Origin of the sequence: Nonomuraea sp. NPDC047897, assembly GCF_043204415.1 — a bacterium.
In the GTDB taxonomy this organism is placed as follows: domain Bacteria; phylum Actinomycetota; class Actinomycetes; order Streptosporangiales; family Streptosporangiaceae; genus Nonomuraea.
In genome coordinates this window covers 224,236-278,535 of the sequence record NZ_JBIDCC010000005.1, presented here as the reverse complement: position 1 = coordinate 278,535, position 54,300 = coordinate 224,236, and the positions used below count along the sequence as shown (strand labels likewise).

Here is a 54,300-nt window from a genome sequence, read left to right as displayed (position 1 = left end):
ACGGGTGGGTGCGGGCCGGGGAGGTGGGGGAGCCTCCTGCGGAGCCGGAGGTGCCGGACGTGCGGTGGCGCGGGGGTGAGCCGCTGGTGTGCGGCCGCTGCCGGGCGACGGTGCGGAGTGCGCTGCTGGAGGTGGACGGGTTCGCTGCGCAGCTGGCGCGGGAGGTGGATGGGTTCCGGCCGCCGTCGAAGTGGTCGCGGGTGTCGGGGTCGCGGCCGAAGCCGGATGTGTCGCCGGTGGGGGATCTGTTGGAGAAGCTGACGGGTGGGCTGCTGGAGTTCGAGGATCGGGCGCGGGCGTGGTTGGAGGTGGCGCCGCGCATGGTGGGGTCGCGGTCGGCGGTGGCGAGGTCGCGGGCGGTGGCGTGGCTGACGGAGTCGGGTCGGCTGGAGTCGGTGTTGGTGTGCGAGGACTTGGTGGGCCTGGTGGACTTCGCGTTGTCGTGGCGGATGCTGCTGGAGCGGGTGGCGGGGGATGAGCCGCCTGTGTGGACGCCGGCGCGGTGTTCGTGTGGCGAGCGGTCGTTCCGTTGGGACGCCAGGGCGGGTTTCTACGTGTGCGCCGCGTGCGGGACGCACGTTTCGGAGCGTGAGGCGTCGGCGCGGGTGGAGTCGGAGGCGCCGCGCTGATTGCGGTTCCGCTGTCGACTTGCGCTGGGTGGTGGGGCTGTGTAACACTTCCGGGCGACGGAGAGACGTGTGCCCTCGGACCGATCATGGTTCGGGGGCTTTCCGCTGTTCGGGGGGTGTGGGTGTCCCCTGCGACGGCGAAGACTGCGGCGGCCCGCCTCGACAGGTCCGCGGTGACGGTGCGGCAGTGGGCGCGGCGCTACTCGGCGCGTGTCCTTGGCCGGGCCGGCCGGGAGGTCGTGTACGACTTCGACGACTTGGCGACGATCGAGGGCTGCATCTGGCGCGGAGATCCGGTCCCCTCAACCCCGGAAGCTCGTGATGAGCTTCGCGCCCGGCGTGCCCGGGCGGCGTGACTGAAGGAGTTCCCCTCATGAAGGTTCGGAAGTACGCCCGCATCGTCGGGTTGGAGCGCGCGCAGCTCGCCGCGGCGGTGGTCGAGCGGTACAAAGCGGGCGCGTCGGTTCGTGGCATCGCCGTGTCGATGGGCCGGTCGTACGGGTTCGTGCATCGCCTCCTGGAGGAGGAGGGTGTGGAGCTGCGGCCGCGGGGCGGCAACCAGAGGCCGGCGCGCGCGGCGGTGTGACGCTGGTCAGGGGACAAGCAGGTTGATGGCGACGCCGATCGGGATGGATATCAGGGCGCCGAGGGCGAAGAACATCCACTGCTGGCCTCGTTCGGCACGGAGGGCATCTCTGGCCGCGCGTACATAGACACGCCGGGTTCGTTCGGCATGCTCCGGTTCCACTGCAAGGGTCTCGCGGTGTTCCTCGGCCTGGGCTATGAGATCGTCGCGGATGGCCTGCTGAACCTCGATGTCGCGCTTTAGGTCTTCCATGGCGATCATGCTCTGCGCGAAGGCCGCGTTTAGGGCATCGATGTGCTTGCGTAGGCGCTCGCGAGGGTCCAGTTCTGCCTGTTGTGTGCGTTCCTCTTCTGCCTTGGCCGCCAGACGGCGTAGTCGCCTGACTACGCCGAAGAACGTGACCGCCGGTAGGAACATGATCCAGCAAATGGCGATCAGAGTGTCCTCGTTGTCCCAATCGAGTGACTTGATCAGCATGGCTGCGCCAAGAAACACGACAGTCAGTAGGACTACGCCTACGTACCTGAACAGGTCTGCAGATCGCTCGGCCTTCGAGCGCTGAGGGCGCGCTTGCCGGTTCGGAAGCATGACTTCATTGCACCTTCTGTGGCGCGTCGCTGTATGCGCATTGCCGGTTTTTGGAGTCAGCGAGCACTTTTCAAGATCACTAATAGTGGAACATAATTCAGGTTATGTTGCGCTCACCGTGTTACGCTCGCGAGTGGATCATCCCCTCTGCGAAAGAAGATCACTATGAGCGTGACCAAGTTCCCGCTGACCCTGCGCGTCACCGTGACCGGAGCGACGCCAGACGAGATCAGGGAGAAGGCCAGGGTCCAGGCCCTCACGTTCTACGGCCCCAACACCGAACTGGACGTCATCAGCGCCGAAGCCGAGGCGGAAGGGGAGCACCACAACCGCTACCGCGCGACCATCGTTTTCCGGCGAGTCGCCTGATGACCTCACCCGCGAGATCAGCAACCCCACAGGGCAACTCCTGGGGACATTCATCGGCGACGGCTCTCGATGACTGCTGAGCTGGTAGAGGCGCCGCGCGGCGACCTCGCGTTCCCGCCCGACCTGCTCGGCTACGTCCAGGACCTGACGAAGGCGTGGCTGCTGTCGTTCGACTCGCCGCACACGCGCCAGGCGTACCGGCGGAACATCAACCGGTGGTTCGCGTTCTGCGAGCAGACCGGGCTCGACCCGCTGGAGGCGCGCAAGCCGCATGGCGACGTGTTCACCAGGTGGTTCGTCGAGACGGCCCCGCGGCCACCGAAGCCGAAGACGGTCGCGCAGCTGCTCGCGTCGGTGTCGTCCTGGTACGACTACCTGCACGAGGCCGAGGCGATCGAGGCGAACCGCTTCAAGAAGACGAAGCGGCCGAAGATCCCTCGCAAGCACTCCGAGACGATCGCCTTAACCAAGGCGGAAGCTCGGGACCTGCTGCGGGCGGCCGACGCTGACCATGGCCGGGAGCGGCTGCGCACCGCGGCGTTGATCCGGCTGCTGTTGCAGGTCGGCGTGCGGGTCTCCGAGGTGGTGAACGCGCAGATCGACGACCTGGGGTTCGCCCGGGGGTATCGGACGCTGCGCGTCACCGCGAAGGGCAAGAAGCCGCTGATCCGGCGGTTGCCGGGGGAGACGACGCACGCGCTGGACGCCTACCTCGCGGAGCGGGCGCGCCTGGCGGGCGTGGAGCTGCGGGACCTGCGGGGCCCGCTGTTCGCCACCTCCTCGGGCCGGCTGTGGGACCGGTCGAAGGCGTTCGAGCTGGTGCAGCGCATCGCCCGGCAAGCCGGGATCGCCTCGAAAGTGTCGCCGCACACGCTGCGGCACACCTACGCGTCGCTGGCCGAGGAGGCTGGTGCGACGATGCGGGAGATCCAACTGGACCTGGGCCATGCGGATGTGTCCACGACCGAGATCTACGTCGCCAGCCGGGACCGGCTGGAGAAGGACACTTCGCAGCTGGTGGCGTCGGTGCTGGAGTAGGAGGTTGGCGTGCTCAGGTCGAGGTCGAGTGCGCTGGACAGGTGCACATGATGTCAGGCGTTGTGCCCAGCTCAGGGTCCATAAAAGGTGACATCGGCAATGGCCACGGTCTTCTTGGCATCCACGGCCGGATAGATCTTATTTATCCACAATCTCATATAGCCTGGGGTGCAATCCACTGCCTTTTCTACGTACTCGCGGTAGTCTCCCGGATCCTTCTTCTCTGGATCCCAGTGGTCCGGCATTGTAAAGTGTATGTCTTCGTTGCCGCATCCGGTCAATGTTGCTAGCTGCACTCGCCCGTTCATTGAATAATTTGCGCCGGTCCTAGTGTACCCGTTTGTGATGCATATCAGGCGAATGTTAGTTTCCCTGTCGAAGATCCAAGACATGTACTTGGCGTTGGGAGCATCATAATTCCCGATCCATGCAGTGTCAGCGTTGCCGTCCGCCGCGTTGGCAGCGACGTAGCTGGTGTCGTTGTTGTCTTGGTATACCGTATTCGCCGCTATGCTCTTGGGGGCTATCTTTCGATACCACTTCGGAATGCTGTTGCAAGTAATGGCAGGGGTTCCGTCCATTACCCAAGCAATCCGGTCGACGATATTGCGCGCCTTATCTTCGTACAAGGCGGTACCGAAAATGCCTATTGCGGTCGTAAATAGTGCGCCCAGCATGAACCAAGCCGTGTTTCGGAGTCTTCGTCCAGCGGTCGTCGGCGTCCCCATTTCTTAAGCGTATATACGCATACTGCCACTTTGGATCGGTGAGAGGTATAAATCTGCTCATAAAGCAGAAAACTGAGTGACCGAGCGGCGCTTCCGTCGTAGCCCGGCGCGCACCAGGGATGATCATTTATGCCCGTACCGTAAGGGAGGGCCGCTGCGGCGCTGCGCCCCCCGGTTCCAGTACTACGGCGCCAAGGGCCGGCTAGCCCCTCCTCGCCTCACGGCTGCCCAAGCGTGAGGTGTACTGCGAGCCCTTCGCTGGATCCGCCGCTGTGTTCTTCGTCAAGGACCCTGCGAAGGTTGAGACGAGCAAGGACATCAACGGCGATCTAATCGCGTTCATGCTGGTCCTGCGGGATCGGCCAGACGACCTGCAGTGCGCCATTCAGTTCACCCCGTACGCCCGCGCCGAGCACCAGGCGGCGAAGCTCGGCGACACCACGGCGAGCGGCCTGGAGCGAGCGCACCGCTGGTGGATCCAGTGCACGGGGGTGCGAAATAGTGGCAGTTAGGAGGCGTCGCTCTCGCCTGCTGCGGGCTGGTGGTCCTTCTTGGGGTCGCGTCCGCACTTTACGGCTTTCTTGAGGGCATCTATCGCCTTTTGTCGTGGTTTGCGCATCTCGCTGCGTACGGAAACTATCAGTTCATCCTTAGCTCTGATCGTAACTTGGGCCCACCGGGGAGCGGGCATGCTGGGTGCCCACATGTCCGCAATGGCAAACATTAGAACGTCTGCGGCTGTCCGTGTCTCGTCCTCAGCCACCATTGTGATCGAGTCTTTCGCCGCCATAAACGCCGCTTGATCCCCAGGTTCTCCAAGACCGCCAGGCGAGGGGGTCCTAAGGCGCCACTCAATGATTCGCCCGGTTACGCCGATGATGTCGTTCAACGCCCTATCCAAGGTGGCATGCTTGCGGGCTCTGGCTTCGCGGTGTCCGCTCATCCACTGTCCTACCAGGACTCCCAGAAACCCTATGAGCGGCGTCGCCCACCAGGGCGCTGCTGCGGAGGTTGCTACGTTCATGGTCTCTCCGAATCCGAATGAGCCCCGAGGACTTTGGTCCTCCACTACCAAAAACCATTCCCGGCCGACAGTCAGCGTTCTGGCGAGGCTGTGTTTGATAGAGGAAAAGATCGCCAGGACGAGCCTCGCTCGTTAAAGATGCAGCCGCATACGTTCAGCGGCCCATGTCACCCGGATTCCCAGGCAAAGCAGATTCGATGGTCTGTCCTAGTGGAGATTTGATGGCGCGCGTCGCGAAGCAGGACTACCGGGTGGTCTCGGTGGGCGATCTCGAACCGCACCCGGAGAACCCGCACCGGGGGGACGTGGACGTGATCGCCGAGTCGATCGAGCGGAACGGCTTCTACGGCACGGTCCTGGTCCAGAAGTCCCGGATGCGGATCATCGCCGGTGAGCACCGCTGGCGCGGCGCGCAGGCCAACGGCCTGCAGCAGGTGCCCGCCCTGGTGATCGACGTGGACGACGACACCGCGACCCGGATCATGCTGGCCGACAACCGGACCGCCGAGTTCGGCGGATACGACGACCGGGCCCTTGCCGACCTGCTGCGCGGCCTGGACGACCTCGACGGCACCGGGTGGACGGAGCAGGACCTCGACGAGCTGACCGAGGCGATCGCCGCCGACAACGCCGCGGCGGTCGTCCCCCACGACGGTGCCTCCCCGGCGGGCGCTGGCCGCGCCGACCAGGCCGGGACCGGCGCCCGCGCCGAGGAGGAACTGCCCGAACGGGGCGACGTCGAGACCCAGACGCGGCCGGCGGTGTGGGGCGTGGTCGTCACCTGCGACGACGAGGCGCAGCAGGTGCAACTCCTCAACCAGCTCGCGGGCCAGGGCTGGAACGTCCGCGCCCTGATGTAACCCACGCCGTCTCCCCTCGAAAGGACGTGCTGTGCGAGCCGAGATCACCGTGTCGGCACCAGTCCGCAAGACCGCCAGAGTGCTGCAACTTCAGGGCCTGTTCGACGTGCCCGTGGAGGAGCGGCTGAACAACTCGTGGCAGATGGACCTGCGGATCGAAGAGCGGCCATGGAGCGTCGGACTGATCGTCGGCCCCTCGGGGGCTGGCAAGACGACCATCGCGCGTCACCTGTGGCCCGACCACATCGCCAGCCCGCACACCTGGTCCGATGACCGGTCGCTGGTGGACGACTTCCCGGCCGACATGTCCATCAAGGACATCGTGGCGCTACTTGGCGCGGTCGGCCTGTCGTCGCCGCCGGCCTGGCTGCGGCCGTACCGCACCCTGTCGAATGGGGAGGCGTTCCGCGCGTCGATCGCTCGGGCGCTGGCCGAGTCGGGCGACCTGGTCGTCATCGACGAGTTCACCAGCGTCGTGGACCGCCAGGTCGCGAAGGTCGCCAGCCACACGATTCAGAAGACCGTACGGCGCGGCGGTCGTCAGTTCGTCGCGGTGACCTGCCATTACGACGTGCTGGAGTGGCTGCAGCCGGACTGGGTGCTGGACGTGTCCACCGGCTCGTTCGAGTGGAGGTCGGTTCAACCCCGGCCAACGCTCCAGCTCGAGATCCGGCCGGTCGATGGACAGCTCTGGTCCGTCTTCGCACGTCATCACTATCTGAGCACGGAGCTCCACACCGCCAGCAAGAAGTTTGCCGGGTTCATCGACGGCGAGCCGGTCGCGTTCCTGGCGTACCGCCACTTCCAGCACCCGCGCACGCGGAACCTGAAGATGGAGCACCGGCTGGTGGTCCTGCCCGACTATCAGGGGCTCGGCATCGGCAGTCGCTTCTCCGAGTGGATGGGGCAGCGCCTGTACGAGCAGGGGTTCCGCTACCGGTCGGTGTCCAGCCACCCGGCGCTGATCGCCTACCGGAGCGCGTCGCCGCGGTGGCGGATGATTCAGGGCCAGAAGAGGCTGGGCACCCGCTCTAAGCATCAGTGGATGCATGCGCAGACGCTCGACCCGCGCCGCCTCGGCGTCGTGTCGTTCGAGTACGTCGCGCCGCGCTAGGCGGCGAACGCCTTCGTCCACCCGGCCGGAGCTGGCCGTAGCCCGAGCGCGCCGACAGCGGCGATCGGAGTGACCGCCGGCCGGGCTTCGGTGACCAGCCAGTGATTCTCTCCCGGACGGGCCCACGGTGAGGTGCTGTCCCGGCGGATCTCGACGAGGTTCACCGATCCGAGGATCACGCCGCGCAGCAGCGGCCCGTCGAGGGAGGCCCCGAGCTTCTCCATCAGCTCGAAGCCCTCGGCATCGATCTTGAGGCCCGCGTGGATCAGGAGCCTGCCCCGATACGGCGTGGCCCAGCTCCGGTTCTCCACGTCCTTGATGCCCGCGATGAGCAACGCCGCCCATGGCTGCCGGACGGTCAGCATCCGCATCCCAGAAGCGTAATAGATCAGGAGCGCCCCTCATGGTCGTCAGCAAGGCCCGCCAGGTCGAGATCTCTCAGCGGCGCTACCAGGCGGTTCAGATGCGGATCGCTGGAGTGTCGCCCACCGTCATCGCCGATCGGCTGGGCTACTCGGGCGCGGCCTCCGTCAGCAAGGACATTGACCGGGCGCTGCAGAAGGCCGCCAAGCAGGAGCAGATGGCCAGCGAGCAGCTGCTCAAGCTGGAGATCGACCGCCTCGACCGGATCATGGCCAGCCTGTGGCCGAAGGTCATCAAGGGCGAGGTGAACGCCTGCGAGACCGCGTTGAAGTGCATCAACCGGCGGGCGTCCCTGCTGGGCCTGGACCTGATCAACCGCAACGGCGTCGCGGACGGCGACATGGCGTCGCTGCTGGGCAACCTGCTGCTGCAACTGCAGCACCGGTACGCCATGCCCGACCCCGACACCGACTCGATCCTCGAGGGCGAGGTCCTGGCCGAGATCGAGGCGGGGGACGACCTGTGAGCACGCCGGCGGCGAGCCCGCTGACGCTGTCGCCGAAGCAGGAGCGCAGCATCGCGGAGTCCACGGCCCGTCTGAACATCTGGAGCGGGGCGATCCGGTCGGGTAAGACGATCGCTTCGCTGCTCCGGTTCTTGATCTACGTGGCCAACGCGCCCCGCGGCGGCTCTCTCGTCATCGTCGGTAAGACGTCGGACACGATCGCGCGTAACGTGTTCGACCCGCTCACGGACCCAGCCATCACCGGGCCGGTCGCGCGCCGCATCATCTACACGCGCGGCGCGCCGACCGCGAACATCCTCGGCCGCCGGGTCGAGATCATCTCGTCGAACGACGCCCGCTCGGAGAACCGGCTGCGAGGCATGACGTGTGCTGGGGCGTACGTGGACGAGGCCACGTTGATCGAGCGGGAGTTCTGGGACCAGCTGCTTGCCCGGCTCAGCGTCAAGGGCGCGAAGCTGTTCGCCACGACCAACCCTGACGCGCCGAACCACTGGCTGAAGCGGCAGTTCCTCGACCGTAAGCACGAACTGGACCTGCGGCACTGGCACTTCACCCTGGACGACAACACGGCGTTGGACCGGGACTACGTCAAGGCGCTGAAGGCGGAGTACACGGGCCTTTGGTACAAGCGGTTCATCCAAGGGCTCTGGGTCATGGCCGAGGGCGCCATCTACGACATGTACGACCCGGACCGGCACGTCGTGGACGAGCTGCCGCCGATGGAGCGGTGGCTGGCGGTCGGCGTGGACTACGGCACCGTCAACCCGTTCGACGCCATCCTGGTCGGCGTGTCCGTCCCGGACGACAAGGGACAGCGCCGCATCTTCCTCGCCAGCGAGTTCCGATGGGACTCCCGCGCCGAGCGGCGGCAACTCACCGACGCCGAGTACTCGCAGAAGCTCACCGACTGGCTGGACCACATCCCCGACACCTACGGGCCTGGCACCCACGGGGTGCGGCCGCAGTGGGTGATCGTGGACCCGTCCGCCGCGTCGTTCATCACGCAGCTGCACCGCGACGGCTTCACCCCGACGATGGGCGACAACAGCGTCAACGACGGCATCCGCACTGTGTCGAACCTGCTGGGCGCCGACCACCTGCGGATCCACCGATCGGTGTCCGGGTTCCTCGACGAGGTCGGCAGCTACGCGTGGGACGACAGGAAAGCCGAACGGGGCGAGGACGCCCCGGTGAAGGTGGACGACCACGCGTTGGACGCCGCTCGGTACGCCCTGCACACCACTCAGGCGGCTTGGCTGCCGCTGCTGCAGCCGGTCTTCTGACCCATGAACGCGCACCCCCGTTCTGTGGCGGGCTGAGGGGTGCGTCGCTCCGCACGTCCTACCCCGCGTGCGTCGAGCCGGCGGCCTCGGCCTCCTGCGTAGTTGAGGGGCTACGTGGGAGGCCGGGGCCGCCCCGCTTCTTTCGAGGATGAGGAGGGTCATGGCCGACTTCCAGTTCAACGTGGCGAAAGGCCGCGTCGTGGAGCTTTACCGCCGCGTTCGGGTCGGTGACCCGGCCACCAGCGCGCTGCTCGTGGTGGCCCTGGACGCCGCCGGCATCGAGACCGACGCGGCGCTGAAGGACAGGGACAGCCTCGCCGACGTGCTCGCCGGCGCCACCAACGAGGTCACCAACACCGGCTACAGCCGGAAGGTGCTGGCCGCGGGCGACCTGTCCGACGTGGTGCCCGACGACGCCAACGACTGGACGGACCTGGCGCTGCCTGACCAGACGTGGAACAACGTGCAGATGGGCACGAACTGGGCAAAGATCATCATCTGCTACCGGCCCGCGGCCGCGTCGCCCGACTCGGCGGTCATCCCGCTCACCAGCCACGATTTCCCGATCAACCCGGACGGCAGCAACGTCGTCGCCCAGGTCGATCCGTCCGGCTTCTTCCGGGCGGTGTGACGTGGCCAAGACCGGATACTCCGCGCTCACGCCCGCACCGGTGTCGCTCGTGGCCAACACGGCCAAGAGCGTTCTCGGCGTCCTCGCACCCTCCAGCTTCGGGCTGGACCTGAAGAAGATCCGGGTCGGCCTGTATGGCACCTCCACCGGCGTGCCGGGCGACATCGAGTTGTGCAGCGCGACGTTCGCGACCAGTCCGCCCGCCGCCTCCATGGCGTACGCCACGGCGGTGACTCCGCAGCAGATCTACGGCCGGGCCATCTCGGCCGGATTCCTGGCCGCAGCCGGATGGACGACCGAGCCGACCCAGCTCACGGTGATCGACGCCTTCCCCCTGAGTCCGAACGGCGGGCTCGTCCACTACGACATCCCGCTCGGTGACACGCCCGACTGTGCGCCCGGCACAGGTTTCGTGCTGCGGGCCAAGTTCGCGGCGGCCGTCAACATCTCCGCGAGCCTGTGGCTCGAACGAGCCTGACACGAGGTATCGCGCATGCCACTGGTTGAGACCTTCGAGGGGAACCCGCTCAGCCTCGAATGGTCAGGCGACTGGGGCTGGACTGGATCACGCGCCCATGGCGGTACGTGGTCGTTTTGGAGCGCCGACATCGGCGACAACGGGACATCGACGGTGACGTTCACTTTGCCACCGCGCGCGACCACGATCCAGTTCTGGTACTCGGTCTCCTCCGAAGCCACGTACGACAAGTTCGAGTTCCTGATCAACGGCGTCGTTCAGCTGACGGCTTCCGGCGAGGTGGGCTGGACCCAGTCGGCGGTGTTCGACGTATCCGGCGCCACTCAGGTCGTGTTCCGCTATACCAAGGACGGCGACACCAGCACGGGCGAAGATGCTGCCTGGATCGACGACCTGACGATCGATTTCCCGTCCCTGTCAGCGCCGTACGCGAACAACTTCAATGGAGGCACCGCTGGGACGGCCATCACCAAGGCGAACTCGGGCGGAGCCAGCGGCAACGCCTTCAACAACCTGGTGGGCTCGCCGCAGTTCACCAACCTCGTCACTCGCGGAGAGTCGGGCCTGGCGGCGGTCAACGCCGTACAGGGATCTGACACCCACGTGGACTGGGCGGGCGTTCCTATGGTCGGAGAGCAGTTCTGCTCTCGTCTCTATGTGAACTTCGAGGCCATGACGAGCGGGGGTCTTTTCGCAGTCATCGGCGAAACCGGGATCGTATCCAAGTCCTGGGTGTACGGCGCGGGCGCTGTCATCGACGTCTACACCGGCGCGGCGGCCAGCAGGATCCTCACCACCAACCAGGTTCTGCCCGTGGGCCAGTGGGTGCGGATCGAATACCGCTACACCGTCAACGCGGCGAACAACGGAACGGTTGAGGTGTGGACGTATCTGGACCCGGATTCCGACGTCCATGACGACTACGCGGTCTCCGCGAATCTGGTCTTCCCCGGTGGGAAACCGTTGAAGGCGGAGTTCCACCTGCGCAATGTCGCGGCTGGCCGCTGGTTCCTGGACGAGGTCGCGATCGGTCCGTCCAAGCTCGGCCCGGCCCCGTCCACCGCGAGTCGGCGGCCTCGTGCCGTGGTCGGTGCCTCGCGTGCGGCGCACCGGGCAGCGTCGTGGTGAGGGGGTAGCTCATGGCCCGCGCTGGACGTGGCTTCCCCGTTCGCCCCGTCGTCGCCCGGCCCCGGGCAGCTGGCGCGGTCATCACCCAGGTCACGGCGGCCGGGCTCGTCCGGCCGCTGGGGCGGACGAAGGTCCGCACGCTGGGCAGAGCGGCTGAGGCTGGCGTTGCGCAGACGGTCACGCGCGTCATGGCCCGGCCGCTCGGGCTGGTTGTTGAGTCCGGGCAGGCTGCAACGCTGCCACGGGCGAAGGTTCGCGCGCTCGGCCAGCCCGTCGAGACCGGTGCGGCTTGGCCGCTCGCTCGCGTCAAGGCCCGAGCCGCCGGTCAGGTCCCCGAAGCCGGCACGGCGCGTCCGTTCCGGGGCTGGGCGGCGGTACGCCGCGTGAACGAGCTGGGCACGACCCTGCCGATCACCTCAGCCAAGATCCTCCCACTGGGCAAGGTGACCGAAGCCGGACAGGCCACCCCGATCGGGCTTGCCCGTGGCGGGCGGCTGGTCCAGGTCGTCGAGTCGGCGCAAGGGCGACCGCTCGGCCGGATCAAGACACGACCGCTCGGCCCGGCAGCCGACGTCGGCACAGCTCGCCTGATACAGCCGCAGCCGCCGATCGTCGTGGCGCTCGGCAAGGTGAGTGAGACCGGCAGCGTCCGGCGGATTCTGCGCCTGACCCCGCCGCTTCGGGCCAGTGTCCCGTTCACCGTGTGGGCAGCGTCGCTGCCTGTCGTGGAGTGGCACGCCTCTTCACCTCACACTTCGTGGTCTGCCGATCCCCCGACAAGCTCGTAGGAGGGCTCTGCCGTGGAACCGATCTCGTCTCTCAGCCGCCCGTACGTCTACACCTTCGTCAAGGGCGCGTCCGGGACGGAGCAGGTGCAGGTCGCCTTCACAAACCTCGGCGCTGAGCCGGTCGAGGCCGATTGGTACCCCGCCGAGTGGGCCAGCGCAACCGCAGCGGGCGCGCGGGCGCGCATCCTCATCGGCCCCGGCGGCACCGTTCCGCTGACGGACGGCACTTATCTGATGTGGGTCCGCGTGACCGGCGCCGTCGAGCAGCCCGTGCTCCGCTGCGGGCCCATCCCCATCACCTGAGGAGCGACCTTGGACCGCATCCCCGTAATCGGCGACATCGTGCGCTACCGAGGTAAGCAGGGCCTCCACGCCGTGCGGGCCGCGATCGTCACGGCGGACGTGACGACGCTGGACCCGGAAGGCGTGAAGCTCGGCGCGGTGCCCGCGCTCGACGACGAGTCGCACGTCCACCTGTGGGTCTTCACGCCCGGCCAGGTCGGCGGCTTCCACGAGTTCAACGTCGGACCGGGAACTGAGCCGGGCACATGGCACTGGCCAGCGGACGCCCGGTGAGCAACCAGACCATCACCTGGCGGCAGGCCGCGTCCCGCGCCGCAGAGGTGCTGGAGCAGGCCGACTGCGAGCCTAGGCCCGCGATGGTCGAGGCCAAGGTCTCCATCGCAGAGGGCTGGACGCAGCTGGCCGCCGCCTTGTCGGAGATCGAACACACGTGAATTGGAGGGTGGCGGATGCCGCTTCCCGAGCGTAATCAGGAGTGGCCACCGCCTGCGATCCGACAGGAGATGCGGCTCTACGACACGCACGGCGCCTGGTACGCCGGCGACCCGGACCGTCTGGCGGAGGTGTACGGCGGCAGCAGACCTGCACCGGCGGTGGGGACGGATCCCAAGGGCTGGGACCGGCCGATCACCCGCGCGGGCGGTTACCTCGGCCGGATGGTCCGCTACTTCTGGGGGACGCCGACGCCGGCGGCGCAGTCGCGGGCGACGAAGCTTCACGTCCCGATCGCCGCTGACATCGCCGCCACGTCGGCTGACCTGCTGTTCTCGGAGCCGCCGACGCTGAAGGTCAAGGGCAAGAAGAGTCAGCAGCGGCTTGACGCGGTGATGCGCGAGGCCGGGGTGTACGGCACCCTCCTAGAGGGTGCCGAGCTGGCCGCCGCGTACGGCGGTGTGTACCTGCGGGTCGGCTGGGACACGACGATGGCCGACTATCCAGTGGTGGACGCGCTGCCGCCGGACGCCGCGGTGCCAGAGTTCCACAACGGTAGGTTGAAGGCGGTCACTTTCTGGAAGGTCGTGCACGAGGAAGACAAGCAGGTGTGGCGGCACCTGGAGCGGCACGAAAAGGGCCGCGTCTTCCACGGCTTGTACCTGGGCGACGAGGACCACCTGGGCATGCAGGTGCCGCTGGAGGAGCACCCGGCGACCGAGGAGTTCGCCGACCTGGTGGACGAGGACGGCGGGTTCGACAGCGGTTTCCAGCGTGGACTGCTGGTCGATTACGTCCCCAACATGAGGCCTCACCGCACGATCCGGGGCACGGCGGTCGGCCGGTCCGACTACGCCGGGGTGGAGCCGCTGATGGACGCCCTGGACGAGACGTGGACGTCGTGGATGCGGGACCTGCGGCTTGGCAAGGCGCGCATCATCGTCCCGGAGGTGTACCTGACGACGACCGGCCGCGGGCAGGCCGCGTCGTGGGACCCGGACCGAGAGATCTACAGCGCGCTGGGTGGCATGCTTCCGTCGCCGAATAGCCCCGGCGGCATGATCACCCTGAGCCAGTTCTCCATCCGGGTGCAGGAGCACGCAGAGACGTCGAAGCAGTTGCTGGAGCAGATCGTGCGTGGCGCCGGGTACGCGATGCAGAGCTTCGGTGAGGGCGGCGACGGGCAGGCCCGCACCGCGACCGAGATTCACATGGAGAAGCACCGGTCGTACTCGACGCGGGGCCGGAAGATCGGCTACTGGACGCCGCGTCTTGCGTGGCTGTCGGAAGCGATGCTGGCCGTGGACCACGCGGTGTTCGGCCAGAAGGTCGGAGCCGAGCGGGCCACCGTGGAATGGCCGGACGGTGTCATGCCGGACCCAGAGGCGATCGGCCGCACCCTGGACATGCTGAACCGGGCGCAGGCCGTCAGCCTGGACACCAAGGTTCGGTGGGTGCATCCCGATTGGGATGACGTGCAGGTCGAGGCGGAGAAGAAGCGGCTCCGCGACGAGCTCGGGCTGAACGTTCCCGACCCGGCGACGCTGACCGAGGCGTTCATCCCTGACGCTGGCGAGGACTGATGGCCGTCACTCCAGCCGGGGCGATCGAAGCCGGTCTGGAGCAGGCGCGGCTAGTGGCTGCGATGTACACCGACGCGGAGGAGGCGCTGCTGGAACGCATCGCCGCGCGGGTCGGTAAGGACCTCGACGAGGAAGACGGCGACGATTGGGCGGCCAAGCGGCTCGGCGAGGTGACCCAGCTCCGCAGGGACGCCGAGGCGATCGTCCGCCGCCTTGAGGCGGCCGCGAAGGCGGCCGCGCAGCAGGCGGTGCTCGACACGTGGGCTGCAGGTATGGACGCTGCCATGCGTGGCGCGGTGCTGCAGGTCCACGACGCGAAGCTGCGCAGGCGGCTGGCCAGGGTGCTGCGCGACGCGCAGAACCTCGGCACGAGGCGCGGCATCAACCCTGGCCAGGGCGTAGCCGAGCTGGCCGCGCAGGCGGTCCGGCTGGTCACGGCAGTGCATGAGGGTGCGCTGCGCGCGGTGGACGACATCTACCGCAACGTTGTGGCCGAGACGGCCGGCCGGGCGCTGGTCGGCGCGGAAACCCGGCGGGAGGCCGCGCAGCGGGCGCTCGACAGGTTCACCGCGCAGGGCATCAGCGGGTTCGTGGATCAGGCGGGCCGCACGTGGGGCATGCGTGAGTACGTCGAGATGGCCATGCGGACGGCGACCGCTCGGGCTGCGGTAGACGGTCATCTGTCCACGCTGCGCGAAGCGGGGATCAACCTGGTGAGCGTGTCGCGGCTGCCGTACACGTGCGACCGGTGCGCCCGTTGGGAGGGCAAGGTGCTGGCCATTTCTGGGCCCGCGGGGACTCGCGTGGAGGAGAACCCAGCGACCGGCGTGGAGGTGTTCGTCGAGGTCGAGGGGACGGTTGCGGAGGCGCGTCTGGCGGGGCTGTTGCACCCGAACTGCGGGCATAGCCTTAACGCCTACCTTCCGGGGGTGTCGAGGCCGGCGCCGGTCGTGCAGTCGAAGACGACGTACGCCGATGCGCAGCGGCAGCGCTACCTGGAGCGGAAGATCCGGGAGAACAAGCGGCGCGCGGTGGTTGCGCTGGATGAGGGCGCCAAGCGCAAGGCAGAGCAGAAGGTTGCCGCGTACCAGGAGAAGGTGCGCGGGCACACAAGGGCCACCGCACTGCGGCGCAGGCGAGCCGGGAAGTCGGCTGATGCCGGGCCCGGAATTATGGGCCCGGCCGATGCCGAACAGTTGATCTCCCCGGCGCTATGACCTTAGAGAGTCCGCTGAGGTAACGGGGATGACCTCACCGGTCGGTTGATCTGGCCAGGTTTCGTGCCCATGGGGGCACACGGGGCCTGACCACCTGCTGACTCCCTGTTGGATTTTGAACCTGACCTGGACCTGTTGCGCACCGCAGTGCGGACATGTGTGTTCCACGGCAGGCATGGTACGGATCTCGGTAGCTAACGTCGCGACCAAGGGGACGGCCCGTTGAGCTGCCCTTTCTCGGTTCACCTGGCGTGAGCCATACTCCATCCGGTCGATGGACCGGAATCCCACTCGATTCGCTCCAGGAGGGCGATCTCGCCATGCTCGAAAACACTCTGCCGACGACGCCAGGCGCGTTTCTCGGCTACCGCAAGGACGGCGTCACCCCGATCTATCTGATCGCCGGTGGCGCGCCGGACAACGAGAGCGGCGAAGGCCAGCCGCAGCAGGAGGAGACTGCTCCTGCGCAGGCCGAGGTCACGCCGCCTGAGCCGGCCGCGGCCGACGACACGGCGGTGAACCCGGACGCCAAGCGTGTGGACCAGCTTCCTTCGTGGGCGCAGAAGCTGATAAAGGAGACTCGTGCGGAGGCGGCCGACTACCGGTCCAAGCTGAAGGACGCGCAGAAGGTCGCCGACGAGGCGACCGGCGCGCAGGGGCCGTCGCCGGACGAGATCACCGAGCAGGTGAAGTCGGACTTCGCCCAGCAGATCGCCAAGGCCTTGGGCCTGGTGGCCGAGGAGGAGAAGCCGCTCGACCCGCAGCAGGTGATCGAGACGCTGACGGCCGAGCGTGACAGCACGGCCAAGGAGCGCGACCAGGAGCGGGAGCGGCACCGCCGCGCCCTGATCGAGCTCGCGGTGCACCGCGCCAGCCAGAAGGTGGGCGCGGACCCTGACGCCCTGCTCGACAGCAGGTCGTTCCTGAAGGCCGTCCGGGACCTTGACCCGGACGCCGAGGACTTCTCCACGACGCTGAGCGAGACGATCGCGACGGCGGTGGAGAACAACCCGAAGTTCAAGGCGGCCACCCAGGCGGGGCCGCCGGCGCGCTCGGGAGGCGAGTTCACCGGCGGGCCTGGTGGGCGTCGCACCGATTCCGAGCCCTCCATCGACGAGTTCCGCGCCAGGCGTAAGAAGCGCGCCTCGTCTTAGCCGCTGATAGCGCGACCGCTATCTGCACATCTAAGGAGTTGAAAAGGCCCGATGCCTAACACCTTTCTCACCCCGTCGATCATTGCCAAGGCCGCTCTCGCGACCCTGTACGAGACCTGTGTCATGGCGCAGCTCGTCCACCGGGACTACGAGCAGGAGTTCGTGAGCCGCGTCGGCGACACGATCAGCGTGCGTAAGCCCGCGGTGTTCGTGGCGAACGAGTTCAACCGCGCCAGCGGCATCCAGATCCAGAACGCGTCCGAGGGCAGTGTGCCGATCACGCTGAACCACTTCGCCGACGTCAGCTTCGCGGTCACCGCCGAGGAGTTGACGTTGGAGATCGAGGACTTCGGGACGCAGCTGCTCAACCCGGCGATGGAGGCGATCTCACAGAAGATCGACCGTGACATCCTCAGCCTCAGGAACGACATCGTGCAGCGCGTGGGCAAGGCCGGCGCGCCGATCACGGGTGTGACCGGCAACGCGATCCACGACTACGACGACCCGAAGACGGCGATCGACGCCAGGCGCGTGCTGAACCAGCGCAACGTCCCGGCCGCTGACCGGCACCTCGTCGTCGGCCCGGAGATCGAGGCGAAGTGGCTGTCGGACCCGCTGTTCCACCAGGCCGACACCCGTGGTGACACGGACGGTCTGCGCGAAGCGAACCTCGGCAGGCGTGTCTTCGGTTTCGACGCCTACCAGACGCAGAATATCGAGGCCCCGACCGGCACCCCGACCACGGGCCAGCCGAACACCGAGATCGGCGTCGCGTTCCACCGGACCGCTTTCGCGCTCGTGACCCGGCCTCTCGTTCTGCCGCAGGGCGCCGCCAACGCCGCCGTCGAGAGCTACAAGGGCTTCGGCGTCCGCGTGGTCATGGACTACGACATCTCGAAGAAGCAGGACATCGTGTCGGTGGACTGCCTCTACGGCGTCAAGACGCTCGACCCCGACCGTGCCGTCCTCATCCACGGGGTGGCGTAGTGACCTGGGCCCGCATCGGCGCCGTCATCTTCCCGCTCTCTTCAGTTACCAGCATCGTGGTCAAGCCCACGGCCGACAGCAGGTTCTACGTCGAGGTGAGCCGCTACGCGGGCGGCTATCTAGTCACTCACCAGACGCCCACCGTGGCCACCAAAGCGGAAGCTGACCTGAGGGCCGAGCGGATCGCGCACGGCGTCTACTGGGAGGGCTCGTGACGTTCGTCTACAAGAACGCCAACACCGGCCAGGTGGTCACCGCCACGGAGCGGGACCCCTGGCTGGACATGTTGGACAACTGGCGGATTATCAGCGGGCCGTCCGAGGCCGACCCCGCCAGCGAGCAGTCCGGCGCGGCGTCGGCGGTGCCGGACCGCCCGTCCGAGCATGACAACAAGGCCGCGTGGGTCGCCTACGCGGTGTCGCGCGGCATGGCTGAGGCCGACGCCAAGGCGCTGAGCAAGGCGGCGCTCATCGAGGAGTACGGGGAGGAGAACGATGGCGAGGACTGACCTGACCGCCGCCCCGGTGCCCCGGGCGGGGCTGGACCTCACCGCCGCGCTGACGCCGGCCATCGCGGACGGGCACATGTTCGTCCACTCGGACCGGCGGATGCTGCGGGTGAAGAACACCAACACCGCGGCGCGCACGGTGACGGTGCAGATCCCGGCGACTGTGGACGGCCAGGACGTCGTGGACCGGGTCTACACCATCCCGGCGAACACGGGGGACGTGCTGATACCGGCGTTCCCCGCCGTGTATCGGCAGGCCAACGGCAAGGTGTACATCGACTACTCCGACCCGGCCGGGCTGTCGGTCGCGGTGCTCGAACTTCCGGCGTAGTCATGGGGTACGCGACCGCTGCCGACTACACGGCATATACCGGTGCGGCCGGGCCCGACGACATCGAGCGGCGGCTGGAGCGCGCCTCGGAGCGGATCGACGAGCTGCTGTTCGCCTCGATCTACCCGACTGACGACTCGGGCATGCCGACGCGTCCTGAGGACGCCGAGGCGATGAAGCGGGCGACGTGCGCGCAGGCCGCGTGGACGATCGCCGTGGGCGACGAGTTCGGCGTTGCGGCGGCGTTCCGGTCGGTGTCGATCGGCTCGGTCCGCCTTGAACGTGGCAACTCCGGGGACGCGCCGCTGGCGCGGTACTCCCCGGACGCTTCGTCGATCCTGCAGCGGGCTGGGCTGCTGCCCGGCTACATCCTCGACGGGAGCGTGTGGTGATGCTGCCCGAGTGGCTGCTTCGGCACACGGCGACGATCGAGCCGTTTCAGGGTGACGGGGCGTACGGCCCGGTGTTCGGGCCGGCCTTCGAGTCGCGGTGTCTGGTGGACGACGAGCGGCGTCTGGTGCGTGACGCGCAGGGCGCCGAGGTCGTCTCCGACACCACCGTTTTTCTCCCTCCGGGCACGACCTGCCCGGAGGGGAGCAGGGTCACCGTCAACGGGCGGGTGACCACCGTCATCACGTCTTTCGCCCGCGACGGCGGCGGGCTGCCGACGCCGGACCACGTTGAGGTGGTGTGCCGCTGATGGCCAGGGCCAGGTTCAACGCGTCGGTCAACGGAGACGAGGTGACCGCCGAGTTCCGGCGCGCGGCCGCGCGGGGTCTGCGGCTTGCGACGGAGCACGTGCTGGCGGTGGCCAACCAGCGAGTGCCGCACGACGAGGGCACGTTGGAGCGGTCGGGCGCGGCCGTCGTGGACGAGGCCGAGCTGCGCGGCGTCGTCAGCTATGACACGCCGTACGCCGTCGTGCAGCACGAAAACCTCGACTACCAGCACAAGGCGGGCCGCGCCGCGAAGTTCTTGGAGCTCGCGGTCCGCGAGGAGAGCGAGGTGGTCAAGCTGATGATCGCCAAGCAGCTGCGGCAGGTGCTCAAGTGAGCTGGACCCGTGACTTGCTGACCGGCTTCGCGGTGCTGATCGCGGAGGCGGGCGTGGCCACGTGGAGCCCGACCGGCATCTACACCGACAACCAGACGGCGTTGACGATCGGTGGTCTGCCGGCCAAGCCGGACACCGCGATTGCGCTGGCGGTGTACGGCGTGGGCCAGGCGGGCGACGACGTCGAGCAGTCGGACTCCAGCGTGCAGATGCAGGCCCGGCTGCGGGCCAAGACGGACCCGCGGGTCGTGGACGACCTGGCGGACGGCGTGTTCGACGTCGTGCACGGCCTGGCCAACTACACGCTTTCGACGGGCGTGCACGTGCTGCTCGCGCGCCGCACGCTGATCGCGCCGCTCGGCCGTGACAGTTCGGGCCGGTGGGAGCGGGCCGACTCGTTCGACCTGATGGTTCATCGGCCGTCGCCGCACCGCGACTGACCTTTCCTCGCCGATAGCGGTTCCGCTGTCGGCTTCGGCATGCCCACGTAAGGAGTGATCATGGGGCTGCGTTCCCTGCTCGCGAAGGACTGGAAGCTCGACGTCAACACCGGGCCCGACTTCGAGAGCCCCGTCTGGACGTCGGTCAAGGGCCTGACCAGCTTCCAGGAGACGACCGACGACAACACCGAGGACGACGGCGACTTCGACGACGAGGAGGGCTGGGGCTCCTCCGTCGTGACCGGCCGCACCTGGCAGATCGAGGCGGAGGGCCGGCGCAAGCGGACCGACGCCGCGGTGTTCACGGCCGATCCCGGCCAGGAGGCGATCCGTAAGGCCGCGCGGAAGGTCGGCTTCGGCGCGAACATCAAGGTCCGCTGGTACCGCCGGGACGGCGCGCCCGACGCTTACGAGGGCGTCTGCACCGTCTCGGAGTTCGTCAAGGGCGGCTCCGTGACGGACCTGGAGCCGTTCTCGTTCACCCTGCTGGGCCAGGGCGCGCCGGTCGAGATCGAGAACCCGGTGACCGCGCCGTGACGTCCTTCCAGGATCTCGACGACTTCTTCGACGATTCGCTGCGGCTGCCGGTGGGCGGGAAGGCGTACGTCATCCCCGCCCCGGACGCCGAGGTGGGCCTGCTGTGTCAGCGGCTCATGCACGCCACCGTGGCGGCCGAGCAGGGCCAGGCGGTGGACGACCCGAAGCTCAACGAACTGGCTGAAGTCGTGCTCAACGACGACGAGGAGCGCGACCTGTACCAGCGGGTCCTCGGCCCCGTCTTCGACGAGCTGGTGCGCGACGGCGTGTCCTGGCCGAAGGTGCAGCACGTCGGCGCCACCGCGCTGGTGTGGGTCGCGGCCGGTAAGGACGCGGCCGCGAAGATCTGGGCCTCGGGCGGCGCGGGGGAAGCGCAGGCCCCGAATCGGGCGACTCGTCGAGCGACAGCGGCGGCGGCGAAATCGACCCGGTCTCGGGGGTCCGCGACTACTACGACCCGGACGACGGCCTCTCGGTCTCGAAAGGCCGCACCGTCTCCTGGCACGACATCCTGACCCGTTGGGCGCTCGTCGAGGCCGACCTGCACGAGGTGTTCGGCATCGACCTCGGCGAGCCTGGCCTGCTGCGCGCCAGGTCGTGGCGGTGGCTGCGGACGCGGCTGCACGGGCTGCTGACGTGTGACTCGCGTCTGGCCCGCGCCCTGGACCCCGGCGAGGGCAAGCGGTGAAGCCTTGGGCGGGCCGTCCTCGCCCAGCTTCCGCTGCTGGCTTCACCCCACCCGAGACTCCAGGAGGTGAATCCCGGTGGCGCTGAACGTGGGCGAGTTGTTCGCCACCATCGACGTGAAGGACCGGGGCACGCAGGCTGTGCGCCGGTTCATGTCCTTTATGCGGGACGCCGCGAAGAAGCTCGACATCGACGTGGGCGGAGTGGCCAAATCGGCCGGGTCGATGGGCGTCAAGTTCGCCGCCTCTGCGCTGCAGGCGGCTTCGCTGGCGGCTTCGCTGGCGGCCACCGCACAGACTGCGGTCGGCCTGGGCGCGGCGCTGGCCCCGGCTGCGGGCATCGTCGCTGCTTTGCCGGGCGCTATCGCGCTCGGCCAGGCGGCGCTGGCCACTCTCAGGGCGGCGCTGCTCGGCGTGGGTGAGGCCTTCTCGGCGGCCTTGGGCGATGACCCGAAGACGTTCGAGGAGAGCCTGAAGGGGCTTTCCCCGGCTGCGCAGGCCGCTGCGCGTGAGCTGCGCTCGGTCAAGCCGTCGATCGACACGCTCAAGGGCGCCGTCCAGGACGCGTTCTTCCAGCCGCTGGCTGGCCACATCCGGGCGGTGGCAGCCGCCGTGGTGGGGCCGCTGCAGTCCGGCATGCAGGGCGTTGCGCGCGAGTTCGGTCTCGCCGGCGCGGAGGTGGCGCGGTTCGCCGCGTCGTCGGCGACGGTCTCGGCGATTTCGGCGGTGTTCTCTTCGCTGCGGTCAGCGCTTGCCGCGATGCAGCCCGCCGTCCAGCCGCTTCTGGCCGGGTTCCGGGACCTGGTCGTGGTCGGCGCGCAGTTCTCGTCCGGGCTCGCTCCGGGGATCGCGTCGGCGGCGCAGCGTTTCGGCGAGTTCCTGTCGAACGCTGCCCAGTCAGGGCAGGCGCTCGGCTGGATGCAGGGCGCGATGGAGGTGTTCCGCCAGCTCGGCGGGATCGCCAAGGACCTGATCGGGATCGTGCGCGGCGTCTTCCACGCGATGGAGACCGGCGGAGCGAACGCGCTGGGCATTGTCGGGCAGCTGCTGTCGCAGGTGAACCAGTTCGTCAACTCGGCGCAGGGCCAGCAGATCCTCGTCACGATCTTCCGGAGCCTCAGCCAGGTCGGCGCCGCCCTGGGCCCCATCTTCACGGCGTTGGGCGGCGCGCTTGCGCAGGTAGCGCCCCACATCGCGAACATCGCGACCGCGCTCGGCCCAGGGATCGCCGCCGCGATATCGGCGCTCGGGCCGGCCCTGGCCGCGCTCGGACCTGGGCTGACCATGGTCGCGTCGATGCTCGCGAAGGCCTTCGCCTCGCCTGAGCTTCAGGCGGGGCTGCTCGCGCTCGGTCAAGGACTGTCGGCGGCGCTGGCCGCCGTCGCGCCGCTGCTGCCGATCGTGGCGCAGCTGGCGGGCATCTTCGGCCAGATACTCGGCGCTGCGCTGAGTAACCTCTCGGCTGCGCTCGGTCCCGTGATCAGCGCCTTGTCGAGCGCCTTGCAACCTGCCTTGACGTCGATCTCGTCTGCGCTTTCCCAGCTCACGCCGCTGATGCAGCCGGTCTACGCGATGTTCGGTCAGATCGCGGCCGCCGTCTTGCAGCAGCTCCTTCCGCCGATCTTGAATCTGATCCCGGCGCTGCTGGACAACCTGGTTCCTGCCTTCACGTCCCTTATGCAGTCCCTTGTGCCGCTTCTTCCGATTTTGACGAATCTAGCGGTTATGTTCATTTCCAAGGTGCTGCCCGCCGTCCTGCCGATCATCCCGCTGCTGACCAAGCTCGGTGTCGGGTTCGCGCAGTTCGGCGTCAAGGTGGCCGAGGTCGTCGCCAAGATCAAACCGATCATCGATCAGGCGGTCGGCATCTTCCGCTGGATGTACAACATCCTCGTCGGCAACTCGATCATCCCTGACATGGTCAACGCCATCGGCCGGTGGATTGGCACCACCCTGGTCGGCTGGTTCCGCGACCTGCCAAACCGGATCAAGTCCGCCGTGTCGGGCCTCACCTCGACCGTGACCGGCATCGGCCGGGACATCGTCAACGGCATCTGGCAGGGCATCCAGTCGATGGCCAGCACCTTCTACAACCAGGTGAGCGGCTTCTTCTCGAACATCGTCAAGAACGTGAAGAACAGCCTCGGCATCAAGTCGCCGTCGAAGGTGTTCGCCACCATCGGCCGCTTCATGATGCAGGGCCTGGCGGTCGGCGTCGATAAGACCGCCGGACTGGTCGTGTCCTCGCTGAAGAGGGTGACCACCCTCGCGGCGAAGACAGCGATGCCGGACCTGTCGGTGCCCGGTGTGACCGTACCGGACGGGCTCGCCGGCGGCCGCGCTCTGTCTCGGACGGTGGTGAACGTCACCAACCACTACCCGCAGGCCGAACCAACGTCGGTGACGGTGAACCGCAGCCTGCAGTACGTCGGCGCAATGGGGGTGATCTGAGGTGCCGAGCTACTCACTCGACGGGGTGCCGCTCGACCACCCGGCCGGCTGCTGGCGGCTCAAGAAGGGCACGCAGCGCAGGCCGCTGCCCGGCGCGCGGGCCGTCAAGGTCAGCGTGCCGGGCTGGCACGGGGACATCCCGGTCGTCGGGCTCGACCTGGAGGCCACGACGTTCGGTCTCTCGTTCAAGGTCAACTCGGCCACCCCTGCGGGGGCGGACGGCGGCTACGAGCAGATGGAGCGCAACCTCGAAGCGCTGTCGGCGCTTCTGGGGACGCGGCATCGGCTGATGAAGCTGCGTTACCAGGCAGGCAACATCGTCCGCGTCGCCGACGTGACGATCACCGCCAACAGCGAACCCGAGGTCAACACCGGCGCCGCGACCGCCCGCATCACTGCGGTTGTCGAGGTGCCGGGCGCGCTGTGGCGGGACGAAAGCGAATCCACCTGGACGGGCGCACCCAACCAGCTCGCCCAGGCGGTGACCACGCTCGCCGGCGCGACCGGGCCGATCGTGGATGCGCTGCTGCGCTTCACCGGCCCGGCCGTGCAGCCGTCCATCGGGGACGTGGCCACGGGCGGGTGGGTGCTGCGCACGAGCGGTCTGCTGGCGGGGGAGCGGCTGCTGATCGACTGCGGCCGCATGCAGGCCGCGAAGGTCACCACGGACACGTGGGACCTGGCCGCCGGGACGGACGTGACGGGAGAGATCGACACAATCGGCCCCGGCTCGCAGTTCCGGTGGCTGCACCTGACGCCCGCCGTGGCGGTGGGCGACCCGTTCTCCCGCGCGGTGCTGGTCTCGACGTCCGCGACCAGCACGGACGGCTCGTCCAAGGTGGAAATCCGGGCGAAGCGCGCCTACCTGTGACCGGCGCTCGCCCGGCTCTGCTTGGCGGCGGCGACCAGCCGTTGCACAAGGAGCTCGACGTCATCGGCGTCGAGCTCCGGCGGCCACACGGCCGGGAGCATGATGATGCGGCCGCGCGGTGTCACATGGACGTCGATCGGGGGCCGTGAGGTGAGAGCGGTCACGATGGGCACAATTATCGCAGGTTGCAGTCATTCGGGCGACGGGCGAATGGAACGACAGTGGCGCTATCTCAAGCTCGCCCGTCCTGGGCTCCTGGCCTGGTCAGAGCGCTACGACCATCTACGCAAGGTCACTTGGAAGCCCGTGACATACCCGAAATATACCGGCCCCTGCTAAGAATGGCTCTATTGGATCTCCACCTCGAAGGGAGTCGGATGAGGAAGATCGCGATGGCTGTCGCCCTACTAGCAGGGGGCATGTCTGCGCTCGCCATTCCAGATACCGCGCTAGCCGAACCTGCCAATTGCAGGGTCCGTGTAATAGATTCCTCCCCGGCGGATGGCGGCCGCGCGTGGTGTCTCGAAGGCAACGGGCATTTCAGAGTGATTGTGTATTGCGCTAAGGACCCTAAGACTTGGGGAACAATGTACAAAGGGCCTTGGAAGCTCGCAGGCTTCAACTACCACAGCGATAAGTACTGCCCGTCAACGCAGCCATACGCAATTGGCGTGGGTTACGATATCGGCGCCTAGTAGGGCTTGCTTAAAGAACTCTAGAATTCGCGTGGGTCCTTGAGGAATCCGAAGCGCAGGCGTCCAGCCCCGTCGCAGTCTAGGAGATGGTGGAAATATGCTCGACCAGCCCCACTCCGCGAGGGGCACGGGCTCGCATCACCAGAAGAGCTGGACCGCCCCGGGCCTAACAAGGCGTCGACGTGGTAGCAATATGCCAGCCCTTTGCTAAGACAAGTTCCACGAGATCTCCATCCGAAGGGAGTCTGATGAGGAAGACCGCAATGGCAGTCGCATTAGCAGCGGGCATACTAACGCTCGCCGTGCCGGGCACTGCGCTAGCCAAACCTAGCCACTGCACGTTCGGCGTGATGCATTTCTCTGGCGGAGAAGGCGGCTACATAAGATGTGCGGGAGGCAGCGGGTACTACAGAGTGCTGGTGTATTGCACAAAAGATCCCAAGAATGCTTGGGGGACGATGTATAAAGGGCCCTGGAAGGCGCCAACCACCGCCAGCGAGAAGTATTGCCCAACGACACAACCCTACGTGGTTAACGTAGGGTACGAATTCGCCTAATACTCCAGTATTACCCCCAAGTGACGACTTATTGTGCCACTGTTGCTACACAAAGTGGCATCGAGTGGAAGGGGGATGCTCCAGTGCCCTTCGATGACATCGACAGGATGCGCAAAAACCAACGAGATTATGAGCACCAGCAGATGGTCCGGAGGACGACCGAAAAGTCCGACAGAGGGCATAGCCCGAGCGCGTGGGAGGATATGGGCCCGTTTGGTGTCGTAGTCTCAATCCTCGGCATCATAGCTCTCTTGGTCATTATGGCAAGGTAAATGCTGGCCAGTCCTAGGCTCTGGCTGAATCTCGCGTCCGGCTAACAGAAGAGGGTCAACCGGGTTCTCTTTCGCCATGGAAGAGAACCATCTGCGCCCCATGTCTAACCTCAGGCAGGGGGCACGGATGTTTGATCTTCGCCTGGTTGCCTACAGCCCATTTGGCGACCGACTCGGTGTGCTGCCGCACCCGCTGGCCGTTGAGGTGGCGTGGCCGCTGAACGACGTCCCGTCGTTGAAGCTGGCCTACACCACCACGGCGGCCAGTGCTGGTCTGCTCGACGAGCCGTGCGAGGTCGCCGTCCAGTGGAGCGCGGACGGCAACGTGTGGACCGAAGCGCCGGACTCGCGGTTCCTGCGCATAAAGCGCCGCGGCGACAGCTCCAACCCGACCGGGATGGCGCAGTTCGAGCTGCCGGGCTTCGTGTGGATGCTCCGCAAGATCGTGCTCTACCCGGGCGTGGCGCCGCTGGTGGACGGCAAGCGCGCCTTCCTGTCCGCGACGGCTGGGGCGATCCTGCAGACGTTCATCTCCGAGGCCAAGGGGCGCGGCGCTGTGCCCGGCCTGAACTGGGACTTCACGCCCACCCTCGACAGCGCGGGCCAGGCGTGGGACAAGGTCCTCACCATCTACTACCAGCCCGGCATGGACGCGTTGACGGCGCTGATCAACCTGTCCGAGCAGGGCGTGTGTGACTTCCGCATGTCCGGCCGCACCGTGCAGGTGTACAACGCCGACACGCAGCTGTCGCGCGACCTGGCGTCCGGGCCTGGCCCGGTGGACCTGCGGTACGGGCGCGACATCGCCGAAGCCCCCGACGACGGCACGTTGGAGGACGTGGCGTCGTCGGTGCTGGTCGTCGGCGACAACGGGCTCGTCGAGACGTACACCAACGCGGCCGCCGTCCAGCCGTGGGGGCCATGGGAGCAGTACGTCGGCGCCGGCGGCGTGTCGGACGAGGGCACCGCGACGCTGCTCGCGGACTCCGCGCTCGAGCACGCGGAGACCGAGCGGGTGCAGCGGACGCGCGGCATCGTGCTGTACGGCGCTCGCTGGCTGCCGCTCAAGGATTACCGGCCTGGGGACCGAGTGCTCGCGCCCGCTGATGGCGGCGCGCTGGAGTCGCTGCGGATCCGCCAGGTGACGTTGGCCCGCCACTCCACGGGGGTACTCGGCGGGGCGCTGGTCCTCAACGACCGCTTCCTTGAGCGGGACATCAGATTGGCTCGCCGCACGGCCGGGATCGTCGGCGGGAGCACGGCGGACGCAGGGTCCGGGGCGCGACCCGCCCCGGAAGCTCCAGAGCCGCGCACGCCGGCGCCCCCGGTCGGGCTCATCGTGAACCCGATCGCGTACATCGACGAGCACGGCCTGCCGCAGGGGCAGGTGACGGTCACGTGGGGCGCGGTCACCCAGGACGTGGGCGGGGTCGCGTTGCACGTCGGCGGCACGAGCTGTTCATGCGCATCAACGAGACTGGGGCGCCGTGGTTCCTCGTCTCGTCCACGGAGGCGACCGCCACAACGGCGACGTACTCGCCGCTCGTCATCGGTACCGAGTACGCCTTCAAGGTGCGGGCGGTCAACCTCGGCAAGACGGGCCCGTTCTCCAGTCAGGTGGCGGTGACGATCCCCGACGACACCGATGCGCCGCCCGTGCCGACCGCGCCGCAGTTGTCCACACGGCTCGGCGTGGTCCGGGTGACGTGGAACGGGCTCGGCGTCGGGTCGGTGCCGATGCCGTCCGACTTCCTGCACGTCCGAGTGTGGATGCAGGACTCACTCGCGCCCGGTTGGTCGGAGATCGGCGTGCTGGATGCGGCCGGGGCGATCCTCGTGCCAGGCTTGCCGTACGGCGCAGACAGGCAGTTCCGGTTCACGTCCATCGACAGATCGGTCAACGAGTCGGCCCCGTCCACGTCGGCGACAATCGCCGCGGTGCCGCTCGTCCAGGGCGACGCTGCCTCCGAGTCCATCACGACGGGCGCGCTGGCGGCCAACGCCGTCACCGCCGACAAACTGGCCGCAGGCGCTGTCGAGGCCGAGCACATAACGGCCGGCGCGGTCGTGGCCGACAAGCTCGCCGCGGTGCTGACGCTGTCCACGCGGGTGGTCGCGGGCAATGCTTCCGGTGCGCGGGTTGAGCTGAACAGCTCGGGCCTGGTGGCGTTCAACGGGAGCGGCCAGCAGACGGTGAGCATCGCTTCGGCGTCCGGCGCGGTGTCCATCGTGGGTCAGCTTGCGTCCGGCGTGACTGGGGCGCGGGTCGTGGTCAACCCGGCTGGGGCAGCCAACCCTGAGATCCGCTTCATCCCCGGCAGCGGCACGAACCAGTCGCGCATCTACAGCGACGGCTCCCGCTTCACCGGGGAGGCGACGCTGGTCATGGAGTCGGGCACGAACTTGGCGAGCACCGCGATGTGCCGCCTGGTCCACGCGGCCGGCTTCTGGCAGGCGGCGATCCTAAACCCGTCGAACGGTGAGCAGCGCGGCGGTGCCGTGGCGGCCTTGGAGAACCAGGCGTCGATCGGGTGGATGCACCCGACGCAGCAGGACCAGCTGCTCGTGTTCGACCAGACCGGGACGTTGCACAAGGGCACCTGGCAGTACGCCAGCGACTCGGGGCTGATCATGTTGTCGGTGTCGCTGTCGAGGGGCTCCACGTACTACCAGGTGGTGCTGGGTTTCAGCTTCCCGACGACGCCGAAGGCCGTGTTCACGGTCGAGCAGTTCACGTCGATGCAGCTGTTCTCCCGGACGAACTCGGACCTGTTCTTCTACGACCCGGGCGGGGGAACCGTGTCCCGGACCTTCCACATTTGGGCCTGGAGGTGAGCATGCCGGACGGATGGCACGTCTCGGAGGTGACCGACACGGCCGACGAGTCGGGGCAGATAGAGGCGTGGGAGATCACGCTGGCCCGGCCGAGTGATGGGGCCACGGTCGCGGTGTTCCTGCCCAAGATGGCGATCGAGAGCACGGCCGTGGCGCATGGGTTGACCTCGACGGACGAGGTGATCGACGTGCTGATGCACCGCGCCGTGCACCCCATCTACGAGCCGAACCTGCCCGAGATCAATCCCTGGCGCAGGACGGGGGAGGAGGCCCGCGCCGCCGCGCTGGAGCGGGCCGAGCGGTGCAAACGTGACCACGCGACGGTCGCCACAGCCGCACCGAAGCGTCGTACGTCGGCCGCCCGCGCTGCGGCCGACGTGCTCGCTCCGCTGCGGTCGCACGTACGGATCGACCCGGTGAAGGCCGCAGCCGCCCGGCTTGAGCAGCAGCGGGCGCTGCTGCGGGCGGGGGTGTGATGCGGCAGGACTTGGTGGTGGACACGGGCCGGCTCATCGCGGCGTTGCGCGCGCGGGTGGAGGAGCTGGTGTACGAGAACGCCTTGCTGTCAGCGGCCGTGGACCAGCAGCGCGACGAGATCAACGAGCTGAAGGGGGCCCACAGTGCAGGTGATCACCGCAGGTGAGCCCGCCAAGTTCGCGCTGCGGCTGGTCGCCTACGCACCCAACGGCGGACGGCTCGGCTTGCTGCCGCAGCACAACGGGTTCGAGGTGGCGGCGCCGCTGAACGACGTGCCGGGCCTGGCCGTGACCTATCCGGCGGGCGGCCTGCACTCAGAGCTCATCGCCGGGCACTGCGAGGTCGCGGTGGAGTACGCGGTGGCCGGCGGGGGCTGGGTCGAGCCGCCGAACGCGCGGTTCCTGCGGATCAAGCGGGGTGGGGACAGCACGGACCGGGCCGGGGCCAGGTCGTACGACTGCCCTGGCTGGGCGTGGATGACGCGGAAGGTCGTCCTGTACCCCAACGGGGCGACGGTGGACGGCAAGCGACAGTTCAGCGCGGTGTCGCCGGGGGCGATCCTCGCGACCTTTATCCAGGAGGGCCAGGCGCGCGGAGCACTGCCCGGCCTGAGCTACGACTTCTCGATCAGCCACGACAGCGCGGGCCACCCCTGGGCGAAGACGCTGACGCTGGGCATCGAACCGGGCAAGGACCTGCTCACCGTCCTGATCAACCTCGCCGAGCAGGGCGTCATCGACTGGCGGATGCAGGGCCGCGCCTTGCAGGTGTACAACCCGGACACGGTGCTCGGCGCTGACCGGGCGTCCGGCCCTTCCCCGGTGGACCTGCGGCTGGGCCGCGACATCACCGAAGCTCCGGACACGGCCACCCTCGAGGATGCCGTGTCGGCCATCCTGATCGGCGGTGAGGGAGGACTGTCGGTGGAGGTGACCAACCCGTCCGCTGTCGCGCCGTGGGGCCGGTGGGAGACCTACCAGTCGCAGAGCGGGGTGACGGACGCCGGGACGGCGCAGCTGCTCGGGCAGAACGCATTAGAGCGGGTCGGCCGGGAACGGGTGCAGGTGACCCGCGGTCTGCTGTTCGACGCGGCGCGGTGGCTGCCGTTCGAGCACTACCAGCCGGGGGACTACCTGCTCGCGTCGGGTGACGGCGGGGCGATGCAGTCGCTTCGGCTGCGGCAGATCACCTTGTCGGTGGGCTCGGACGGCACGGTCGGCGGCAACGTCGTACTGAACGATCGTTTTCTGGAGCGTGAGATCCGGCTCGCCCGGCAGGCCGCCGGAATCTTGGACGGCGGCGTGTCGTCGGGCGGTTCGGGCGGCGACCCCGCCCCGGAGACGAACAACCGGACCCCGGCCGCGCCGCAGGGCCTCATCGTCGAGCCGGCGGCATATCTGGATGAGCACGGGTACGCGCGTGGGCAGGCCACGGTGACGTGGAGCCCAGTGATTGCCGACGCGAACGGCGTCGCGCTCAACATCGACGCCTACGAGGTGTACGCCCGCCGCAACCAGGCGGGGCAGCTGTGGCTGCTGGTCGCGCAGACCGCGGGCGGCGACACCACGGCAACGGTGTCGCCGCTGGTGGTCGGCTGGGAGTACGCGTGGAAGGTGCGGGCGGTCTCGGCCGGGGTCAAGGGGGTCTTCTCCGACCAGGTGGTGAAGCTCGTCCCGGGAGACGCGACGCCGCCGCCGGTTCCCTCGACGCCTGTGGTGGCGTCGAGGCTCGGCGTGATCCATGTCGAGTGGGACGGCAAGGGCAGCGCCGGCGAGGTGATGCCGATCGACCTGGACCGGGTGCACGTGTGGATGCGTGACCCGCTGGACCCGGCCGACCAGGGCGCCCGCGTCGGCTATCTCACCGGCGCCGGGACGGAGGTGATCCCGGGCCAGCCGTACAACGCTGATCGGGAAATCTGGCTGACCGCTGTGGACCGAAGCGGCAACGAGTCGGCCGCCTCGGTAAGGCAGACGGTGGCCACGCGCCCGCTGGTGGACACGGACGTGATCGGCCAGGTGATCGACGGTGCCGAGCACATCATCGACGGCACGATCCCTGGCGACGCGAAGATCACGGCCGACTCGATCACGGGTCGCCTGATTCGGGCGCTGGAGATCCAGGCTGGCCATATCCAGGCGAACGCCGTCACGGCCGACAAGATTGTGGCGGGTGCGATCCAGGCGGGGCATATCGCGGCCAACGCGATCGAGGCGGACAAGATCGCCGCCAACGCCATCACGGCGGCGAAGATCGCGGCCGACGCGATCAGCGGCAAGACGATCACCGGCAGCGTCGTGCGGTCGTCGGCCACCGGCCGCCGGTTCATTCTCGACAGCTCCACGCTGGACCTGCGGTTCTACCCGGCCGGGAACAGCAACTACACCCGCATCTACGCCGAGGACGGCTGGTACCCGGGAGAGACGACCACGTTCATCACCAGCGGCACCAACCAGTCCGGGACAGCGCGTGCTGAGCTGCAGGTTGCGGCCGGCCTGGTGCGGCTCGGCATCCGTGATCCGTCCAGCCACGACCGCATCGGAGGCGGTCTCGACGTGGCCGAGGGCTACGCGCGGTTCGGATACTCCACCGGCTCGCCGAGTTTCGAGACATACATCCACCTGAACAGCAGCGGCCGGTTCTTCATCCGCGGCCGCGTGTGGGACGCCAACGAGACCTCGCCGTACGACGCGTTCGCGGCCGGGTCGTTCTCGGTGGGCGGCGCGCCGTCGCCGGTCTGGGCGATCTACCGGTACGGCCCGCCCGGCGACCTGACCCCGATGGCGACCAACATGGGGCCTGTCGTGACGCTGCGCGACGGCGGCAGCGGCGGGCCGAACGCGTTCGAGAACGTGTACGTGCCCAAAGCGTGGGCGCTGACCGCGTCGAACGCCTCGGGGTTCCAGGTGAACCTCGCCTACAACACGTCGTTCGCCATCTACTTCTGGGCGCACCGTCACTGAGCGAGGGAGTCAAATGCCAAAGATCATGCACGTGTGGGACGCCGAGCTCGGTTACTCGCGCGCCGCGATCGAGGCCCGCCCAGACGGCGGTCAGGTAGAGATCGATCCTGGCACGCCGGGCGCCGAGCCGATGTGGGGGCTGTGGATGACCAACCCTGTGGGCGCGGTCGGCGTCATGGTGATGCCCCACAGCATCTTCGAGTGGCGCAGCGCAGCGTACGGGATCGACCCCGACGACATCGACACGCTCCTGGACGTGGCACTGCACGAGATGGGCATCCCCTCGCCCAGCGACATCCCGACGATCCCGGATCCGGCGCACGCGGCGATCCTGGACGCGACCCGCGATCTCCCCACCTGCTGGACGCCGGGGGTGTCCGATGAGGAGCGGCTGGCCGCGCACCTGGAGCGGATCCGCCTGGTCAAACAGCACCGGTTTGTCATCCAGCCGGCGGCGTTGGCGGATCGGCAGGGGGCGTTGGAGTTCGTCGGCTCGCCGCGTGCCGCGCCGACCGACCCGTTGGAGCCGATCAAGGCCCAGGTCCGGATTGACCCGGTGCGGGTGGCGGCCAAGCGGCTTTCGCTGGACTGGGCGCGGGAGACCTCCGCGCGGACGCCCGAGCCGCATTTCGGATTGAAGCCGCCGCTGACCTTCCTCAGTGCTGCGGAGACGGGGGGAGGCGTTGAGTGAGGAGGTTCCGAACCTCGCGCTATCACTTGCCGAGGTGCGCCGACTGGTCGAGGTCGGCTTCGCTAAGGTGAACGGCCAGATCGCCCTCCTCCTGCAGCAGCTGGAGCACGTGGGCGATCAGCACGCGAAGCTCGTGCAGCAGGTCGAGCAGGACCGGGCCGCCGCCGATGCCCGGCACGCCGCGCTGGAAGCGCGGCTGGACGCTGTGGAGCGCGAGTCGGTGACGCGCACACAGCTCGCCGACCGGACTAAGCAGATCGTCGCCATCGTCAGCGTCCTGGTCACGGTGGCTGGCACGGTCATCGCGCTGATCGCGGTCACGCAAAAGTGACTGCCCATCCGAAGAAGACTCCGAAGGGGGACTACTGACATGCCGTGGCTGACGCAGTTGGCCGACGTTGCCCGCAAGACGGGCTTCCCGGTGACGGAGGTGGGCGGGTGGAAGACCCGCGGGCACGGGCCACAGCCATCGGTCGAGGGCGTGGTGGCACACCACACCGCCGGTTGGGCTGACCGGCACGTTGTGGTGAACGGCCGCCCCGGGCTCGGAGGGCCGCTCAGCCACTTCTGGCTGCAGCACACCGGCCGCATCTGGGTCGTCGCCGCAGGTAGGTGTTGGCACAACGCGCCGAGCACGAGCGTGCACCATCGCAACGGCGCGAGCATCGGCATCGAGGCTGAGAACGACGGTCGCACGCCGTGGCCAGTCGTGCAGATCGACGCCTACCACGCGCTGTGCGCCGAGCTGTGCCGAGAGTTCGGGCTGCCCGCTTCACGGGTGCGTGGTCACAAGGAGGTCAACACGCAGAAGCCCGACCCGCACAGCCTCGACATGTCCACGTTCCGGGCGCATGTCGCCAGGCTGATCAACAACCCCGGAACGCCCATAAATGAGCAGGAGGAAGACGTGCCCGAGGTCATCTCTCTGGGCGCCGGCGAGGACCAGAACGTCCCGGCCGGCGGCGAGCTGGCGGTGCGCTGGCACACCGAGTGGACCGACGACCCGAACGCTCACGGCAAGGACGGTGTGGCGGTCCTGGCCAGTGGTTCCCGCTGGTGCATCGTGGACGGCCTGGTAAAGGTCCGCGGCCTGCCGCCGGGCGCGGAGGTGGACATCGCCTGGTCGCGCTACAGCCGGGACGGCAGAACGTTCAAGGACGACGCCTGGCGGCTGTCGGCCCGCGCCGACGTCAACGGCCGCGTCGAGGAGAACATCGGCGGCCAGTTCGCGCTCAACACCCACAACCAGCTGCGTCTACGCGTCATCAACCCGCGCGAGGACGTCGCCACGGCGGTCGTCGAGAAGGTCTCGATGGCCAAGGTCAGCCTGTTCCGCCGCTGGTAGCGGTATCGCTTTCGACTGTCTAGGAGGCACCCATGTCCAATTCCGAGACTCCCGCGCCGACGATCGGCCGGATCGTCCACTACAAGCTGTCCGGCCACGACGTGTCGATGATCGACCTGCACAACATGCAGTCGTACGGCGGGCAGGGCATCGTCCGTTCCCCCGTCAAGCTCGGCGACGTTTACCCCGCGATGGTGGTCCGCACGTTCGAGGGCGCCGAGAAGACCGCGAACCTCCAGGTGCTCCTGGACGGCAACACGAGCTACTGGGCCACGTCGCGGTCCGAGGGCCCGGACCAGGGCCAATGGTCGTGGCCGCCGCGTGCCTGACCAGTTCCAACCTTTGCCCGCCGTGGTGGCGGGTTGTCCCTAAAGGAGGGCACATGCACGCAGATCCCCAGATCACCTACTCGAAGCCGCCTGTCGAGACCAAGGTCAAGGCGATGACCCTGGCTTCCTACCTGGCCGGTGTCGCTGGCATTGCGGTGCTGCAGGCGGTCAGCGCCGACCCGTCGATGATCGCGTTCCTGCCCGACTGGGTCGAGGCGATCACCCTGCCACTGCTGCCGACCGCGTTGGCGGCCGTCGCCGGCTGGAAGGCCCAGCACACCCCGCGGCCTGACCTCCCGGCCGACCAGCGGTAGCAGTCGCACACGAGCGCGCCCCACTCCTCCTAAGCGGAGGAGTGGGGCGCCTTTCGCGTTGCGGAACCTGTGTCGGGCGAAGCGAGCGGAGAAGTTATGAGCAACGCACTGAAGGCGGGTGCCGATGCCGGGGCCGAACTTTGTTGGCGCGCCGGCTCCAAGGCCAGGAGTCTGCGTATGGCTGGCAGCTGAGGTCAGCTGAGCAACTGCAGAATCCTCTCGGCTTGGCGCTCCAGGGTCCCTACCGGGTTGTGAGGTGTCGCCGGCCCATTACGGCCGAGCTGGAAGAACCAGCACAACGCGACGAGGAGGCGAAAGTCCCGCACTCGCTGGGCTTCTCCGGAGGCCAGGTCGATGTGGGCCAGTAGCTTCGTTTCGTCCAGGGTGCCGTCGATGCGGGAGATGTGCTCGATGACCTCGCCGAGTTCAAAGGCGCGATCATTGCGGCCGGAGTCTTCCCAGTCGATAAGCCATACGCGGCGCTCTCGGTCGTCCCACAGATAATTCGCGTGATTACCATCTGCATGCCCGAGGACGGGCGGCAGCGGGTTCGTGGTGAGCTTGTCAGGTGCGGTGGATGCCAACCAGGCGGCTCCCGCTTGGAACGCCCGCCGCACGAGGGGGTTGTCGCCGAGGTCGGGTTGCCTATCAGCCCAGGCACGGGCCTTGTCCACGGCTGCGTCAGGTCCCCAGGGGGCAGGCTCGATCGCCTCCACCACCTGAGCCGGGACCTGGTGCAGCCGGTTCAGGGCGGCGGCCATCGCGCTGATCTGCTCTTCAGTGGCATGCTGACCGCGCAGGACACAGCCCGGAAGCCTGCTCATTACGATCATTGGTGAGGTAGCGTCGAGCGTGGCTTCTAGAGGCGTGGGAGCAAGGCCAGGAGCATGTTCGGCCAGGAGGTTCAGCGCCGCCCATTCCCTATGGGGTTCTCCTCGGTCCCACGACGCGTATCGCTTGATCACGATGTCGTTGCCGACCTCGAGGTTATGGGTGCTGAATCGGTCAGCCATGCGCTCGCTTCGTGCCCTTTCTCTCCCTTGGCTGGAGAGCAGAATTCTCCAGCATGTCCTTCCGTGGGAAGAAGGGCCTGAGACTACCGCAGGTGCACGGCCTGTCATCAGAGCGGAAGAGAGATCATTGCGCCAGCCGCCAGCGGGCCGGGGTGCGGGCGCCAAGTGATCACTAGCAGATTGGGGGCCGTCCCGCCCGGGCAAGCCGGGTCACTGTGGACCAGCGCATGGGGGTGCGGGCGCCGTACCCACCGCGTAGCCCTTCGGCGAACCCTGCAAGGGAGGCGCGCAGCGCCGCGCGGTTCCGGAAGCGCCACAGGGTCGTCAGGGCCCAGGCGGCGAGGTTGAGGGGAACCAGGGGGGCGGGCAGGTTACGCAGGGCCAACCAGACCCGGTTACGGGCGTTGAGACGGTAGAAATCTGCGTGACGGGCTGGGTTCGTGGCCGGGTGATGGACGATGACGTCGGGTGCATAGTGCCCGATGTAGCCGCGATCCCACAGCCGCCACGCCAGGTCGATTCCCTCGTGGAAGAGGAAGAAGTGTCCTGGCCACCTTCCGGCGGCCTCGAACGCGTCGCGACGGATCATCACGACGCCTTCAGCCATGACGGTGACCGTGCCGTTGCGTTCAGGATGGGTGACACGCAGGCGGGGCACCCACCGCCGCAGGGTGCGGCCGGTGGTCGGGTCCGTGATGCGTGGCTGGCACCACGCGCGGCGGGAATTACGGGTGAATTCCGCCGCGAGGCGGAACAGTACGTCGGGAGCAGGGAGTACGGCGTCGTTGTCGAAGAAGAAGACCAGGTCTCCCTTGACGTTGGCGGCGCCGATGTTGCGTCCCTCGGGGATGCCCACGTTTTCCGGCAGCTCAACGGTTCGCACGCCGTCGGGCACCTGGTCGGGTATGCAGCCATTGCCGACCACCACCACGTCCAGGTCGATACCGTCCTGCGACAGTAGGGAGGCCATGGCGGCGGGGAACTCTCTTGGGCGGTCGTTCATGGTCAGAACCACTGCGCCGACCGTAGGGCGCGAGCTGCTGCCAATGCTCACCGGGTCTTCCTTTGCTGCCTCAGGCCCACGGGAGCGGCCGACGTCTTGGTCATGGTTCGGTGGTGTTGTGTGCCGCTCACCGTTCCGCAATGCTGTCGTCGTACTGCGGACAGTTCACCTTAGTAAGTGGTGACGACCCAAGGGCGCCGATCCAGGCAGCGCGACGCGCCACCTGGCCGGCATCCGTGGTCGTCAGCGTTCCCACAACGCGCGGATCGCGGTGATTACCTGGGTGATCTGGGGATCGGTCATGGCGGGGTAGCAAGGCAGCGACAACTGCTGGGCGGCGGCGCACTCGGTGACCGGCAGGGGCGCGACGGCGCTGCCGGAGTAGATCTGCAGGGTATGCACAGGACGGAAATGCTGACTGGTAGCGATCTTGTACTGGTCGCGCAGATGTTCGGCTACCTGGTCGCGGGTGAGCGGCGCGCCAGGGCCGATGAACAGCGAGTAGAGGAACCAGCCGTGCTCCACGTCCGGGAGCACGGTTGGCACGTGCAGGCCCGGTAGGCCGGCCAGCTCGCGGGTGTAGGCGGCGGCGATTCCAGCGCGGCGGGCGGTGAAGGCGGGCAGCTTGCGGAACTGCTGAACTCCGATGGCTGCGGTGACATCGGGCATCACGTATTTCAGGCCGGGCATGATGACTTCGTAGTCGGCGGTGCTGTGGGTGCCGTGCCGCTGCCAGATGGAGGAGTCGATGCCGTGTCGGCCCAGCAGGCGGGCCCGCTGGACGAGTTCGCCGCGGCCGACGAGCATGCCGCCCTCGCCTGTGGTCATCACCTTGTTGGCGTAGAAGCTGAAGACGGCGAGGTCGCCGACGCTGCCGGCGCGTTGCCCATCGCGGCTGGCGTGCAGGGCGTGGGCCGCATCCTCGATCAGTAGGAGGCCGTGATCGTCGGCCAGCTTGCGGAAGGCCCGCAGGTCGCAGGGGTGCCCGCCGTAGTGCATGACCACGATGGCCTTCGTGCGTTCGGTGATCGCAGCCTCGGCTGCCTGCGGGTCGATGTTGTAGGTGACCGGTTCGACGTCGACGAAGACCGGTCGGGCCCCGGTCTGTAGCAACGCGTTGGGGGCAGCGCAGAAGGTGAGGCTCGGGGTGATCACCTCATCACCAGTGCCGATGCTGGCGGAGAGGAAGGCGAGGTGGAGAGCCGCGGTGCAGGAGGACACTGCGAAGGCGTCGGCGACGCCGAGCGCATCCCTCACGGCCTGCTCGAATAGGGCCGCCTTGGGGCCGTGGGTGAGCCATCCGGAGCGCAGGGTGTCGGTGACCTCGGCGATCTCCTCGTCCCCGATGGATGGGCGATTCCACGGCAGGAACGGCAGCGTCTGACTGGACTGGCTCACTGCGTGCTCCAATCGGCGGCCTCGTACTCCTCGTGCAGGCGCTCGCATGCGACCGAGCGCAGGGCGCGGACGTGACCAGAGTCACGGGAGGCCAGCAGGCCCTTGAAGTTGTCGTACTCGGGCAGGTCCGGGTCGAGTTCCTTGGCGGCCACCGCGTGGGCCACTTCCTGCACGCCCTCACGAAGCCGTCTCGAGCAGCTACCTGGGAATGCAGCTGCGAGTCGTGCGAAGGACGTGCGGTAGTCCCGCGCGTCCGCCTCATCCCGCTCCAGCCCGCGGTTGATTCGCGAGCCGGGCACGACCAGCTCCACGGTCTCAGCGATCTGTGTAATGGTGTAATTCTCCAGGTCGGACCCCACGTTGAAGATCCGCTGGGAGTGGGGAGTGGTCAGTGCGGAGGCGAGGACCTCGGCCACGTCGGCGACATGCACCAGCGGGCGCCGCTGGGCGCCTCCGTTGAGCGGGATGCGGCCGGTCGCGACGGCTTGCGCGGTCATGCGGTTGGCGACCGAGTCCAAACGTTGGCGTGGGGAGCGTCCATGCACGGTGGCCAGCCGCAGCACCGTCAGGCAGGCGTCGCCGGCCAGCATGTCGACCAGGCGCCGTTCGGCCAGAACCTTGGTGCGAGCGTAGATGCCCAGCGGGTGGGGGGCGGTGCCTTCATCGACGGTTCCCTCGCGGCTGCCGTAGACGCTGCAGGAGGAGAAGAAGACGTAGTGCGGGACATTCGCGGCGATGGCGGCTTCGGCGGCGATGACGGGTGAGGCGTAGTTGAGTTCAACGGCCAGCTGTTCATCGACGGCGCAAGCCGGTTCGCCTACCAGGCCGCCGAGGTGGACGACCGCGTCGGCACCCGCGAGCGCCTCGCGTAAGGCGTGGGAGTCGCGGAGGTCGGCGTGGACGAAGTGGCTGGCGGTGGGCAGCAGCCGCGCCGGGTCGTCGTCGCGTTGGTAGATGAGGCCGTCGACCACGGTGATGTGGTGGCCGAGGGCGGACAGGTGGCGGGTGGCGACGGCACCGAGGTAGCCGGCGCCGCCGAGCAGCACAACACGCATCGGATGAAACTCCTTTGTAAGTTCAGGTGGTGGTGCGGGCGAAGCGGGCGCGGCCCAGCGCGGTATCGCGCAGATCCGCAAGGCGAGGCACGAGCGTCACCCCGAACTCCTCGACTGGGTGCAGCAGGCCTCGCTCGCACACCTCGGCGGTCCAGGCACGGACTCCGGCTGGCCAGGCGAGGTTGAGGCCGATCTCGCCCTTGGGGATCACGCCGTTGAACGGGGTTGCGATTCCGCGCGCCGTCCAGAAGGACGAGGCGGCGGTGGCCTTGGCCTGCTCGACGAGCGGGAACAGTTGCGGGTAGCGGGGGCTGGCGCGCAGCAACCGAAACAGCATCTGTCCCAGCAGGCCCGGCGCCGTTCGGGCGAGTGTGTCGAAGTCGGTGCCGGCGAAGATGACCGTCGTGGCATCCCCGATCGGGTCGAGGACGGCGCACGCGAACAGGTGCGGCAGGCGCTGTCCGACGTAGTCGGCCACGCCGTCGACCAGATCCGGTTCGATCTGCCCGACCAGCTCCAGAAGCCGGTCCTGGTCGGGGTGGAACAGCGCCAAGTCGAACAGCTGCCCCATCGAGTCGACCGCCGAGAACGCGAGATGCTTGTACAGGTGATTGTTTAGCTCCCCGGTCTGAGCGCATGCCTTCGTCGCCAGAGAGGTGGAGTGCAGCATCAGGTACTCGGAGACGGTCTCGAAGTACAGGTAGCCGAGGAACGGCACCAGCGGCACTGCGGCGGCCACCTGGTCCAGGATCCGGTCAGCGGGCGTGCACCTGCGGGCGGCGGCGAGCAGCATGTCGAGCACCGGGGCGGCCCGCCGTATCCGCTCCACTGCCTCGCGTCGCAACGGCTCGTCCTCGGCGGGGGTGAGGAGCGCCCTATGCTGCCGGTAGGTGTGCAGGTGGACGCGGCCCAGTTGCAGGTAGTCGATCCCCAGGGGGGCTACCGGCCCGCCCGGGGCGACCTCGAACACGACCGTATGCGTGTGGGGTTTGTTGGCCAGCAGCCAGGCGCCGAGGTTGTGCGGCCGCAGCCCGGGAGGTTCGGGGGTGAGCAGGGCACAGTACAGGGCGCCGACCAGGCATCCGGCGGCCTGATAGAGCTGGCGGCTGGCGCGCATCTCCTTCAGGTAGGTGGTGGTGTGCATCAGGTAGATCGGGCTGCCGGTGGCGAGCGTCTCCAGCAGGGAGCCGCCGCGGAGCAGCCACCCGTTGGGCGTCTCCTCTGCCAAGTGGGTGCGCCACTCGGCGTCGCCGGCGACCAACCCGGCCGGGGCCGTGCGGAAGCGTGGGCGGGGCCCGTAGTCGGTGTGGGCGTCCTCCCACAGGCCGACCACGTCGGGGGTCAACAGGTCATGATCCAATCGGGGCTCCTACGGCAGGCGGGAGATGATCTGGCGGGCGTGGGTGAGCGCGTCGCGGTGGGAGACGCCTTCCAAGCGGGCCTGTTCGCTGTGCAGCATCAGGTCGAAAGCGATCCTGTGCAGCCAGCCGGGCACCTCCACGCGCAGGTGGGTCGTGTCGGGCCACCACCGGGCCAGCGGCAGCCGGTACCGATCCAGGCAGTCCGCGCCCTTCAGCAGATCAACTAAGGATTCGGCCCGCCGGTAGGTCACCTGATCGGTTCCGGTGAATGCGGCGTACGGGGTGTCGTGCAGGGCGATGGCGATGCCAGCCCTCAGCACTGCCACTGGCGGCAGGGTGTGGGCGAATGCCACCTGCATCCTGGCGTGGTTGCGCGTGAACCAGCGCGCGGCCCGCCGCCCGTGCCCAGGGTCGGCCCGGTCGTTACGCCGTCGGCAGTCATGGACGGCGGCGGCGACGCAGAGCGCCGCCGTGTCCTGATCGTCGAGCCCGTGCTCGGCGGCGAGAAGCGAAGCCAGCAGGCTCACGCGCGCGTTGTGTCCGATGCCATGGATTGAGTCGGCCTGGTGCTCGTCGGTGAACCAGCCGGACTTGGGGACCAGCATGCGAGGCGGGTGCGGCATCCGGGTTGAGGTGGCTGCCATTGCGGGGCGGTTGACGGCAATCCAGGTGAGGGTGGCCTGGTCCATGACCTGGCGGGCCGGCAAGTGTCCCTGCTCGGCGAGTTCCCGGAGCGGCGGGCCGGGTGAGGTCAACGGTATCCTCCGATATCTCGGTGATTCTCCTGCGTGGCCAGTCAGCGGCGCGCCGGAAAGTGCAACGCCGCGGGCCGTGTACCAGGGGTGGGGCGGTGGGCTGCTGTCAGGTGACGGCCACAGCCGCCTCGGACCTCATCCACTCGGGGATCGCCCGGGGGTTGGCCTGCAGCCAGTCGACGTACCGGTCGATCCCGTCCTTGACCGCGATGGTCGGCCGCCAGCCGAGCAGTTCCCGGCTGCGAGCCGTCGCGGCGTAGCCGCCGAGCGGGTCGCCTTCCGGGCGTGGTGTGTCGATGAGCTGGGCGCGGGGGTAGTGGGTGGCGATGCGCTCGGCGATTTGCCGTACCGACGTCGCGATCCCGCTGCCGACGTTGATAGTTTGTCCGGCCGCTTGCTCGGCGACCAGCGCCAGCACCGTGGCACGGGCGATGTCCTCTACATGCACCATGTCGCGTACCTGGTGGCCGCCGCCGTGCAGGAGCAGCGGCAGGCCGAGGTGTGCGCGCATCGCCAGGCACGCCACCATCCACGAGTGCGAGCCTGGCTTGGGTACCTGCGGGTCGCCGTAGACGCTGAAGTACCGCAGCACGCAGAATCCGACGCCGCCGCCGGTCAGCCGCAGCCTGGCCTCTGTCTCCCCCCAGAGCTTGGCATTGCCGTACACCGAGATCGGGTGCGGAGGCTGGTCCTCGCAGAACTCGACGGGGCCTTGGCCCTCGGCCGGGTCGCCGTACACCGCGGCTGAGGAGATGAACACCATGCGCCGCGCTGCGGAGGCGGCTTGAACCTCCTGGATGACGGTCTGGGTGCCGCAGACGTTGGCGGCGCACGCCGCCGCAGGCTGCCTCGTGCAGGCGGCCACGTCGGCGTAAGCGGCGGCGTGAATGACGTACTCCGCGTCGTTGACCAGGGGCCGCACCGTGTCCGACTGGCAGACGTCACCTGTGATCACCCGCGCCGGATCCAGGCCGAATAAGTCGTTGACCGGATGCGGGTAGGCGTCCATGCGGTCCAGCGCCACGGCGTCAGCGCCGAGGGCAGTCAACAGCCGCATGATGCGGCTACCGATAAGACCTGCGCCGCCGGTGACGAGCACACGAGCCCCAGCCAGGCGACTCAGACGGGCATCAGGCAGTAGAGCATGCACGGCTATAACCCCTTTCGAGTTCTTGGTCAGTTGGTGGTGCGGCGAACCCGGTCGGCGCCGGATGCGCTCGCGCATGGGAGTGGCAGTGGAGTCGCGCCAGCCTCGAAAGCCACTGCCACGCCGGGGGCGTGTCCGCGTCTTGCGGGGGCACCCATCCGTGGTAGCCGCCGTCCGGGGCGGGGAGGAGTTTCATCGCGCATCCTTCGGGTTAGGTCTGGCGGGCCTCGCCGGCGGCCTGGGATGTGGGCTGCCAGCGGTGGGTGAATGAGGCCCGCCAGAGTTCGAGTTCTGCGTTGACCATTCGGCTACGCAGTTCGTCCGGGGTTCTGCCATCGACAGCGCGGCACTCGCGGGGGTTGGCCAGGTGCCAAGCGGTGAATTGCCTGGCCCAGGACCCCCACATGACGAGCCATCGAGGGTTCTCGTGCTGGAGCATCGCCGCTTCGACGACCTTGTCGGTGTCATAGCGCTGCACGGTGGACCTCGACGTCGTCCAGCAGTTTGTCGGTTAGCAGCCGGATGCGGCCGGAGCGGAGGAGTTCCGCGATTGGCACCGATAGCAACTCGTCGTAGTGCTGGGCGAGCCGGTTGGCGGCTCCCTCCGTGGTGTGGGCGTAGGTGGTGAGCGGCCGTTGGCGAGTGCCCGTGACGTCTGGGATGTTCCACCAGATGACGTCGTGTTCGACGTGGGCGACGAGCCCGGCGTACACGCGCACGACGACGCCGCAGGGCACGGTCTGCACGATGGCGGGGATGTTGTGGCGTGCGGCGAGCATGATCGCCAACTGTGCGGCTTTGCGCCTCGGCTGCTCGTGCTCGTCGGGTGGGGGTGCGTGGCGTGGTGTCACGGTGGTGGTCCTCCTGCCCGCGATCAGGAGATGGGGCCCTCGGCGGTGTGGCGTCCTGCCGGGGTGCCCCGTCGTGCGCGTCTCCCTGCGGCGTCCTTCTCCAGTTGTGTACGTAGTCCGGGGATGTCGGGGGCCCGGCAGACGCGGTCGCGCTCGGTGGCGTGCAGGGCGACCCAATCGCCGTGGCGGCCGGTGTCGCGTTCACGCCAGAAGTGCCACTCGGGGTAGTCCGCTGCGAGGACTTCCGCAGGGCTGGGTAGGTTCCCGAGGTCGTGCAGGGGCTTGTCCACGTCCATGCCGCACCTCCGACTGGCCAAAAGGTACGCTGCGGCTGCGAGTGGCAACAGAAACGCGGCGCAGCCTTTTGGCTGCGCCGCGTTTATTAGGGATACGGAACGTATCCCTCAGTCGTCGAGGTTGAGGAAGTCGGCCAGGTCGCGCTGCTCGGTGGAGGGCATGCGGGTCCGGGATTCCAGGATTTCCCTGGTCACGTCCCGGCCAGCCTGCTGGTACTGCAACCACTCGGCATGCTCGCGGCGCAGTTGCGTCATCACCTCGGTGGCCTGGTCGGCGTCACCGACGCGGACCAGGGCCCGCGCCCGGTCGAGTTGGGCGCGGTTCAGCGTGGAGGGGTTGGTACGGCCGACGTCGTGCGGCAGGGCGTCCATCGCCTCCAGCGCCTTGTCCGGGCGCCCCTCGATCATGGCGTTCTCGGGCTCCTGCAGAGCAACGGTCAGCGGACCGAACGCCTTCTGCCCGCCCAGGTCGTGTTCCCGGCCGAGCCGGGCTCCGGCGGTCTTCGCGAGGCCGAGATATTCATTGGCTTCCTCGGGCCGGTTGTTGCGGATCGCTCCGGCGCTGGCCCGCATGAGCATCCATCCCCATGCGGCGAGCTCGTCTGGAGTGGCCTGAGACATCCTGGGCTCGATCTGGTCGGCGGCGTTGGCGCAGAGCTGTTCCACCTCGTCGAAACGGCCTTGCCTCAGCATGGCCCACGCCTGGGAGGACACCGCGGCGGCGGCGAGCGCCTGGTCACCTGCGGTGATGGCGTCGCGTGCGGCTTCCTGCAGAGTCATGAGCGCCAGATCGTGCGCGCGGATTTGGATGAGGTAGCGGCCGGCGAGCCCGAGCACGGCAGATCGCACCTTGTGAGCCTGGGCGCGTTCAGCGCCGTCGTTGAAACGGGCGACGTGGTAGTGCGCGGACCGGACGAGGGCGGGCAGCAGTTGCGCGAGGTCATCGTACCGGTCTGCGTGGTAGGCCCGGTTGACGGCGGCTGCGGCATCGGCGAGCCGGGGGAGCGCGACGTCGTCATGGTCGGCGGTACCGAGGACGGGCATGCCGTTGAGCCCGATCGGGGGAATGAGAGCAGCCCGCATTTCGGTGAGCACGGTGTCGTCGCCGGTGTCCACGGTGGGACGCGGCGGCCCCGCCGAGACGAACCACACGGTGGTGACGCCGAGGACCTTGGCGATCTGCCGGTAGGTCTCCATGCGAGCGGAACCGCCCTGCTCGATTTTTTTGATGACCGGCACAGAGAGTCCCGCCGCTTCGGCGAGATCTTCCTGGGTGAGTCCACGGCGCTTGCGCAGCTCTCGTAGCCGCGCGCCGGGCTCCGTGCTAGCGTCAATCACGGCCCTGCACCTCCTGATCGCTGACACGTTCAGGCTAAGTGCAGGGCTAATTTCATGCGAGAGGTTCGGAGAAAGGGCCTTCTCACTCCTTTTTGGGGCGGGTAGGCCCTTTTTGTTTCCGGGATGTCCACCCTGGGGCATCAAGGCGAAGTGAGCGGAAGTCGCTTGTCGCTGATGTGGATCCGCTGCGGGTTGGCGACGCGGCGCAGCAAGTGGAGCGGCCGGCCGTCGTCGTAAGTGATGCGGGTGACATCCAGCAAGGGACTGCCCCGGCTGACCTTCAGCTTCGACGCCTCCTCCCGGCGGGCCGGGCGTATCCGAGTGTGCACGTCCACCACGCCGGACGAACGTTCGACGTCGAACGCGACAGCGTCGTGGAGCTCTTTAGATACGTACGTCTGATCGAGGCATACGAGTTGGCCACCGACGTCGCCGTGAAGCTCCCAGGTCACCACGGGGGAGCCTGGATCGAGGCATAGACCTTGGGCGACCTCCTCGGACGCGGCCTCTTCGCGTGTAGCGTGCAGCGTCAGGCGGCCGGCGGCCCCGGCCCGGCGGCACGCGGCCGCCCACGCGGTGGGCTCGTCGCGCCGCTCAATCGCCAGGGCAATCTCGATGGCGACCGGGTGCGGTTGGACGATCATGCCGCGGTTGGCGACGCGCCAGATCAGCCCTTCCTCCTTGAGCTCCTTCATGGCGCGGGTGATGACGTGTGCGCCCACGTCGTAGGTCTCTTTCAGCGCCTGGGTGTGGGGGAGGGGTTCGCCAGCGAGGTACGTGCCGTCGAGGATCTTGGTCCGGAGGTCGGCTAGGACCTCGGGATACCGCACGACGGGCACGGGCGGGTCCTCCTCCGTTGGGCTGCTCGGGCTGGCGTTGATCGTATTACGGGCGGCGTCCATGCGTCTCACCTGCGGGCTTGACAGTGATCGTCGGGTGGTGCAGCATGGCTTGTGTAACGCTGTTTACTCGTAAACACAGTAGCAGAGGGCGTAAAAACAGCGGCTACCCGCTCCACCGGGAAGCCGCCGCCCACCACAAGCAGCGGGCCCCGCCAAGGAACTCCACTTCCCGGCGAGGCCCTAGAACACCAGGTCTCACCCTCGCGAAAGGAAACCGAGACCCGATGTCCAGCCACATCGTGGCACCTCGCCACAGGTATGTCACATCCGAGCCCGACCCCGAGCGCCGCGCCGCCGATCGCCTGCGCGAGCTCGACAAGCTCCTCCTCACGTCCAACGCGCTATGCCGCCAGCCCGGCACTGACCCCGACGACTGGTTCCCCATCGTCGAGAACTGGACCAAGTACGACGAGGCGTACGAGACCGCCGTCAAGCGCTGCGACGGCTGCCCCTTCACCGGGCTGGCCGGCGAGTGCGTCGAGCGCGCGCGGCTCCTGCCGTACGACCCGATCGGCGTCATCGGCGGCACCGACCCCAAGCTGCGCCGTCAGCTCGGTATCGGTGCGGACCTCCAGGGCTACGGCGGGGTGGCGGCGTGAGCCTGCTTGCCCCAAGCCCCGAGCGCGAGCGTGCCCGGCTGGAGGCGGAGCAGCTCCGTATCCAGCAGGAGGAGCTTCGCGAGGCGGCCCGGCGCAAGCGCGAGATCGAGGAGGCTGAGCACCGCGCCGCTCTCTCCGAGAGGGCGGGGGAGCTGGCGGAGCAAGAGCAGACCCGGATCACTGCCGAGGCCGAAGCCAAGACCAAGCGGACCCGCGCGGAGTGGCAGAAGCGCCGCGCGGTCTGGGCCGAGCGGGCCCGCACGGCGAGCCGCCTGGCCGTCATGTCCATCACGAACCTCGGCGTCAACGGTGTCGCAGTCAGCGGCCAGGCGATGGCGTTCATGCAGCGCGGTCTGCCGCCGCTGTGGGCCGTGCTCGCGGCCGGGATCGTCGAGTCGGTCGCGGTGTACGTGTCCTGGCACGCGCACGTCGCGCTGCGCGAGGGCGACGCGGCGTTCGTGCCCCGGATGTGGTCGTACTTGATCGGCGCGGGCGCGGGGTACCTCAGCTACACGCACGTGCAGGACTACCCGGAGCTGTTCGCGGCGTGCTCGCTCGCCTCGCCGTGGCTGTGGTCGATGCACTCGCGGCACCTGCACCGCAAGGACCTGCGCGAGCAGGGCCTGATCGACCCGCGGGCGCCTAAGTTCTCGGTGCTGCGGTGGGTGCTGCACACCGGCGAGACGTTCGCGGCGTTTAAGTGGGCCGTGAGCGAGGGCGTGCAGTCGCCGCACCTGGCGATCGAGGAGGTGCGGACGCGCCGCGCGCTCAGCATGACGCGGGCGGCCGTCGAGGAGACGCAGGCGGCGGTGATCGCCGCGCAGCGGGACCAGCTGCAGCTCGCGCTGACCAACATGGCCGCGCTGTCGCAGGAGCTGTACGGGATGGACCCGGACGGCGCGGCGGCGATGCAGAACATCGCGCGGTTCGTGAACAAGGTGGGTGGCGGGATGTTCCCGATGTACCGTCCGCTGCCCGCCGGCGAAATCCGTCCGACGGACGGTGTGCGGACGGACGGCGCGGACGAGAGGCGGACGGACGACGGGCGGACGGCGCGCGCCCGGTTTCGCGATCTCCTGTTGCGGCGCGGACGGACGGCGGACGAGAACGGCTCGGCCGCGCGGACGAACGAGGCGGACGGCACCCGGACGGACAGCGGACGGACGACGGACCAGAAGCGGACGGACGCGCCGGACGACAAGCGGACGGACAGCGGACGGACGCCGGACGAAACTAACGCGCGGAAGCGGACGGTCCGCCCGGACGGCAAGAGTCGTCCGCGCGGACGGTCCGGCGCGAAGACGTCGGACGGCGGACGGACGAAGGCGCGGACGGTCCGCGCTGCGGACGGCGGACGGACGTTGCGGACGAGCGGACGGATCGCAGGCCACGACGACCTTACGGACCTGCTGCCGCTCGGACGGACGATCCGGGACGAGCACACTTCGTCCGGCGTCCGGCTGACCCGCGACCTGCTGAAGTCCGGCATGAAGAAGCGCGGACGGACGATCGCGAACGACCGCGCCGGACGGCTGCTCGCGATGCTGCGGGCGGAGGTTTCGTCCGGCGATGGAACGGCGGACGAGAACGCCTCGTCCGCGCGGACGAACAACGCGGACGGCGGACCGTCCGACGCGGACGAGAAGCAGACGGACGACGCGGACGGGAACGGCTCGTCCGCCGACAACAGCGACGACAAGGGAGCGAACTGATGACCACCAAGCAGACGGACGAGACGATCGAGCGGGCCTGCTACCTCCCCCTGTGGGACGAGGCCACCGAGGAGTTCCACAACGCCTGGATGAAGTACCGGACGACCGACCCGTACTTCGTCCGCCTGGAGATCGAGGACTGGCCCTCCCCGGTGGTCGCGCCCCGCATGGTCCTGCTGGAGGGCATGGGCGCGTTGGCCGAGTGCCTGTCGCAGCCCGACAGCACCGCGCTGCGGGTTGAGCCGTCCTCGGACGGCCGGCACGTGCTGCTCGGCATCACGCAGGGAGACCTGCTACTGGCCGTGTTCCGCACCCCGGCCGACATGCTCGCCAAGCAGCTGACCAAGATCTACGAGCTGGTGCCGGACGGCGAGGAGATGGCCCACATCGACTGGAACGCCGTGATCGCCCATCTGCTGGGGCCGTGACCGAGAGTGAACAGCCGCGAGGCCGTGTTCAGCGCCGACCAGGGCCGCAAACCGTCGCAGCGGAGCGACCCAACGCGCGCTGTGTACGTGCGCGCACGTGCGCGAGATCGTACCACGGCCCCGCCAGTCGTAACCGTCCGTGACGATCGGGAGGAGTCACGTGCCGACCAAGCCCACCCGCCGGGAGAAGCGGAAGAACCGTTTCCACGCCCGCATCGAGGGCGCGGAGGACGCGCAGGCCGCGCTCCACGAGGCCGTCCGCTACCTCACCGCCGAGCTCGCCGACATGCACAACGCCGACAAGGTCGAGGGCGACCGGCTCTACATGCACTACGCCGCTGAGCTTCGCGACAGCGCCGACGAAGTCAACGGCCAAAGGAGGTGACCATGCGCAGCATCCGCTCGCCGTACGCCACGCCCAGCCAGAAGGCCGAGCGGACCGACACGGCCAACGAGCAGGAGCAGCACGCCGAGGCGTTCGCCCCGGTCGTGCCCCTGCGCGAGGACCAGGTCAAGCTCCCCGCCAAGCCTGAGGCGTCGCCGCTGGACCAGCTCCTCGAATTCGTCCAGGGCCCGCTGTCGGACTGGATCGCTCGTGAGCGGCCCACCTACATGGCCTCGCCCGTCACGTTCGTGCGGGAACGTTGGGACCCAACGTGGCTACCCGGCGACGTCGGCTTCCTCGTGTGGTCCTGGCGGGTGCTGCTGCTGGTCCGCGCGCTGCTCTACACCGCGTTCTACGTCCCCGCCATGGTCATCTACCTGCCCGAGCTGAGCACCGCGGCGATCGTCGCCTACTTCGTCCTCCACTTCTTCGCCTGAAAGGACCCTCACCGTGGACAACCTGCTCGTCGGAGTCGGCGCCACGACCGCCCTGATGCTGGCGGTCGGGGCCGTGCTCATCTGGAAGAAGACCGCGCTGAGATTCGCCTCCTGGTGGATGCTCGTGGCCGGCTTCGGACTGATCGGCACGTTCTTCGAGGTCATCGTCCGCGCAGTGACCGGCCGACTGCACCCGATCGTCCCCGCGGTGGCGCTCGGCGTCTGCGTGACCGTCTGGATCGCGGACGTGTGGGGCAAGTCGAACCATGTCGGTCGGGCCACGGTGCTCGTCGCTCCGGTGATCCCCACGTTGCTGGTCGTCAGCGCCATCACTGTCTTCGGCTTCAACACCGCCGACCTTGGCCGGGACGCCAAGAAGGCGTGGCAGGAGACCATCACCGCTGACGTCGGGGGAGGCCGCAAGTGATACCCGTCATCCTCATACTGGTCGTGGCCGCACTCGTCACCATTGCGCTCGTGAAGCGGCCCGGCGCCCGCGTCGCCACCGTGGAGGGTCTCCGGGCCGGCGCGGCCCAGGCCGACGTCGAGTTCCGCAAGGGGTTCAGGGCCGCGCGCACCCACTACGACCAGGCGCAGAAGTACCTCACCCGCCCGACCGCGTCCGGCAAGCCGCCCACGCCCGGCAACCTCCGCTGGTGGGTGTCCGCCGCGTTCGCGGTGACCGGCGGCGCCACCGCGGCGGTCGCCGGCGGCACGTATGGACTGCTGAAGGTCCTCGGTGGCGCGGTCCGGATCGGCAAGCAGGCCGCCGCCGGGGCGCGCGAGGCGTACCGCGACTACCAGGCCACCCGCGAGATCGAGGAAGCCGAGGTGATCGAAGAGGCCGAGGAGACCGAGGACTCCCAGGACCCCGTTCCGGAGGAGACGCCCGAACTGTCGGCGGCCGCCGACGAGAAGCCCGCCAACAAGCCAGTCATCGACCTGACCAGCTACGACATCACCACTGAAGGGAACACCGTGAACGCCGAATTCGTCAGCTTCGCCCAGCTCAAGCACGACCACGACACCGCCAACACCGACATGACGCAGGTCGCGGCCGCGATCGACGGCCAGGTGGCCGGCCTCCTCACAAAGAACATGGGCCGCGGCGAGCTCATCACCGCGCTGATGGCCGCGCAGGAGACCGCTAAGCAGCTGGCCGACCAGCACGCGCGCATCGCCGCACTCGCCGACGCGCAGTCCAGCGTGGCCGAGGCGCACGCGGCGGTCGGCGGCGTGGACAACGTCGCCGACAAGGAGGCGTACGCGCAGGGCTGACCCTGCCGTACGCCGTGGCCCGTCACACGAAAGGAACGCCACCCCGATGCCCGAGGACCGCAAGCAGAAGCCCAGCAGCGAGGTCGCCCACGCAGTGCGGCGCATCGCGTTCCGCCAGCGGTACCGCACGGTGATGGCTACGCCGTTCATGTGGCCGCCAATAGCGCTTCCGCTGTCAGCGTTGCTGGACACACAGCAGCCGGCCGTGGGCATGCTGGGCGCGGCGGCCGCCTGCGCGGTACCCGTGGTCCGCGCTGTGCGTGCCCGGCGGAACGTCGGTGCCGCGGCGTTTGGCACGGGGTGGATGGTGACCGCCGCGGCGGCTGGCCCGTACGGGTCTGTCGCCGCGGCGGGCGTCGCTGGATGGCTGTGGTTCTCAGCCGCGCACTGGCGCAGGCACCGCCGCCTGCCGCTGCCCGGCACCGTGGGCAAGCGCGACGTCGAGGCGCCGCCGGTCACCGTCGAGCAGGTCGAAGTAGACCCCAAGGTGCAGCAGATCATCGACCGCTTCAACGAGCGCCTGGCCGCCAAAGGCAAGGCCCTCGAAGGCATGACGCTCACGACGCCGAAGCGGATCGACGCCGGGTACCGCGCCGAAATCCACGCGGTGCCGGGGGAGAAGGAGACCAAGGACATCATGCAGGCAGCCGGGAAGGTTGCCTCGGCGTTCCAGACCTCGACGCAGCTGGCGGTGCTGGAGCCGGTGTCGTACCGGGACAACTCCCGCGCCATGCTGACGCTGCTCGACGGCGACACCCTGGCGAAGGTCCGCCGGTTCGAGGACCTGCAGCCCCGCATCGGCAAGGACGGCCGCGCCCACATCGGCTACTTCTACGACCTGCAGCCCGCCCACTGGGCATTCTTCACCCGGTCCGGCGGCATGCGGCACGGCATCATCGTCGGCGACTCCGAGGCCGGCAAGTCCCGGTCGGTGGAGACGCTGATCAGCCTGGCCCACCTGTCCGACAAGATCGCGACGGTGCTGCTCGACCCGCAGGGTGGCAGCATGCCGGACTGGAACGGCAACACCCACCGCTGCGCCCTCGGTGAGGACGACTGCATGTCCGAGCTGGAGCTGTGGCACTGGGTGATGCGCCGCCGCGTGCACCATCTCGCGCGGATCCCGTGGGTGGACGAGGACGGCGACGAACGGCGAGGCAAGACGCACCTGGTGCCCGGTGACCCCGACGCAGGCGGCATGACCGGGATCTTCTTCATTCTGGAGGAGGCACCGGAACTGCTGCAGCACGACGTGCACGGCAAGAGGGCCGTGGGCATGCTCGCCTCCGGGGCGAAGACGTGGCGCAAGGGCGGCGGCGGCATCGTCTTGGTCGCCCAGGATCCGAACATGACCGAGCTGGGCGGGTCCGTGACGCTGCGGGCGCAGCTGCGCAAGAACGCCTGTGCGCTGCGGACGCAGACGCCCGGCGCCGCCTACCAGATGGGCCTCCCGCACGACCCGTCGCTGCTGCCGATGACGTTCGAGGATGGGTCGCTGACACAGGGCCTCGCCTATCTGTCCGGCATTGACCGGCGGCCGGCGCTGATGCGGTGGCTGTACACCGAGAAGCCGAAGCACATCGCCCGCCAGCCGGCGGCCGGCCGGATCGACGAGCTGACCATGGGCTGGATCACGGAGTTCGTCGAGGCGAAGAAGGCCGGACGCAAACCGGGCGAGGGCAAGCGTGCGACTGGCGACGACGGGCCGCGTTCGACGCCGGGCGACGTGAAGGCCGCGATCATCGACGTCCTCGCTGAGGCTGACGGCCTGGCGCTGGAGCTGGGGGAGCTGCTGCACCACGTACTGAAGCGGCGGGTGGTGGCCCCGCCGAGCGAGATCAACATCCAGCTCAAGCGGCTCGTAAAGGACGGCCAGGTGTGGCCGGTCGCGAAGGGCGGGGCGGAGGCTTACGCCTTGCCAGAGGAGATTCTGGAGCGTCTGGAGGCGTGATGGAGGCGCTGTCTCGACTCGGGATGGTGGCGGCGTGGCTGGCCGTTGTCTGGGCGGCCGCGCCGCTGGCGCAGGTTGCCAGCGCAGGCCTTGCGCTGATGGTGCCGCTCGTGGTCGTGGTGGTCGGCGCGGTGCTCGAGGAGCTGGAGCGGCATGGGGCGGCCGTGCTCGGCATCGCGCTGACGGGCGTTGCGGTGTGGGGGTTGGCGGTCGCTACGTGGGGTGTGCTGGGCGGGAGTGTGCTGGTGCTGTCGGCCGCCATGGTGCTTGTGACGGGACCTGTAGGGCAATGATCAGCGATGATGTATTTGATGCGTCAGATTAAGAAAGTTGCGTCATCTGCGCCACAATGGACATGGACGGTGTGGTGATGAGCAAGAACGAGAACTGTGTGGAGGGCGCGATGCCAGAGGTGCACCTGACCCCGGATGACCTGGCGACGCGGCTCCGCGTGCCGAAGAAGACCATCTACAAGATGAACTCGGACGGCACGGGCCCGAAGTACATGCGGGTTGGCAAGTACGTTCGGTATCGGGAGGTCGACGTGAGGGCTTGGGAGGACGCGCAGTACGCGCAGCCAGGAGCCGCCTGAGGCCCCTCAATGCAGAAACGGCCCGGCATCGTGCCTCCGATGCCGGGCCGTTCTGTTCCGGTCCTGTTCCGCTAGAGGACGAGAAGGGACGGGAAACAACGAGCACGAACGAGAACGTTTTGCCAGCTCGGCGCTTGATCCGAGGAACATGTCGAAGGCGGCAAACCCGTGGCGTCAGAACTCCGTCTACTGATCCGCGCCGGACGCGTGGCGGCACGCGTCACCGTCCGGCATACGTCACCGTCGGCACGGGGAACGCGGAGATCGGTTGCGTGATGCGCGCGGCGGAGTGTCGAATGGGATCGGCACCCGGGCGAGACACCGGCGCACTCCTGGGAGAGGCAATGAGGCCGTTGGCCATCGCGTTGGTAGCGGTTCTGCTGGCCGCGGGCTGCTCGGCGCCAAGGCGGGACAAGATCACTGTCGCGTGCGGCGCGAGCGAGCGATGGTGCGCGATGATGGTCAAGAGGTTCTCCGACTCCACCGGCGTGGAGGCCGACTTCGTCCGGCTGTCGAGCGGGGAGGCGCTGGAGCGGATCAGGGCGGCCAGGGCGCGGCAGGAGTTCGACGTGTGGCATGGCGGGCCGGCCGACTCCTACGTGGCCGCCAAGAGCCAGGGGCTGCTGGAGCCGTAC

The 54,300-nt window shown here is 68.2% G+C and carries 67 protein-coding genes (2 of these 67 cut by a window edge); 52 read left to right on the top strand and 15 right to left on the bottom strand.

From position 1 onward, the window contains the following. A protein-coding gene (locus ACGF0J_RS14030; protein ID WP_393145510.1) for a hypothetical protein crosses the window boundary here: on the top strand, positions 1–629 show its 3' portion. It extends 19 nt beyond the left edge of the window; 629 of the gene's 648 nt are visible here — the last part of the coding sequence; the start codon falls outside the window, past its left edge; the stop codon is at positions 627–629. Between the two features lie 373 nt (positions 630–1,002). Further along, positions 1,003–1,215 carry a helix-turn-helix domain-containing protein gene (locus ACGF0J_RS14025; protein WP_393145508.1) on the top strand — a complete coding sequence of 71 codons (213 nt, stop codon included), beginning with the start codon at positions 1,003–1,005 and terminating at the stop codon, positions 1,213–1,215. A gap of 6 nt (positions 1,216–1,221) precedes the next feature. Here ACGF0J_RS14025 and ACGF0J_RS14020 read toward each other — a convergent pair whose 3' ends face one another. Beyond that, complete coding sequence (locus ACGF0J_RS14020) at positions 1,222–1,692, bottom strand: hypothetical protein (RefSeq protein ID WP_393145506.1); 471 nt, start codon at positions 1,690–1,692, stop codon at positions 1,222–1,224. A gap of 276 nt (positions 1,693–1,968) precedes the next feature. Between ACGF0J_RS14020 and ACGF0J_RS14015 the strand changes: the two genes are divergently transcribed. Together ACGF0J_RS14015 and ACGF0J_RS14010 are read left to right on the top strand one after the other, a co-directional pair. Then, positions 1,969–2,172: a hypothetical protein gene (locus tag ACGF0J_RS14015; RefSeq protein WP_393145504.1), complete on the top strand. Its 204-nt coding sequence runs from the start codon at positions 1,969–1,971 to the stop codon at positions 2,170–2,172. Positions 2,173–2,241: 69 nt separating this feature from the next. Next, positions 2,242–3,210, top strand: a complete 969-nt coding sequence (locus tag ACGF0J_RS14010; RefSeq protein ID WP_393145502.1) for a tyrosine-type recombinase/integrase — start codon at positions 2,242–2,244, stop codon at positions 3,208–3,210. 71 nt (positions 3,211–3,281) lie between these two features. On the opposite strand, the gene ACGF0J_RS14005 is transcribed toward ACGF0J_RS14010, so the two are convergent. Further along, the gene (locus ACGF0J_RS14005; protein ID WP_393145500.1) at positions 3,282–3,938 is read right to left on the bottom strand and encodes an NADase-type glycan-binding domain-containing protein; all 657 of its coding nucleotides are present in this window, start codon (positions 3,936–3,938) and stop codon (positions 3,282–3,284) included. A 224-nt stretch (positions 3,939–4,162) separates the two neighbouring features. Here ACGF0J_RS14005 and ACGF0J_RS14000 point away from each other — a divergent pair, with 224 nt between their 5' ends. The 3 genes from ACGF0J_RS14000 (at position 4,163) to ACGF0J_RS13990 (ending at position 6,936) form a co-directional block, all read left to right on the top strand. Continuing rightward, entirely contained in the window at positions 4,163–4,450 is a 288-nt protein-coding gene (locus ACGF0J_RS14000; RefSeq protein ID WP_393145850.1) for a DNA adenine methylase, read from the top strand. Positions 4,451–5,183: 733 nt separating this feature from the next. Further along, positions 5,184–5,822 (top strand): ParB/RepB/Spo0J family partition protein, encoded by a 639-nt coding sequence (locus ACGF0J_RS13995; RefSeq protein ID WP_393145498.1) that lies wholly within the window; start codon positions 5,184–5,186, stop codon positions 5,820–5,822. A 31-nt stretch (positions 5,823–5,853) separates the two neighbouring features. Further along, positions 5,854–6,936 carry a GNAT family N-acetyltransferase gene (locus ACGF0J_RS13990; protein WP_393145496.1) on the top strand — a complete coding sequence of 361 codons (1,083 nt, stop codon included), beginning with the start codon at positions 5,854–5,856 and terminating at the stop codon, positions 6,934–6,936. Here the strand turns inward: ACGF0J_RS13990 and ACGF0J_RS13985 are convergent. Then, positions 6,933–7,307 carry an ASCH domain-containing protein gene (locus ACGF0J_RS13985; protein ID WP_393145494.1) on the bottom strand — a complete coding sequence of 125 codons (375 nt, stop codon included), beginning with the start codon at positions 7,305–7,307 and terminating at the stop codon, positions 6,933–6,935. The genes ACGF0J_RS13990 and ACGF0J_RS13985 overlap by 4 nt on opposite strands. 32 nt (positions 7,308–7,339) lie before the next feature. Here ACGF0J_RS13985 and ACGF0J_RS13980 point away from each other — a divergent pair, with 32 nt between their 5' ends. The 25 genes from ACGF0J_RS13980 (at position 7,340) to ACGF0J_RS13860 (ending at position 24,686) form a co-directional block, all read left to right on the top strand. After that, positions 7,340–7,825, top strand: coding sequence for a hypothetical protein (locus tag ACGF0J_RS13980; protein ID WP_393145492.1), 486 nt, complete (start codon positions 7,340–7,342; stop codon positions 7,823–7,825). Further along, complete coding sequence (locus ACGF0J_RS13975) at positions 7,822–9,108, top strand: PBSX family phage terminase large subunit (RefSeq protein ID WP_393145491.1); 1,287 nt, start codon at positions 7,822–7,824, stop codon at positions 9,106–9,108. The genes ACGF0J_RS13980 and ACGF0J_RS13975 overlap by 4 nt, the downstream gene beginning before the upstream one ends. A gap of 160 nt (positions 9,109–9,268) precedes the next feature. Then, positions 9,269–9,739, top strand: a complete 471-nt coding sequence (locus ACGF0J_RS13970) for a hypothetical protein (RefSeq protein ID WP_393145489.1) — start codon at positions 9,269–9,271, stop codon at positions 9,737–9,739. 1 nt (position 9,740) lies between these two features. Then, positions 9,741–10,217 (top strand): hypothetical protein, encoded by a 477-nt coding sequence (locus tag ACGF0J_RS13965; RefSeq protein ID WP_393145487.1) that lies wholly within the window; start codon positions 9,741–9,743, stop codon positions 10,215–10,217. A 15-nt stretch (positions 10,218–10,232) separates the two neighbouring features. Then, on the top strand, positions 10,233–11,345 hold the full coding sequence (locus ACGF0J_RS13960; RefSeq protein WP_393145485.1) for a hypothetical protein: 1,113 nt from the start codon (positions 10,233–10,235) through the stop codon (positions 11,343–11,345). An 11-nt stretch (positions 11,346–11,356) separates the two neighbouring features. Next, complete coding sequence (locus tag ACGF0J_RS13955) at positions 11,357–12,133, top strand: hypothetical protein (RefSeq protein ID WP_393145483.1); 777 nt, start codon at positions 11,357–11,359, stop codon at positions 12,131–12,133. Between the two features lie 12 nt (positions 12,134–12,145). Continuing rightward, positions 12,146–12,436: a hypothetical protein gene (locus ACGF0J_RS13950; RefSeq protein ID WP_393145481.1), complete on the top strand. Its 291-nt coding sequence runs from the start codon at positions 12,146–12,148 to the stop codon at positions 12,434–12,436. 9 nt (positions 12,437–12,445) lie between these two features. Further along, complete coding sequence (locus ACGF0J_RS13945) at positions 12,446–12,709, top strand: hypothetical protein (protein WP_393145479.1); 264 nt, start codon at positions 12,446–12,448, stop codon at positions 12,707–12,709. After that, positions 12,706–12,870 carry a hypothetical protein gene (locus ACGF0J_RS13940; protein ID WP_393145477.1) on the top strand — a complete coding sequence of 55 codons (165 nt, stop codon included), beginning with the start codon at positions 12,706–12,708 and terminating at the stop codon, positions 12,868–12,870. The genes ACGF0J_RS13945 and ACGF0J_RS13940 overlap by 4 nt, the downstream gene beginning before the upstream one ends. A 69-nt stretch (positions 12,871–12,939) precedes the next feature. Next, positions 12,940–14,451, top strand: a complete 1,512-nt coding sequence (locus ACGF0J_RS13935) for a phage portal protein (RefSeq protein ID WP_393145475.1) — start codon at positions 12,940–12,942, stop codon at positions 14,449–14,451. Then, positions 14,451–15,668: a phage minor capsid protein gene (locus ACGF0J_RS13930; RefSeq protein WP_393145473.1), complete on the top strand. Its 1,218-nt coding sequence runs from the start codon at positions 14,451–14,453 to the stop codon at positions 15,666–15,668. The genes ACGF0J_RS13935 and ACGF0J_RS13930 overlap by 1 nt, the downstream gene beginning before the upstream one ends. A 320-nt stretch (positions 15,669–15,988) precedes the next feature. Continuing rightward, positions 15,989–16,822 carry a hypothetical protein gene (locus ACGF0J_RS13925; protein ID WP_393145471.1) on the top strand — a complete coding sequence of 278 codons (834 nt, stop codon included), beginning with the start codon at positions 15,989–15,991 and terminating at the stop codon, positions 16,820–16,822. Positions 16,823–16,873: 51 nt separating this feature from the next. Beyond that, positions 16,874–17,809, top strand: a complete 936-nt coding sequence (locus tag ACGF0J_RS13920) for a P22 phage major capsid protein family protein (protein ID WP_393145469.1) — start codon at positions 16,874–16,876, stop codon at positions 17,807–17,809. Then, the gene (locus tag ACGF0J_RS13915) at positions 17,809–18,024 is read left to right on the top strand and encodes a hypothetical protein (protein WP_393145467.1); all 216 of its coding nucleotides are present in this window, start codon (positions 17,809–17,811) and stop codon (positions 18,022–18,024) included. The genes ACGF0J_RS13920 and ACGF0J_RS13915 overlap by 1 nt, the downstream gene beginning before the upstream one ends. After that, on the top strand, positions 18,021–18,317 hold the full coding sequence (locus tag ACGF0J_RS13910) for a hypothetical protein (protein ID WP_393145465.1): 297 nt from the start codon (positions 18,021–18,023) through the stop codon (positions 18,315–18,317). The genes ACGF0J_RS13915 and ACGF0J_RS13910 overlap by 4 nt, the downstream gene beginning before the upstream one ends. After that, on the top strand, positions 18,304–18,648 hold the full coding sequence (locus ACGF0J_RS13905; RefSeq protein WP_393145463.1) for a hypothetical protein: 345 nt from the start codon (positions 18,304–18,306) through the stop codon (positions 18,646–18,648). The genes ACGF0J_RS13910 and ACGF0J_RS13905 overlap by 14 nt, the downstream gene beginning before the upstream one ends. Before the next feature lie 2 nt (positions 18,649–18,650). Beyond that, on the top strand, positions 18,651–19,040 hold the full coding sequence (locus ACGF0J_RS13900; protein WP_393145461.1) for a hypothetical protein: 390 nt from the start codon (positions 18,651–18,653) through the stop codon (positions 19,038–19,040). Beyond that, complete coding sequence (locus tag ACGF0J_RS13895; protein WP_393145459.1) at positions 19,037–19,348, top strand: hypothetical protein; 312 nt, start codon at positions 19,037–19,039, stop codon at positions 19,346–19,348. The genes ACGF0J_RS13900 and ACGF0J_RS13895 overlap by 4 nt, the downstream gene beginning before the upstream one ends. After that, a complete protein-coding gene (locus tag ACGF0J_RS13890; RefSeq protein WP_393145457.1) occupies positions 19,348–19,701 on the top strand; it encodes a hypothetical protein in 354 nt (117 codons plus the stop codon). The genes ACGF0J_RS13895 and ACGF0J_RS13890 overlap by 1 nt, the downstream gene beginning before the upstream one ends. Next, positions 19,698–20,141, top strand: coding sequence for a minor capsid protein (locus tag ACGF0J_RS13885; RefSeq protein WP_393145455.1), 444 nt, complete (start codon positions 19,698–19,700; stop codon positions 20,139–20,141). The genes ACGF0J_RS13890 and ACGF0J_RS13885 overlap by 4 nt, the downstream gene beginning before the upstream one ends. A gap of 60 nt (positions 20,142–20,201) precedes the next feature. After that, on the top strand, positions 20,202–20,678 hold the full coding sequence (locus ACGF0J_RS13880) for a phage tail tube protein (protein WP_393145453.1): 477 nt from the start codon (positions 20,202–20,204) through the stop codon (positions 20,676–20,678). Next, positions 20,675–21,193 (top strand): hypothetical protein, encoded by a 519-nt coding sequence (locus tag ACGF0J_RS13875; RefSeq protein WP_393145451.1) that lies wholly within the window; start codon positions 20,675–20,677, stop codon positions 21,191–21,193. The genes ACGF0J_RS13880 and ACGF0J_RS13875 overlap by 4 nt, the downstream gene beginning before the upstream one ends. 35 nt (positions 21,194–21,228) lie before the next feature. Next, positions 21,229–21,366: a hypothetical protein gene (locus ACGF0J_RS13870; RefSeq protein ID WP_393145449.1), complete on the top strand. Its 138-nt coding sequence runs from the start codon at positions 21,229–21,231 to the stop codon at positions 21,364–21,366. A gap of 76 nt (positions 21,367–21,442) precedes the next feature. Continuing rightward, the gene (locus ACGF0J_RS13865; protein WP_393145447.1) at positions 21,443–23,815 is read left to right on the top strand and encodes a hypothetical protein; all 2,373 of its coding nucleotides are present in this window, start codon (positions 21,443–21,445) and stop codon (positions 23,813–23,815) included. A gap of 1 nt (position 23,816) precedes the next feature. Beyond that, positions 23,817–24,686, top strand: a complete 870-nt coding sequence (locus tag ACGF0J_RS13860; protein ID WP_393145445.1) for a hypothetical protein — start codon at positions 23,817–23,819, stop codon at positions 24,684–24,686. Here ACGF0J_RS13860 and ACGF0J_RS13855 read toward each other — a convergent pair. Continuing rightward, positions 24,677–24,850 (bottom strand): hypothetical protein, encoded by a 174-nt coding sequence (locus ACGF0J_RS13855; protein WP_393145443.1) that lies wholly within the window; start codon positions 24,848–24,850, stop codon positions 24,677–24,679. The genes ACGF0J_RS13860 and ACGF0J_RS13855 overlap by 10 nt on opposite strands. Positions 24,851–26,286: 1,436 nt before the next feature. Here ACGF0J_RS13855 and ACGF0J_RS13850 point away from each other — a divergent pair. The 9 genes from ACGF0J_RS13850 (at position 26,287) to ACGF0J_RS13810 (ending at position 35,164) form a co-directional block, all read left to right on the top strand. Continuing rightward, positions 26,287–27,837, top strand: a complete 1,551-nt coding sequence (locus ACGF0J_RS13850; RefSeq protein WP_393145441.1) for a hypothetical protein — start codon at positions 26,287–26,289, stop codon at positions 27,835–27,837. Between the two features lie 1,210 nt (positions 27,838–29,047). Continuing rightward, the gene (locus tag ACGF0J_RS13845; RefSeq protein ID WP_393145439.1) at positions 29,048–29,521 is read left to right on the top strand and encodes a hypothetical protein; all 474 of its coding nucleotides are present in this window, start codon (positions 29,048–29,050) and stop codon (positions 29,519–29,521) included. After that, the gene (locus ACGF0J_RS13840) at positions 29,521–29,688 is read left to right on the top strand and encodes a hypothetical protein (RefSeq protein ID WP_393145437.1); all 168 of its coding nucleotides are present in this window, start codon (positions 29,521–29,523) and stop codon (positions 29,686–29,688) included. Before ACGF0J_RS13845 ends, ACGF0J_RS13840 begins: the two co-directional genes overlap by 1 nt. Continuing rightward, positions 29,672–32,485, top strand: coding sequence for a hypothetical protein (locus tag ACGF0J_RS13835; RefSeq protein ID WP_393145435.1), 2,814 nt, complete (start codon positions 29,672–29,674; stop codon positions 32,483–32,485). Before ACGF0J_RS13840 ends, ACGF0J_RS13835 begins: the two co-directional genes overlap by 17 nt. Positions 32,486–32,498: 13 nt before the next feature. Then, positions 32,499–33,176 carry a hypothetical protein gene (locus ACGF0J_RS13830; RefSeq protein ID WP_393145433.1) on the top strand — a complete coding sequence of 226 codons (678 nt, stop codon included), beginning with the start codon at positions 32,499–32,501 and terminating at the stop codon, positions 33,174–33,176. 34 nt (positions 33,177–33,210) lie between these two features. Then, positions 33,211–33,507, top strand: a complete 297-nt coding sequence (locus tag ACGF0J_RS13825) for a hypothetical protein (protein WP_393145431.1) — start codon at positions 33,211–33,213, stop codon at positions 33,505–33,507. A 39-nt stretch (positions 33,508–33,546) separates the two neighbouring features. Beyond that, on the top strand, positions 33,547–34,521 hold the full coding sequence (locus ACGF0J_RS13820; protein ID WP_393145429.1) for an N-acetylmuramoyl-L-alanine amidase: 975 nt from the start codon (positions 33,547–33,549) through the stop codon (positions 34,519–34,521). Positions 34,522–34,553: 32 nt separating this feature from the next. Further along, a complete protein-coding gene (locus ACGF0J_RS13815; protein ID WP_393145427.1) occupies positions 34,554–34,850 on the top strand; it encodes a hypothetical protein in 297 nt (98 codons plus the stop codon). Between the two features lie 53 nt (positions 34,851–34,903). Further along, complete coding sequence (locus ACGF0J_RS13810; protein WP_393145425.1) at positions 34,904–35,164, top strand: hypothetical protein; 261 nt, start codon at positions 34,904–34,906, stop codon at positions 35,162–35,164. Between the two features lie 194 nt (positions 35,165–35,358). On the opposite strand, the gene ACGF0J_RS13805 is transcribed toward ACGF0J_RS13810, so the two are convergent. The 11 genes from ACGF0J_RS13805 to ACGF0J_RS13755 all read right to left on the bottom strand — a co-directional run bounded on the left by ACGF0J_RS13805 (position 35,359) and on the right by ACGF0J_RS13755 (position 46,283). Next, positions 35,359–36,177 (bottom strand): phosphotransferase family protein, encoded by an 819-nt coding sequence (locus ACGF0J_RS13805; protein WP_393145423.1) that lies wholly within the window; start codon positions 36,175–36,177, stop codon positions 35,359–35,361. Between the two features lie 172 nt (positions 36,178–36,349). Next, entirely contained in the window at positions 36,350–37,231 is an 882-nt protein-coding gene (locus ACGF0J_RS13800) for a glycosyltransferase family 2 protein (protein ID WP_393145421.1), read from the bottom strand. A gap of 192 nt (positions 37,232–37,423) precedes the next feature. Then, positions 37,424–38,578, bottom strand: a complete 1,155-nt coding sequence (locus ACGF0J_RS13795) for a DegT/DnrJ/EryC1/StrS family aminotransferase (protein ID WP_393145419.1) — start codon at positions 38,576–38,578, stop codon at positions 37,424–37,426. Then, positions 38,575–39,633, bottom strand: a complete 1,059-nt coding sequence (locus ACGF0J_RS13790) for an NAD-dependent epimerase/dehydratase family protein (RefSeq protein WP_393145417.1) — start codon at positions 39,631–39,633, stop codon at positions 38,575–38,577. The genes ACGF0J_RS13795 and ACGF0J_RS13790 overlap by 4 nt, the downstream gene beginning before the upstream one ends. Before the next feature lie 22 nt (positions 39,634–39,655). Continuing rightward, positions 39,656–40,993: a hypothetical protein gene (locus tag ACGF0J_RS13785; RefSeq protein WP_393145415.1), complete on the bottom strand. Its 1,338-nt coding sequence runs from the start codon at positions 40,991–40,993 to the stop codon at positions 39,656–39,658. A gap of 9 nt (positions 40,994–41,002) precedes the next feature. Next, positions 41,003–41,599, bottom strand: a complete 597-nt coding sequence (locus tag ACGF0J_RS13780; RefSeq protein ID WP_393145413.1) for a hypothetical protein — start codon at positions 41,597–41,599, stop codon at positions 41,003–41,005. Positions 41,600–41,855: 256 nt separating this feature from the next. Beyond that, positions 41,856–42,974, bottom strand: a complete 1,119-nt coding sequence (locus ACGF0J_RS13775; protein WP_393145411.1) for an NAD-dependent epimerase/dehydratase family protein — start codon at positions 42,972–42,974, stop codon at positions 41,856–41,858. A gap of 386 nt (positions 42,975–43,360) precedes the next feature. Then, a complete protein-coding gene (locus tag ACGF0J_RS13770) occupies positions 43,361–43,747 on the bottom strand; it encodes a hypothetical protein (protein ID WP_393145409.1) in 387 nt (128 codons plus the stop codon). A 23-nt stretch (positions 43,748–43,770) separates the two neighbouring features. Continuing rightward, a complete protein-coding gene (locus ACGF0J_RS13765) occupies positions 43,771–44,043 on the bottom strand; it encodes a hypothetical protein (protein WP_393145407.1) in 273 nt (90 codons plus the stop codon). A gap of 108 nt (positions 44,044–44,151) precedes the next feature. After that, positions 44,152–45,381, bottom strand: a complete 1,230-nt coding sequence (locus ACGF0J_RS13760; protein WP_393145849.1) for a helix-turn-helix domain-containing protein — start codon at positions 45,379–45,381, stop codon at positions 44,152–44,154. Between the two features lie 140 nt (positions 45,382–45,521). Further along, complete coding sequence (locus ACGF0J_RS13755) at positions 45,522–46,283, bottom strand: GntR family transcriptional regulator (RefSeq protein WP_393145405.1); 762 nt, start codon at positions 46,281–46,283, stop codon at positions 45,522–45,524. A 224-nt stretch (positions 46,284–46,507) separates the two neighbouring features. Between ACGF0J_RS13755 and ACGF0J_RS13750 the strand changes: the two genes are divergently transcribed. The 11 genes from ACGF0J_RS13750 to ACGF0J_RS13700 all read left to right on the top strand — a co-directional run. Beyond that, the gene (locus ACGF0J_RS13750; RefSeq protein ID WP_393145403.1) at positions 46,508–46,882 is read left to right on the top strand and encodes a WhiB family transcriptional regulator; all 375 of its coding nucleotides are present in this window, start codon (positions 46,508–46,510) and stop codon (positions 46,880–46,882) included. Further along, positions 46,879–48,594 carry a hypothetical protein gene (locus ACGF0J_RS13745; RefSeq protein ID WP_393145401.1) on the top strand — a complete coding sequence of 572 codons (1,716 nt, stop codon included), beginning with the start codon at positions 46,879–46,881 and terminating at the stop codon, positions 48,592–48,594. The genes ACGF0J_RS13750 and ACGF0J_RS13745 overlap by 4 nt, the downstream gene beginning before the upstream one ends. Next, positions 48,594–49,022 carry a hypothetical protein gene (locus ACGF0J_RS13740; protein ID WP_393145399.1) on the top strand — a complete coding sequence of 143 codons (429 nt, stop codon included), beginning with the start codon at positions 48,594–48,596 and terminating at the stop codon, positions 49,020–49,022. Before ACGF0J_RS13745 ends, ACGF0J_RS13740 begins: the two co-directional genes overlap by 1 nt. A 160-nt stretch (positions 49,023–49,182) precedes the next feature. Next, positions 49,183–49,407 carry a hypothetical protein gene (locus ACGF0J_RS13735; protein WP_393145397.1) on the top strand — a complete coding sequence of 75 codons (225 nt, stop codon included), beginning with the start codon at positions 49,183–49,185 and terminating at the stop codon, positions 49,405–49,407. 2 nt (positions 49,408–49,409) lie between these two features. Continuing rightward, complete coding sequence (locus tag ACGF0J_RS13730; RefSeq protein WP_393145395.1) at positions 49,410–49,844, top strand: hypothetical protein; 435 nt, start codon at positions 49,410–49,412, stop codon at positions 49,842–49,844. Positions 49,845–49,857: 13 nt separating this feature from the next. Then, on the top strand, positions 49,858–50,271 hold the full coding sequence (locus ACGF0J_RS13725; RefSeq protein WP_393145393.1) for a hypothetical protein: 414 nt from the start codon (positions 49,858–49,860) through the stop codon (positions 50,269–50,271). Next, the gene (locus tag ACGF0J_RS13720; RefSeq protein WP_393145391.1) at positions 50,268–51,122 is read left to right on the top strand and encodes a hypothetical protein; all 855 of its coding nucleotides are present in this window, start codon (positions 50,268–50,270) and stop codon (positions 51,120–51,122) included. Before ACGF0J_RS13725 ends, ACGF0J_RS13720 begins: the two co-directional genes overlap by 4 nt. Positions 51,123–51,168: 46 nt before the next feature. Next, positions 51,169–53,073, top strand: coding sequence for a hypothetical protein (locus ACGF0J_RS13715; RefSeq protein ID WP_393145389.1), 1,905 nt, complete (start codon positions 51,169–51,171; stop codon positions 53,071–53,073). After that, the gene (locus tag ACGF0J_RS13710) at positions 53,070–53,366 is read left to right on the top strand and encodes a hypothetical protein (RefSeq protein WP_393145387.1); all 297 of its coding nucleotides are present in this window, start codon (positions 53,070–53,072) and stop codon (positions 53,364–53,366) included. Before ACGF0J_RS13715 ends, ACGF0J_RS13710 begins: the two co-directional genes overlap by 4 nt. Before the next feature lie 77 nt (positions 53,367–53,443). After that, positions 53,444–53,665, top strand: coding sequence for a helix-turn-helix transcriptional regulator (locus tag ACGF0J_RS13705; RefSeq protein WP_393145385.1), 222 nt, complete (start codon positions 53,444–53,446; stop codon positions 53,663–53,665). Between the two features lie 275 nt (positions 53,666–53,940). Then, on the top strand, positions 53,941–54,300 hold the beginning of the coding sequence (locus tag ACGF0J_RS13700; RefSeq protein ID WP_393145383.1) for an ABC transporter substrate-binding protein. 720 nt of this gene lie beyond the right edge of the window; only the first 360 of its 1,080 coding nucleotides appear in the window; its start codon is at positions 53,941–53,943; its stop codon lies beyond the right edge, outside the window.

What these genes read in the sequence shown, in the direction of transcription:
- ACGF0J_RS13750 (WP_393145403.1), top strand. Translation starts at nt 46,508, where the DNA reads ATGTCCAGCCACATCGTGGCACCTCGCCACAGGTATGTCACATCCGAG.
- ACGF0J_RS13955 (WP_393145483.1), top strand. Translation starts at nt 11,357, where the DNA reads ATGGCCCGCGCTGGACGTGGCTTCCCCGTTCGCCCCGTCGTCGCCCGG.
- ACGF0J_RS13960 (WP_393145485.1), top strand. Translation starts at nt 10,233, where the DNA reads ATGCCACTGGTTGAGACCTTCGAGGGGAACCCGCTCAGCCTCGAATGG.
- ACGF0J_RS13765 (WP_393145407.1), bottom strand. Translation starts at nt 44,043, where the DNA reads ATGGACGTGGACAAGCCCCTGCACGACCTCGGGAACCTACCCAGCCCT.
- ACGF0J_RS13980 (WP_393145492.1), top strand. Translation starts at nt 7,340, where the DNA reads ATGGTCGTCAGCAAGGCCCGCCAGGTCGAGATCTCTCAGCGGCGCTAC.
- ACGF0J_RS13995 (WP_393145498.1), top strand. Translation starts at nt 5,184, where the DNA reads ATGGCGCGCGTCGCGAAGCAGGACTACCGGGTGGTCTCGGTGGGCGAT.
- ACGF0J_RS13840 (WP_393145437.1), top strand. Translation starts at nt 29,521, where the DNA reads ATGCGGCAGGACTTGGTGGTGGACACGGGCCGGCTCATCGCGGCGTTG.
- ACGF0J_RS13900 (WP_393145461.1), top strand. Translation starts at nt 18,651, where the DNA reads ATGGGGTACGCGACCGCTGCCGACTACACGGCATATACCGGTGCGGCC.
- ACGF0J_RS13730 (WP_393145395.1), top strand. Translation starts at nt 49,410, where the DNA reads ATGCGCAGCATCCGCTCGCCGTACGCCACGCCCAGCCAGAAGGCCGAG.
- ACGF0J_RS13715 (WP_393145389.1), top strand. Translation starts at nt 51,169, where the DNA reads ATGCCCGAGGACCGCAAGCAGAAGCCCAGCAGCGAGGTCGCCCACGCA.
- ACGF0J_RS13755 (WP_393145405.1), bottom strand. Translation starts at nt 46,283, where the DNA reads ATGGACGCCGCCCGTAATACGATCAACGCCAGCCCGAGCAGCCCAACG.
- ACGF0J_RS13930 (WP_393145473.1), top strand. Translation starts at nt 14,451, where the DNA reads ATGGCCGTCACTCCAGCCGGGGCGATCGAAGCCGGTCTGGAGCAGGCG.
- ACGF0J_RS13905 (WP_393145463.1), top strand. Translation starts at nt 18,304, where the DNA reads ATGGCGAGGACTGACCTGACCGCCGCCCCGGTGCCCCGGGCGGGGCTG.
- ACGF0J_RS13935 (WP_393145475.1), top strand. Translation starts at nt 12,940, where the DNA reads ATGCGGCTCTACGACACGCACGGCGCCTGGTACGCCGGCGACCCGGAC.
- ACGF0J_RS13815 (WP_393145427.1), top strand. Translation starts at nt 34,554, where the DNA reads ATGTCCAATTCCGAGACTCCCGCGCCGACGATCGGCCGGATCGTCCAC.
- ACGF0J_RS13890 (WP_393145457.1), top strand. Translation starts at nt 19,348, where the DNA reads ATGGCCAGGGCCAGGTTCAACGCGTCGGTCAACGGAGACGAGGTGACC.
- ACGF0J_RS13810 (WP_393145425.1), top strand. Translation starts at nt 34,904, where the DNA reads ATGCACGCAGATCCCCAGATCACCTACTCGAAGCCGCCTGTCGAGACC.
- ACGF0J_RS13820 (WP_393145429.1), top strand. Translation starts at nt 33,547, where the DNA reads ATGCCGTGGCTGACGCAGTTGGCCGACGTTGCCCGCAAGACGGGCTTC.
- ACGF0J_RS13880 (WP_393145453.1), top strand. Translation starts at nt 20,202, where the DNA reads ATGGGGCTGCGTTCCCTGCTCGCGAAGGACTGGAAGCTCGACGTCAAC.
- ACGF0J_RS13740 (WP_393145399.1), top strand. Translation starts at nt 48,594, where the DNA reads ATGACCACCAAGCAGACGGACGAGACGATCGAGCGGGCCTGCTACCTC.
- ACGF0J_RS13805 (WP_393145423.1), bottom strand. Translation starts at nt 36,177, where the DNA reads ATGGCTGACCGATTCAGCACCCATAACCTCGAGGTCGGCAACGACATC.
- ACGF0J_RS13845 (WP_393145439.1), top strand. Translation starts at nt 29,048, where the DNA reads ATGCCGGACGGATGGCACGTCTCGGAGGTGACCGACACGGCCGACGAG.
- ACGF0J_RS14005 (WP_393145500.1), bottom strand. Translation starts at nt 3,938, where the DNA reads ATGGGGACGCCGACGACCGCTGGACGAAGACTCCGAAACACGGCTTGG.
- ACGF0J_RS13705 (WP_393145385.1), top strand. Translation starts at nt 53,444, where the DNA reads ATGAGCAAGAACGAGAACTGTGTGGAGGGCGCGATGCCAGAGGTGCAC.
- ACGF0J_RS13850 (WP_393145441.1), top strand. Translation starts at nt 26,287, where the DNA reads ATGGAAGAGAACCATCTGCGCCCCATGTCTAACCTCAGGCAGGGGGCA.
- ACGF0J_RS13985 (WP_393145494.1), bottom strand. Translation starts at nt 7,307, where the DNA reads ATGCGGATGCTGACCGTCCGGCAGCCATGGGCGGCGTTGCTCATCGCG.
- ACGF0J_RS13790 (WP_393145417.1), bottom strand. Translation starts at nt 39,633, where the DNA reads ATGCGTGTTGTGCTGCTCGGCGGCGCCGGCTACCTCGGTGCCGTCGCC.
- ACGF0J_RS14020 (WP_393145506.1), bottom strand. Translation starts at nt 1,692, where the DNA reads ATGCTGATCAAGTCACTCGATTGGGACAACGAGGACACTCTGATCGCC.
- ACGF0J_RS13775 (WP_393145411.1), bottom strand. Translation starts at nt 42,974, where the DNA reads ATGCGCGAGCGCATCCGGCGCCGACCGGGTTCGCCGCACCACCAACTG.
- ACGF0J_RS13970 (WP_393145489.1), top strand. Translation starts at nt 9,269, where the DNA reads ATGGCCGACTTCCAGTTCAACGTGGCGAAAGGCCGCGTCGTGGAGCTT.
- ACGF0J_RS13920 (WP_393145469.1), top strand. Translation starts at nt 16,874, where the DNA reads ATGCCTAACACCTTTCTCACCCCGTCGATCATTGCCAAGGCCGCTCTC.
- ACGF0J_RS13925 (WP_393145471.1), top strand. Translation starts at nt 15,989, where the DNA reads ATGCTCGAAAACACTCTGCCGACGACGCCAGGCGCGTTTCTCGGCTAC.
- ACGF0J_RS14025 (WP_393145508.1), top strand. Translation starts at nt 1,003, where the DNA reads ATGAAGGTTCGGAAGTACGCCCGCATCGTCGGGTTGGAGCGCGCGCAG.
- ACGF0J_RS14015 (WP_393145504.1), top strand. Translation starts at nt 1,969, where the DNA reads ATGAGCGTGACCAAGTTCCCGCTGACCCTGCGCGTCACCGTGACCGGA.
- ACGF0J_RS14010 (WP_393145502.1), top strand. Translation starts at nt 2,242, where the DNA reads ATGACTGCTGAGCTGGTAGAGGCGCCGCGCGGCGACCTCGCGTTCCCG.
- ACGF0J_RS13780 (WP_393145413.1), bottom strand. Translation starts at nt 41,599, where the DNA reads ATGCTGGTCCCCAAGTCCGGCTGGTTCACCGACGAGCACCAGGCCGAC.
- ACGF0J_RS13830 (WP_393145433.1), top strand. Translation starts at nt 32,499, where the DNA reads ATGCCAAAGATCATGCACGTGTGGGACGCCGAGCTCGGTTACTCGCGC.